Annotated in this window: 36 protein-coding genes and 1 pseudogene; 18 read left to right on the forward strand and 19 right to left on the reverse strand. The window is 45.1% G+C overall.

The window, feature by feature from the left end; genetic code table 11:
- Positions 1–178 precede the first annotated feature (178 nt).
- From Q4Q54_RS04820 to Q4Q54_RS04850, 7 genes are all read right to left on the reverse strand, one after another.
- A complete protein-coding gene (locus Q4Q54_RS04820; protein WP_311987848.1) occupies positions 179–1,933 on the reverse strand; it encodes an AAA family ATPase in 1,755 nt (584 codons plus the stop codon).
- Between the two features lie 576 nt (positions 1,934–2,509).
- Positions 2,510–2,959, reverse strand: a complete 450-nt coding sequence (locus Q4Q54_RS04825) for a hypothetical protein (protein ID WP_263203819.1) — start codon at positions 2,957–2,959, stop codon at positions 2,510–2,512.
- Between the two features lie 156 nt (positions 2,960–3,115).
- The gene (locus tag Q4Q54_RS04830; protein ID WP_263209159.1) at positions 3,116–3,877 is read right to left on the reverse strand and encodes a DUF1883 domain-containing protein; all 762 of its coding nucleotides are present in this window, start codon (positions 3,875–3,877) and stop codon (positions 3,116–3,118) included.
- Positions 3,878–4,113: 236 nt separating this feature from the next.
- Positions 4,114–4,938: a hypothetical protein gene (locus tag Q4Q54_RS04835; RefSeq protein ID WP_311987849.1), complete on the reverse strand. Its 825-nt coding sequence runs from the start codon at positions 4,936–4,938 to the stop codon at positions 4,114–4,116.
- Between the two features lie 163 nt (positions 4,939–5,101).
- Positions 5,102–5,491 (reverse strand): H-NS family nucleoid-associated regulatory protein, encoded by a 390-nt coding sequence (locus Q4Q54_RS04840; RefSeq protein WP_263209163.1) that lies wholly within the window; start codon positions 5,489–5,491, stop codon positions 5,102–5,104.
- Positions 5,492–6,071: 580 nt separating this feature from the next.
- Positions 6,072–10,019 carry a hypothetical protein gene (locus tag Q4Q54_RS04845; RefSeq protein ID WP_311987850.1) on the reverse strand — a complete coding sequence of 1,316 codons (3,948 nt, stop codon included), beginning with the start codon at positions 10,017–10,019 and terminating at the stop codon, positions 6,072–6,074.
- A 671-nt stretch (positions 10,020–10,690) separates the two neighbouring features.
- Positions 10,691–10,948, reverse strand: coding sequence for a hypothetical protein (locus Q4Q54_RS04850; protein WP_168825142.1), 258 nt, complete (start codon positions 10,946–10,948; stop codon positions 10,691–10,693).
- Positions 10,949–11,411: 463 nt separating this feature from the next.
- Between Q4Q54_RS04850 and gloA the strand changes: the two genes are divergently transcribed.
- Positions 11,412–11,822, forward strand: a complete 411-nt coding sequence (gene gloA / locus Q4Q54_RS04855) for a lactoylglutathione lyase (RefSeq protein WP_006087315.1) — start codon at positions 11,412–11,414, stop codon at positions 11,820–11,822.
- A 183-nt stretch (positions 11,823–12,005) separates the two neighbouring features.
- Here the strand turns inward: gloA and msrQ are convergent, their stop codons facing one another.
- Positions 12,006–12,671, reverse strand: a complete 666-nt coding sequence (gene msrQ, locus Q4Q54_RS04860) for a protein-methionine-sulfoxide reductase heme-binding subunit MsrQ (protein WP_311987851.1) — start codon at positions 12,669–12,671, stop codon at positions 12,006–12,008.
- Between the two features lie 43 nt (positions 12,672–12,714).
- Positions 12,715–13,749: a protein-methionine-sulfoxide reductase catalytic subunit MsrP gene (gene msrP / locus Q4Q54_RS04865; protein ID WP_311987852.1), complete on the reverse strand. Its 1,035-nt coding sequence runs from the start codon at positions 13,747–13,749 to the stop codon at positions 12,715–12,717.
- A gap of 264 nt (positions 13,750–14,013) precedes the next feature.
- Between msrP and rmuC the strand changes: the two genes are divergently transcribed.
- The 9 genes from rmuC to recD all read left to right on the forward strand — a co-directional run bounded on the left by rmuC (position 14,014) and on the right by recD (position 33,125).
- The gene (gene rmuC / locus Q4Q54_RS04870) at positions 14,014–15,573 is read left to right on the forward strand and encodes a DNA recombination protein RmuC (RefSeq protein WP_311987853.1); all 1,560 of its coding nucleotides are present in this window, start codon (positions 14,014–14,016) and stop codon (positions 15,571–15,573) included.
- Between the two features lie 161 nt (positions 15,574–15,734).
- Positions 15,735–17,660, forward strand: coding sequence for a transglycosylase SLT domain-containing protein (locus Q4Q54_RS04875; protein WP_311987948.1), 1,926 nt, complete (start codon positions 15,735–15,737; stop codon positions 17,658–17,660).
- 239 nt (positions 17,661–17,899) lie between these two features.
- Positions 17,900–18,604, forward strand: a complete 705-nt coding sequence (locus tag Q4Q54_RS04880; protein WP_311987854.1) for an EAL domain-containing protein — start codon at positions 17,900–17,902, stop codon at positions 18,602–18,604.
- A gap of 185 nt (positions 18,605–18,789) precedes the next feature.
- Positions 18,790–19,701, forward strand: coding sequence for a MoxR family ATPase (locus tag Q4Q54_RS04885; RefSeq protein WP_311987855.1), 912 nt, complete (start codon positions 18,790–18,792; stop codon positions 19,699–19,701).
- A 99-nt stretch (positions 19,702–19,800) separates the two neighbouring features.
- Positions 19,801–20,901 carry a DUF58 domain-containing protein gene (locus Q4Q54_RS04890; protein ID WP_311987856.1) on the forward strand — a complete coding sequence of 367 codons (1,101 nt, stop codon included), beginning with the start codon at positions 19,801–19,803 and terminating at the stop codon, positions 20,899–20,901.
- Entirely contained in the window at positions 20,898–23,123 is a 2,226-nt protein-coding gene (locus tag Q4Q54_RS04895) for a DUF3488 and transglutaminase-like domain-containing protein (RefSeq protein ID WP_311987857.1), read from the forward strand. The genes Q4Q54_RS04890 and Q4Q54_RS04895 overlap by 4 nt, the downstream gene beginning before the upstream one ends.
- A gap of 155 nt (positions 23,124–23,278) precedes the next feature.
- The gene (recC, locus tag Q4Q54_RS04900; protein WP_311987858.1) at positions 23,279–27,091 is read left to right on the forward strand and encodes an exodeoxyribonuclease V subunit gamma; all 3,813 of its coding nucleotides are present in this window, start codon (positions 23,279–23,281) and stop codon (positions 27,089–27,091) included.
- Positions 27,088–30,909: an exodeoxyribonuclease V subunit beta gene (gene recB, locus Q4Q54_RS04905; RefSeq protein WP_311987859.1), complete on the forward strand. Its 3,822-nt coding sequence runs from the start codon at positions 27,088–27,090 to the stop codon at positions 30,907–30,909. Before recC ends, recB begins: the two co-directional genes overlap by 4 nt.
- Positions 30,906–33,125 carry an exodeoxyribonuclease V subunit alpha gene (recD, locus tag Q4Q54_RS04910; protein WP_311987860.1) on the forward strand — a complete coding sequence of 740 codons (2,220 nt, stop codon included), beginning with the start codon at positions 30,906–30,908 and terminating at the stop codon, positions 33,123–33,125. Before recB ends, recD begins: the two co-directional genes overlap by 4 nt.
- Before the next feature lie 16 nt (positions 33,126–33,141).
- Here the strand turns inward: recD and Q4Q54_RS04915 are convergent, their stop codons facing one another.
- On the reverse strand, positions 33,142–33,600 hold the full coding sequence (locus tag Q4Q54_RS04915) for a GNAT family N-acetyltransferase (RefSeq protein WP_311987861.1): 459 nt from the start codon (positions 33,598–33,600) through the stop codon (positions 33,142–33,144).
- A gap of 377 nt (positions 33,601–33,977) precedes the next feature.
- Between Q4Q54_RS04915 and Q4Q54_RS04920 the strand changes: the two genes are divergently transcribed.
- Positions 33,978–34,991 carry a D-alanine--D-alanine ligase gene (locus Q4Q54_RS04920; protein WP_311987862.1) on the forward strand — a complete coding sequence of 338 codons (1,014 nt, stop codon included), beginning with the start codon at positions 33,978–33,980 and terminating at the stop codon, positions 34,989–34,991.
- Positions 34,992–35,212: 221 nt separating this feature from the next.
- Here Q4Q54_RS04920 and Q4Q54_RS04925 read toward each other — a convergent pair whose 3' ends face one another.
- The 4 genes from Q4Q54_RS04925 to Q4Q54_RS04940 all read right to left on the reverse strand — a co-directional run bounded on the left by Q4Q54_RS04925 (position 35,213) and on the right by Q4Q54_RS04940 (position 41,997).
- Positions 35,213–37,462: an EAL domain-containing protein gene (locus Q4Q54_RS04925; protein WP_311987863.1), complete on the reverse strand. Its 2,250-nt coding sequence runs from the start codon at positions 37,460–37,462 to the stop codon at positions 35,213–35,215.
- A gap of 148 nt (positions 37,463–37,610) precedes the next feature.
- On the reverse strand, positions 37,611–38,825 hold the full coding sequence (locus Q4Q54_RS04930) for an RsmB/NOP family class I SAM-dependent RNA methyltransferase (RefSeq protein ID WP_311987864.1): 1,215 nt from the start codon (positions 38,823–38,825) through the stop codon (positions 37,611–37,613).
- A gap of 144 nt (positions 38,826–38,969) precedes the next feature.
- Positions 38,970–40,241, reverse strand: a complete 1,272-nt coding sequence (locus tag Q4Q54_RS04935; protein ID WP_012089111.1) for a sugar MFS transporter — start codon at positions 40,239–40,241, stop codon at positions 38,970–38,972.
- A gap of 133 nt (positions 40,242–40,374) precedes the next feature.
- Complete coding sequence (locus Q4Q54_RS04940; RefSeq protein WP_311987865.1) at positions 40,375–41,997, reverse strand: alpha glucosidase; 1,623 nt, start codon at positions 41,995–41,997, stop codon at positions 40,375–40,377.
- Positions 41,998–42,493: 496 nt separating this feature from the next.
- Here Q4Q54_RS04940 and Q4Q54_RS04945 point away from each other — a divergent pair, with 496 nt between their 5' ends.
- The 6 genes from Q4Q54_RS04945 to Q4Q54_RS04970 all read left to right on the forward strand — a co-directional run bounded on the left by Q4Q54_RS04945 (position 42,494) and on the right by Q4Q54_RS04970 (position 52,458).
- Positions 42,494–45,289 (forward strand): TonB-dependent receptor, encoded by a 2,796-nt coding sequence (locus Q4Q54_RS04945; RefSeq protein ID WP_311987866.1) that lies wholly within the window; start codon positions 42,494–42,496, stop codon positions 45,287–45,289.
- A gap of 127 nt (positions 45,290–45,416) precedes the next feature.
- Complete coding sequence (locus Q4Q54_RS04950; RefSeq protein ID WP_012197048.1) at positions 45,417–46,916, forward strand: tryptophan halogenase family protein; 1,500 nt, start codon at positions 45,417–45,419, stop codon at positions 46,914–46,916.
- A 100-nt stretch (positions 46,917–47,016) separates the two neighbouring features.
- Positions 47,017–49,341, forward strand: coding sequence for a glycoside hydrolase family 13 protein (locus Q4Q54_RS04955; protein ID WP_311987867.1), 2,325 nt, complete (start codon positions 47,017–47,019; stop codon positions 49,339–49,341).
- On the forward strand, positions 49,338–51,560 hold the full coding sequence (locus Q4Q54_RS04960) for an alpha-amylase family protein (protein ID WP_311987868.1): 2,223 nt from the start codon (positions 49,338–49,340) through the stop codon (positions 51,558–51,560). The genes Q4Q54_RS04955 and Q4Q54_RS04960 overlap by 4 nt, the downstream gene beginning before the upstream one ends.
- Positions 51,561–51,702: 142 nt before the next feature.
- A complete protein-coding gene (locus Q4Q54_RS04965) occupies positions 51,703–52,086 on the forward strand; it encodes a VOC family protein (RefSeq protein WP_259522744.1) in 384 nt (127 codons plus the stop codon).
- 162 nt (positions 52,087–52,248) lie between these two features.
- Positions 52,249–52,458, forward strand: a complete 210-nt coding sequence (locus Q4Q54_RS04970) for a hypothetical protein (protein WP_220592880.1) — start codon at positions 52,249–52,251, stop codon at positions 52,456–52,458.
- A gap of 65 nt (positions 52,459–52,523) precedes the next feature.
- Here Q4Q54_RS04970 and Q4Q54_RS04975 read toward each other — a convergent pair.
- From Q4Q54_RS04975 to def, 5 genes and pseudogenes are all read right to left on the reverse strand, one after another.
- Positions 52,524–52,874: pseudogene (locus tag Q4Q54_RS04975) on the reverse strand (integrase core domain-containing protein); the annotation flags it as partial.
- 225 nt (positions 52,875–53,099) lie between these two features.
- Complete coding sequence (locus Q4Q54_RS04980) at positions 53,100–54,077, reverse strand: transposase (RefSeq protein WP_311987949.1); 978 nt, start codon at positions 54,075–54,077, stop codon at positions 53,100–53,102.
- A gap of 200 nt (positions 54,078–54,277) precedes the next feature.
- On the reverse strand, positions 54,278–54,904 hold the full coding sequence (locus Q4Q54_RS04985) for a LysE family translocator (RefSeq protein ID WP_311987869.1): 627 nt from the start codon (positions 54,902–54,904) through the stop codon (positions 54,278–54,280).
- A gap of 228 nt (positions 54,905–55,132) precedes the next feature.
- Positions 55,133–55,978 (reverse strand): rhombotarget lipoprotein, encoded by an 846-nt coding sequence (rhlP, locus tag Q4Q54_RS04990; RefSeq protein ID WP_311987870.1) that lies wholly within the window; start codon positions 55,976–55,978, stop codon positions 55,133–55,135.
- A gap of 262 nt (positions 55,979–56,240) precedes the next feature.
- A complete protein-coding gene (gene def / locus Q4Q54_RS04995) occupies positions 56,241–56,732 on the reverse strand; it encodes a peptide deformylase (RefSeq protein WP_006081499.1) in 492 nt (163 codons plus the stop codon).
- A 295-nt stretch (positions 56,733–57,027) separates the two neighbouring features.
- Between def and Q4Q54_RS05000 the strand changes: the two genes are divergently transcribed.
- Positions 57,028–57,465 carry an MGMT family protein gene (locus Q4Q54_RS05000; protein ID WP_311987871.1) on the forward strand — a complete coding sequence of 146 codons (438 nt, stop codon included), beginning with the start codon at positions 57,028–57,030 and terminating at the stop codon, positions 57,463–57,465.
- The last annotated feature ends 206 nt before the right edge of the window (positions 57,466–57,671 follow it).

Genomic DNA, 57,671 nt, shown 5'->3' on the forward strand with positions numbered 1-57,671 from the left:
GAACGTGTCAGCTTCATTCCTCTGACACGCATATGGGACAAACCGTTGTCAATATCTCCACTAAATTAGCAAATCATTAACAAATAAAAGTATGGAAAAAGTCGGTTAGCTTAGTGTCCAGTCTGACCGGAGCAGATGAGGGGCTTTAAGCCCCTTTATATGATACAACGCGATATGCTTAAAAAGGCTCGACTACAGTCCTATCCAAATATTCTGGTGTGAACTCATGTTCGTAGTCAATATCACCTACTATTTGTTTCAAAAATAACACTATGCTTTTTGAATGGTCATTTATGTCAAGAGTCTTTGCAAACTCGTAAGCAGATAATGGCTTGCCTTTTTTACTATCATGCTTGTAATCGTGGCTATGCTCAAAATTTCTTATAGAGACGTATCTTTTGACTACAACCCCTTGTTCACATGCTCTAACTAATTCATCCCAAATATTTTGGTTCAAAGTCCAAGCACTATTGACCTTTGGAGATTTATCTTTTTTCAATGATACTTTGCCATCAATATACAAATAACGCTCATCTGAATCATGAATAACATGCTGAGTAATCTTGAAGTGACTCAGAACTTCTATGAAAAATGGAATATTGTTTTTAGTTCCGGTATTAAGAACAAAAATTTCTTTGTCAGGGTAGTGGTCTGATAGCATACCTCTCAAAACAATAGCTTCGGTGTCACCCTCGACCAATACGACTTCATCTGAAAAGAATGTTTCGCAAATGTGTGGGTTGAATCTATTAAGCATCAATATGCGATCTTTGGTTTCTTCATCTCGAGAGAAAATGTCATCACCAGCTTGATATATCTCAGTCTCACCGTTTGGCTTTTTCACAAACCTCGCTAGCGATGTGTGTTCTCGACTCATGTCGATTAGTTGAGGGTCGTGAGAAACGCAAATTATTTGATAGTCATCTTGTTCTGCTATTTGGTAAAGCGTATCCCTAAACTTGCGTTTGTTACTTGGGTGTAAATATAGTTCAGGTTCCTCGAACAGAATAATATGCTTTTCACCATCCTTAGTATCTTTAAACAAAGCCAAAAAATTGATAATAGCTTGTCTAATCAAACCATGACCATGTAAGTCAAATTTTCTATCATAACTTGTTGTATCTATCTCATCTACAAGTTCCTCAGCAATTTCTGCGACCTCCGCTAGCTTGGCTTCATCTGCCTTACGAGCATCACCGATGGTTACACTGAAATCTTTTTCAAAAGCCTTACTCAAATCCGCTTCTTTATGAGGTGTTGATTGAATGTTCAATTGAAGATCAGGGAAGGTTTTACAAAAATATTTATTTGCAGCTCCGCTAATATCTCCCAAGTATCCAGACGACTCTACTTTGTCTTGTAATGATTTGACTGCATTTAAAGCTTTTGAATATTCTTCGTGATGATCTTCCTTAAGTTGTTTCAGCAGCTTATTTTTTATCTCTTTCTCTAGCCAGTCCGTAAGAGTTTTCACATTAGGCATTGCTTCAATGTAAATAATATTCGGTGTGGCATTCGTTAAGATCTGCTCCAAACCACCAAATCCATTGTCTACATAATCACGATCTGCAATGCTAAAAGTCTGCTTTTTAGCGGCTTTATCCACCTCTGACCAAGTCTTCTTAAATTTAACTAAGCCCTCGCCATCTACCCATTTATTCAATCCCTTATCAGCAAAGTTTTCATTATCACTATCTTCCTTAAGAAAGGTAGCTTCAATGACAATTTCATTTTTGGTTGTTTGATCGTAAAAGTCGGTAAGTTCTACTTTTTGATTTGGTGTAGCAAAGTATCGATAGGCATGAAGTACACTAGACTTCCCTATATTATTTTTACCAAATAAGAAAACAATATTGTTGTCTTTAAAGTAGATATTATTGTTATCCCCATTAATGGCACGGAAGTTACTAATTTTAAATGATACTAGCTTCATATTTTCTCGTTCATCCTTTGTTGAGTATAAATGTCGTCGTCATGCTAAGTGCGGTCAATAATTGGCAACCATTTTCCGTGCAGCAACTCCTAGAATTTTACGACTATAATTAAGTTATCTCTGTTATCTGAATCACAATGCCACCGAACGCATATCAATAGAGTACATCTTATATCGATTGTTTATACAAAAAACGAAATTAGGTAAGTTCCAAGGCATAGGACTTTCCACCGTATTACATCTCGGAGATCAAACAGCGAACCGAATGAGAAGAATGGATAACTTTTAGTATGGCAAAAGCGAATGAATGGGATGCGAATGAGTAAAAGCACTAACTGATTATGGGGCAATTGCGCGTTAGCCCAAGCCTGCGCAAAATTGCAGTATGTCATGCATGAACCAGACTAGGTGTAAATCTGATTCACAGATACAGTCTTACCTAGAGTGATTCACGGGCTCATTTTGGCATAAATGAGCGAGCACAACGAGCGATTCAGCATCACACCTTATATCACTAAACTAAATGTATGGTTAAAATGCACGCGTGCTGAAACCCTCTTGAGCAGTTTATTATATTTAATTTTCAAACGCTTCTTTTACTTTATCATTGGATGCGAGTGCATATCCAAGGACAATAATTGAGCTATTTAGTAGTTCTTCACTGCGTTCGGGGGCAAACCAGTTTCCGTTAAACTTGCCTCCATGAAAAAGGTTATTTCTTACTCGACGAACGTAGAGTAACAACAAGTCCGTGCCATTTTCCGGTGTAGGTGCTGCATCAGACCACGCAATGTTCCCTTGCTCAATCACTTGCTTCTTTGGTGGATTAGAAAGAATATATTGCTTAGCCTCATTGAGCTTTTTATCTTGTATAGCTTGAAACTTAGAATCAATATCATGAGCAAAGGTTGTCCAATTAGGATTTGCATTACCCTCACCAGTATGGAAAGAGGCTGCTTTTAAAGAATATTCAATTCTTGAAAAGAATTTAAAAAAATCAAACGATAACGTATCTAATTTGTCCACTGTAATTCCTATTTTTGGTAACACATAGGCGTCAAAGAAAGCGGCAGTTATTCAGTTGCGGTTTTGTGGAATACTTTTGCCCAGCAAAACCACAAAACTACGTCTGAATAACGGTCCAGAGCACGTAGTGCGCGATGATCCAGCGACTTGTTATGTTTATGATTTAATAAGCTCTGCAATTTCTATAGCAATCTCTTCAATGGTGTGAGTTGCCGTACTTCGAGCAACTTTATCTGCAATCGATGGGCTAAAATCTACTACTTGTTGTTTTGTTATGTTGTGCCAAATCGGTAATAAGACTTGCTCACCTGACACTGTTCTAGTAACAATTCCATCAAGCTCATAGTTGGTCCAGCCTTTCTTTATAAATGAAGGCGATAGAACAACAAGCCCTACTTTACTATTTGCTAGACCTTTATCTATTTTTTGCCTCAGACTATCCCCAATTCTAAGTGTCATTTCGTCATACCACACATTCAGCCCTTGAACTATGAGAGCATCTGCTAGAGGGCGAACAAAATCATCTTTATCTTCAGATGCGTGTGAAATAAAAACGTCATGAGTTTCTTCACCAGATTCTGTTGGCGGTGGAATATTGTCACGAACTAAGCTTGGAACTTCCGATAGAGGTCGATCTTGAATCGTAGGTAGTGCACCTGGAAGTATTTGTACAGATGCCTTAGTACTCCCTTTCAATCCTTGCATATCAATTGCAACATGCCAGTGACCAGAATTTGGGATTTGTAGTCTCAATGGCGATTTTTTTGCTAAGCCACCTATATAGCTGTGCCGTCTTCCATTTTTATAATTGCTGAAATCAGAACTATTCATTAAGCGAACGTTAGCGCCACTAGTCAAAGTAACCTCAACAATTTCACCTGCTTTCCTTTGACCTAAATCATTATGAATGAATTGCAATTTTGATTACTCCTAATAGGACATAACGTATGATTGGTACGCATGCGCGTTTACCTCATTAAACCAGTAAAAACGCGCATAATTAATTACTTGTAATAAAAGGAACTTATCAGCTTTTTATCAAATACACCATGCTGAAAAATACGCATACACATTTTCCAAACCTAGCAATCAGAGGAGATGGTCATTAGCTTTAGTGACGGAATTTTCTAGGGTTCCGGTGTAGAGCCCCTGATTTAAGCTGGGAGTTTAATCAGCCGATTTATATCATGGCACCAATAGGCTGATCTGCTCTCAGTGACAATTGCATAGTTCAGCATTGATATACCGTCAGCGGAAGTCATATCTACCGGAAATTTTTCTGGCAGCAAGACGGTACTTGGGTTGATAGGTACAAAATGAAAGGGCGGTTCATCTGGAAGTGCTATTTCCAAATCAGATAAGCGGTGAACCATCCAGCGTATGTTCTTTAGCCCCAAGCTGACACATTCATAATCACACCACACTTTATGGCTATTAACTTCATGATCTTCTAGGGTAGGCCCCGATAGTCGGCCTCCTTTCTTCTCTAAATGTTCTCGAATATATTGAGGTATATCTGCCTCTCGCTGATCAGTTTTTGCAATCCACTCTGAGATAATTTCCGGAGGGAATTGAGGTTCTGGGATACCATAAATCTTGTGAACTTCTCTGCTGCTACGGAGATAATTTGGACGAACTTTCCAAGAGGCTAGAAAATTTGAAATCGCAATACAGTCATCTTTTGATAAATGATCAACTCCAGAAGCTACACTCTCACGAACTGCATAAAACTTTGTCTCTATCGCGGTAAATATTTCTTCCATTCTGGTGTTCCATGCGCGGAGAGAAATTGCGTAATCGTCGTTCCTTTCGTATTTTATCAATTCAACATGTGCAAAGGGTTTAACTACTCTGTATATCTTGTTTTCTTTAGTTGAAAAATGCCTCATCAAGCCATTTGGCAAAAAATGTTGCCTGAAGGTTATCTCAAATGGATTGCCTTTAATTATTCCAAAATCATGAGCTTTTGTCTTTCCCATTATATATCTCTAGAATTGAACTGAACCTGCGATATACTACACTTAGTGTCATTACTAAAATTAGGTCAACTTAGAAAAAACTTAACGGTTCAATCAGTTACGTTAAAAATCGTTTTGGGGCAGAACAGACTTTCATCAGTCTGTTCTGTTATAGACGAGGAATTTAGATTAAAAAGTCTTCGATTGAACGGCCATTTTCAATCTGTTGTTTGAAAACAGTTGGCATTCTACCTTGCCCTGTCCAAGTGACAGTTTCGCCCTCAACTACGATTGAATATTTAGCTGGACGTGGTGCTCTTGTGCTTTTTACTTTAGCAGTAACACCGCCAAGATCATCAAGTGATAAACCAGCTGACTCAATCATCTTCTGAAGTTCTGCAATTTTAGCGATACGCTCAGCATTTGCTTCAGCTTCAGCATTCGCTTCTTCTTCTCTTTCAACAACGATCTTGCCTAACTTTTCGTACACATCTTTTAGTTCAGCAACAGATAACTCTTTAACAGAAGCTTTTAAACGACGAGCATGAGTTAAGATCTCTAAAAATTCAGACATTGTATTTTCCTAATAAGTTTGTATCGCAACAATATAGCTGATTTTCAATTTGTAATGAATACACAAAGAGATTCAAATTAATAGAAGTAAAGTGTAATTTCCGCGAGTTATAGCGCTTAATCGACGTATTTTGCGCATTATCGTGACAAACTTGTCTCAAACTCATCTTATGCAGATAATATGCATAAATAGTCACATATCTATCAGTCTTTATTGTTTCACTCTTAATCAGCAGAGAAAATGCGATAGCATGACTGAATAGTAAGTAACTCGTTTTGGGACAAAATCACTTAGAGTATTGATTCTAGTTAACCTGTCTTGGATTAGAAAAAGTACCTTTATCATGCAAAGTACAAAACCTCCCCCCCGAAGCCCGCTTCATTTCAACACCTTATGATAAGCAAGGTTAAACGGAAAAATGTACTGCATTTTAGCAGCTTTGTTTCCTAATAGTGAAATCCAATGTTTTTCGGGTTTAAATCAAAATAACATTCTGATTACAGATAAACGACTGACTATGAAACAAAGGTTTTAAGCGACATACTGGCGCTCAGGAAGCACTCTGTAGTTATTTGTGCTTTTAGGAAACAAAGCCCTTTATAGCGACTCCAATAGATACAATAATTACTCCTACGATGATTTTCCCTAAAAAACTTTCGTGCCATTTACTAGCTTTAATCGGATCAGGGATATTTTCAGTTTTATTGCTGTCTTGAGTAATTTTTATATCCTTATTGTTGTCGCCTATAACAGAATTAGATACTGGTCCGTTGAAGTTATTACTCACATTATTCTCGATTTTAGTCAAAAGTACGGTTGATTCTACACCAAGGTTTAATTCCTGAGAATACTTATTAAAAGCGGTTTCTGTCATAGCTTCTTTATCTGCATCCTCTATCACTCGCTGTAAAGCTAAATGCTCTATCCATGACCTTCTGTAAGGGACATCATTCCACATCTTAGCAATATCCATCAAAGCTTTATAAGTTTCTTCACCTGGGATTTCTTTCAATGAATTAAATAGGTCATTTCTAGCATCTTGAGCATCGTCTCTTGATGTCGGTGAATAACACTCCCCGTTTGTCCTATCTATATCATCTTCTTCCCGTATGTATAGATGCATCAATTTATATAACTCCATAGTTGAAGTAACTGTATGATGTGACTTCCTGCCACTCAACTCGTCATAACTACGCTTATTAGATAGCTCAGAAAGTACGGATATAGCTAAGTTAGTAGCATCTTCATTAGTTTGTTTTTTTAGCTCCGCACTTAATAGTGGTACACCTTTTACTGCATCCGAACTAACTAATATAGCCCACCACATGCCTTTAAGGTTGTCGAAATTATTATTAATTTTGTACTCAGACAAGCTAGCAAGCTGTTCATTGGATATATATTTTGATGCAGTCAATATGCGTAAAACATTTTTGTTAACTTGATAACTTGGGTTGTTTAAATCAGATATAAGGTCAAACAAAGGCCGAGATAATGTTTCAAACAAGTAATGACCATTTACTAGCATTTGCCCTAAAACGTAACGACCTGAATCAGGCTCTCCACTATTAGTTAGCAACCACTGAGTTTCTTGCATTAATATTGATGAAACTAACAAAGGGTGAGCTATAAATAACTTCTCAAACCAGCTTGGTAACGCGTTCATTTCACAAAGAGCTAACTTCACAGCTTGCTTTACTTCTATTTCAGATAAAGACGCCTCCCAATTATCAATAGTCTCATTTTCAATACCGACACCACTTAACGCGAAGATAAAACCATAAGTAGCAGAGCTTAAATCATTTCCCTCTGACTTTAATAACGGTGCATTATAAGAGCGCCAATAAGAAATTGAAGCGTTTTTATACGCTAAAGCAACCTCGCCTCCAAAATCAGGAGTCAACAACTCCCAATTTAAGCAACACCAGTGATTGTTATCTTTAGATTTGTTCCTTATACAGTTAAATAAATAACTTTGAAAACCATTTATCTGCCCCGTCACAGCATGCCTTATATCTAAGATAATTTCAGGCTTAGCTTTTATTGAGAAAACACTTTCAATAAAGTTATTCTTTCTTAACTCTTCTTTTTCTTCACGCTGCTTTGAAAATTTTTCCTGTTGAGCTTCGTGTTCTTTATGCCACTCTTCTTTTACAGGGTTTAAGAACCCCTTTAAAAGAGCAACACCACCATCAAACTCATAGGATGCACTATTAAGTTTTTCAAGATCTTCTGAAGCTAGACCATTTTCTTTTGCTAACGCCCACGCCAACGAAAAGGCGATACACTTGTCATCTCTAATCGACTTAGACATAACCCATTTTATTGCCTGCTGAAAGTCATCGTAGTTAAACCCCCAAAACTCCTGATAAACACGAACTTGAAACCACATATCAACGGACTTAGGGTTTGGGGATTGTTTATTCTCCTCTTCTACCCTGCTCCTTTTTTTAGCTACATCGTGCCAAAAAAGTTGATAGTTAAGTTCCTTCCAGTTTTTAACAGCTTCGGGAATCTTTTCCTCGTGTTGACTATAGCTGCCGCACTTATGGTAGACCTGAGCTCTTGATATGAGTTCAAGTACATTAGTTGATAAATGTGATATTTCTTTTAATTTAATGACCCTAAGTAAAGCTACCTCTACACAGCCAAATAACCATTCATATCGCTCAGATACTAAACACATATAGTGCTCGGCATATGGCTTAGTATCAATCATGCCAAACAATGAGTCTATTACAGTTAAAATAGAGTCAAAGTTTAATCGTTCGATATAGTTTTCAACTGATGACTGTATAGCTCGATAGCTGTATTGATTGGGCTTGACGATACAAGGTAATATTCCTAACAATTCCTTTGTTTCTAATTGATTCCCGTATTCATCAAGTATCAAACAAGCTAGAGATTCATTATTAGTATCTAAAAAAGCGGCAAGTAATTCACTTGCATTAGCCTTAATCACATCTGGCATCGCCACTTTCTTTAATAGCCTTACAGCTAAAGTTTTAGATAACACATCCATTTCAACTGCTTTTGATATTTCACATGCTACATCCTCACACTCTTTGGCTTCAACACATAAAGCCATTTGCAACAATATTTGCCTTAATTGTTTATTGCTTGAGTATCGTTCCAATAGACTATGAAATATGCTCCCCATATCAGGGTGACTGAACCTAGCAATAGCATTAGCGTCAAATGAAATAAATGAATCATCTGTTGCGCCAATCATCTCACAGAACTTTTCAAGTAAAGTTTGACGCTGTTCTATTGGTAACTTAGAAGGGTCCCCCCCTTCTATAAATACTTCCGGCGATATATTTGCCACTACTTCAGCAAAGCTATCGTTCATAAGAGCATACCACGACAATATGGGCTTTAATGTCTGTATAGGAACTTCTATACCGTAAGTAGTACTATAAAATAAAGAACGAAGCTTATTGTCGCTACCTTTACTCGCATACTTTATTGACACCCATTGAGCAGTTAAATACTCCCTTAAGAGTCTATTTGCAAAGCTGACAGTGCCATATGCAGAAGGCTCAAATACAGCTCGATTAAGCAATGTAGTGATTTCATCATTAGTCCAATCAGGAAGGACTTGATGAATATTGAGAACATCATGATAAACCTTTGCGTCAGGAACAGAAATTTTAGACTTTTTACCAAAAGTTAATGCCGCCGCAATTTCTTGTACACCTTTAAGGACTTTTGATAAAGATAAATCACACTTATCACGACCGACCTCTATTAACTCTAGCTTAATAGTTAGCAGGTTTTGCAATAACTCGGAGCGAGAACCAATTCTTTGATTTTTTTTCCAAAACTCAACTACCGATAGCAAATCTAATGGTTTTCTAGTAAAAAACTCAGCTTCTTTGCCTTTTACCTCCTCCATAAAGATATCAATATTTTCAATACCTTTCTCTAGAGAAAAGATACGAATTTGTTCATAACTTAAGTCGGAAAAAGAATATACCTTAAAAGAGGAGTTAGACTTATCATCATGATTTTTAAGTGATAACAAGTTTTCAACAAATTCAAGATCAGTTTTTGGCCGCCAAGCTGAACCTCTGGATGTTATGAATATTTTTGCTCTACTTATTCCTTTGTTTATCTTTTTGCTAAAGCAGCGAAGTGCTTTTTGGAAGTCTTTTTCATTTGCAATTTTTGCCTCATCAACTGAGTCTAAAAAAAAGTAACCATATTCTTGACCTGACAACCAAGTATCAAAAAGAGATATATCTCCAAACTCAAAAGCACCTTCAAAGTTATCCTTTATGTCTTCAATTTTTATGAAAAATGAACACTTTTTCTCTGCTGAGAGTTTCTTAGCTTGCTCTCTTATTTCAACAGTTTTACCTGAACCAGCCTCAGCCAAAATAATTATTCGGTCTTTATTTAATAAGTCATCCCAAGAATCTCCATTTTTTGTTCCAAGAGAATAAAAATCCGAAAGATCTTTCTCATCACTTAAAGATGTTGGTATTTCATTAAACAGCCGGTTAAGTTCAATATAAGAGTTAGACATACAAGTAAAGTCAAAGTTGTTAGTACAGAAAACTTACCACATTTTAGACAGTTAGCACATATGGCTTCTTAAAAACGCAATATATTATTTATCTTGGCGGTATGCTAATAAGTCATTCACGTCTGCTGACGGACAAGAAAAAAGATAGAACAGACATAACTTTTAGGTTGAACGTGGCCCTTTTGCATTAGCTTTTCTATAGTCAGGCCTTAACTCCCCTTGTTTATCTTTTGAACAGCGAAAATCATTTTGGGGCATCGTCGAAATAACTTCAGCCTATCCATCGCCAAGCGAGAGTTCAGCCATAAATTGAAGTTCAAATCAGTCTACGGAATCGGTGTCGATTCACATCCTTTCAGCAGGGTGATGGTTTTCACGCAGTGAAGCCATCGCCTTGCTAAGCCTTCAGGGAAGAAATCTTATAGAGTGCTCGTTCTAATTTGCTACTCTTTTTGTAAAGAATAACGGGCTTAAGTTTTTAAACATTTTGCTCGTTACAGCGCTTTGTTTACAAAACTTACATTTTTCGTAAAGGATGATTGTGACTGAGATGGAATTTAACCCCTTATATAAGCCACCTCACTCACTCACCCACCAAAGAGAATGCATTTTTAGTAAATATAAAAAGAATTTAAAGAAAAAATTTATCCTGAAGAGTAAACCCAAGCCAGTTAGCCTTGGCTTTTCTTCTCGAGCAAACTGACTAGCTCTTCATATTTTGGCCCTTGCCCAAATTGCGGCAAGGCCACTGCAAACACCACGATTCCAAAGGCCATATAAATGGCGAATTCATTGACCCACAAGCCAGATATCGTCAGCCCAGTACCCAGCACGACTAATGTAATCACAGCTAATCGCACTTTCTGCGCCATCTGTACTTTTCGCTTAGCCGATGCAATTAATGCTATTTCAGTTTCGCTAAACAACATTTTCCAATCCTTGTTAAGTTTTACGTGCATTAAATCACAGACAAACAAAAAGCCGCAATAGCGGCTTTTTTGCTTAACTTGGAGCTGGGTTAACTCAAACTAATATTAGTCGTTAAAACATTGAAACAAAGAACGCGCTGAAAAATAAAGCAATTACAACTGTAGTGCCTAAGGCCATTTTAACTTCGGTGTTCATCATTCACTCTCCTAGTTGGTATGGATGTATTATCGTCAACCTCGCGGTAAAATCCCACGTTTGTCTCTGTGTTTTGTGAGCGACAGCCAATTTATCGGCAATTTTCTTATCACAATCCGCAAATTCGCCCGTCGACAGCCAGCGTTTTCCTATCCTAACCAATCGAATTGATCAAGTGTGATAAAAACACCATGGATGAGATTTGTGGTCATGCGCAGAGACATTTTTGATATACTCCCCACCGTAATCTATTTAGAGAGAGGACCTATGTCGCAACTATTACACACTATGATCCGCGTCGGTAACTTAGAACGCAGTATTGCTTTTTATACTGAAGTGCTCGGCATGAAACTACTTCGTACCTCTGAAAATCCAGAATACAAATATTCTTTAGCTTTCGTGGGTTACGGTGAAGAGTCCACTGGCCAAGCCGTGGTTGAACTGACCTATAACTGGGGCACTGACAAATACGATTTAGGCACTGGCTTTGGCCACTTAGCGATTGGTGATGAAGATATCTACGCCCGTTGCGCTGCTATTGCCGCTGCAGGAGGCAAAGTAACACGTGCCCCTGGTCCAGTCGCAGGTGGCACCACAGAGATTGCCTTTGTTGAAGATCCAGACGGTTATAAAATTGAGTTCATTCAAATGAAGTCAGCGACTCAAGGTTTAGGTTAAGTCTTGTCACCTGAGCAAGAAGATTAACTGAGCTAGATTAACTGAGCAGAACTGTTCTGCTAAATGATAAATGCCGAATCTGGATTCGGCATTTTTGTTTTTATACTTTCATTTTGCGTTAGGCACAAAGAAACATAAAACAAGCCAGCAATTCAGCACTCGCGCCATACGTTTAAGCTGATTTTATCGACTTATCGACGCTTTCTCTTGTCCACTAGTCGCCTTTTTCACGGTTTTACTCATCCCTTTACGGCTGAGGATGCGCTTAAGCCAAGGCGTACGCCACAGCAGCAACACACTAAAACCTACAATATACAGACTCGGTTCGATGATTTCTGATTTTACCGACCAGTAAAAATGGATTGGCGCTAATATCGCGACTAAATACACCCCATTATGCAAGGTCTGCCAACGACGTCCCATCTTACGCATCAAGGCTTTAAACGAAGTGATCGCCAAAGCGGTGACGATAAGATAAGCCACAGCGCCGACTAAAATATACGGCCGTTTTACCACCTCGCTAAACAGTAATTCCCAAGCAAATAACAGATCTAAACTAAAAAACGCCAAGATATGCAAGGTGGCATAGGCAAACACATATAAGCCCACTAAACGGCGAGTCTGCATCAACAGCCCTTGCTTAGTCAGCTTGGCAATGGGTGAAATCAGCAAGGTCGCCGCTAAAGCATTTAACGCACCTATGCCTGTGTAGTGGATAATGTGCTGCACAGGATCGCCGCCCGCACGGTCTAACACGACAGTGAGCACTAGGTAGACGATGGGCACTAAACCCAGCAAATGAAATAACGCTTTTAGCCAAAACAAGTGCTTAGCGGTTAATCTCAACATAGGTCATCCCCGCTAAATGGCATATTTTCAAACAAACCAAACATCAATAGTTTTTCCTCAGATCCATGCCGTCATACAGTGAAGCCACAAACTCGCCGTAACCGTTGAACGGCTGGGTATCGATGCGGGTTGCTGAGAATAATCCACCTTCGCCGATACGACGTTCACTGGCCTGTGACCAGCGTGGATGATCCACCGCCGGATTCACGTTGGCATAGAATCCATATTCATGCGGAGCAAGTTGATTCCAACTTGTTGGCGGCTGTTTATCCATCACGCGAATTCGCACTATTGATTTAATGCTCTTAAAGCCATATTTCCACGGCACCACTAAGCGAATGGGCGCGCCGTTCTGCGGTGGCAGGGTTTTACCGTACAAACCGACCGACATTAAGGTTAAATCGTTCATGGCTTCGGCTATCGTCAGGCCTTCAACATAGGGATAATGAATACCACCGCCCATTAATCGGCTCTTCTGCCCCGGCATTTGCTCGGGATCAAAAGCGGTTTCGAAGGCGACATACTTGCCCTTGCTAGTTACACCCACTTTTTTCAATAATGCCGCCAGCGGGAACCCCACCCAAGGGATCACCATCGACCAAGCTTCAACGCAGCGCAGACGATAATTACGCTCCTCAAGCGGGAACATTTTAGTGAGATCATTAAAATCTAAAGTCATGGGCCGTTCGACTTCACCTTCGATACGCAGTTGCCAAGGATCGACTTTAAAACCTTGGGCATTATTGAAGGGATCTTGCTTGTCCGTACCAAACTCGTAAAAGTTATTGTGCTGCGTCACCTTATCCAGCGGAGTTAACACATCAGCATCACCGTATTGCTTATTGGTTTGAAAGGTCAGTGGCGTGGTGATAAATGAGGACTTAGGCTGATCGCCAAATAGATCGAACAATCCGGCCTGCACGTAACCTGGCACACTGGCGCCGATAGCACCAAGCCCCATAGCTTTCACAATCTGCCGGCGCGAGCGAAACACCGCTTCGGGCGTCACTTGGTTATCTTGCATGTGCCACTGCGCTTTTTTAAGAATACCTGGGGTAAAACGGGAATGTTTAGCCAATTGACACCTCTACCATCTAATGATTAACGCCACCGAGTCGCGATAAAAGCTTATCTGGCGCTCGTCTGTATCGCTCACTTCTATGCTCACTTTAATATAGACAGGTAAAATCCAGAAAAACTTTCCACCCGTGAATAAATTCACCTTAAACGTATAAGACTTGCTCATTCAAGCATTAAGCGCAGATATAGTTGATTAAAGGGCTTGAAGCCTATTGGGCGGCATGCGAACCTAAGCGCCAAAGCTAAAGGAGTGCTATTGATCATGCCATTTTCTCAATCTTTTTCCGTCGCCGAAATCATCGGCCTTCTCGCCATCGCCTTCTTAGGCCTATTGATCGGTGCTCTGCTCAACCAAAGACTCACCCGCCAACGTTGGCAACAACATAAAGATCAACTTGAGCAAGAGATGCGTCAAGTGAATGAAGATGCTGAATTATCCTTAGCACAACAGCAAATTTTGGTTGATGACAAAGAGGCGCAACTGCGCCAATACCAGCAGCGCCTTGAGCTCAAAATTGAACAATTAGGTAAAGCCGAGGCCTTAGCCGAACGTGTCCCCACCTTAGAGCAACAATTGAATGACAGCCAGCGCCGTCAGTTAGAAATTCAATTGGCGCTGTCGAAATCCAATGCCATGCAGCAAACCATTCAAGCCAAGGCCGATGCCCAGCAAGAATCACTGCAGGATAAAATCGCTAGCTTAGAATCGGCCGAAGTGCGCTTACAAACCCAATTTGAAAACCTCGCCAATCGAATCTTTGAAGAACGTAGCGAAAACTTTAAGCATCAAAATGCCAGCCAACTCGAAGGCGTGCTTGGGCCATTGAAACAACAGCTTGAAGGATTCAGACAGCAAATTCGTGAATCCTACACCCACGAACAGTCCGAGCGCAGCGCCCTTAAACATCAACTTGAGCACCTGCGAGATCTCAATCTGAAGATGAGCCAAGATGCAATCAACCTGACCAAAGCGCTCAAGGGTGATAACAAGCAGCAAGGTAACTGGGGTGAAGTGATCCTCGATCGCGTGCTGCAGGAAAGCGGTCTACGTGAAGGCCATGAATACCATACCCAGCAAGATCTCAAGGACGACAACGGTAAGCGCTTTAAGCCGGATGTGATTGTGCATCTGCCAGAAAATAAAGACGTGGTCATCGATGCTAAAATGTCCTTAGTCAGTTATGAGCGTTACTTCAACAGTGAAGATCCTGCCCTGCGCCAACAGGCGATTAATGAGCATGTGATCTCAATTCGCAGCCACATTAAGGGCTTGAGTCAAAAGGATTATCAACATCTGCACGGGCTCAAGAGCCTCGATTATGTGTTGATGTTTATTCCTATTGAACCCGCATTTTTACTGGCGTTAGAGCATGATCCTAGCCTAGTGAATTTCGCTCTTGAGCAGAATATCATGTTGGTGAGCCCGACGAATTTACTGGTGGCCCTGCGCACCATTAACAATATTTGGCGCTACGAATATCAAAACCAACATGCGCAAACCATTGCAAAACAAGCGGGTCGAATTTACGACAAGTTATGTGGTTATATTGAAGACATGGAAAAACTGGGTCGTGCCTTAGATAACGCCGAAAAAACCTATCACAGCGCCATGAACAAGCTGTCATCGGGCAAAGGTAACTTAGTGCGTCAAGCCCACTTAATGCAGCAACTCGGGGTCGATACCAGTAAACAGCTGGATAAAATGCTGCTAGAAAAAGCACTCAATGAAGCCCAAGACGACAACGACACACAGGATGATGACGCTGAGCTGACGCTGCCGCCAACGCGCGATCCTAAGGACTCAGAACTCGAACCCGCATAATGCCAAAATTGATGAACTGAGTTGATAAATTGAGTTAATACACTGATTTGATAAATAAAGTTAATAGACCTAATTGATTGATAGAGTTGAACACTCGCCAATAACCTTGAATCGATACGGACATGTCGATTGATACCTTGATGCCCGGAGGCAAACGCTCCATGTGCAAAGCCGTGATGAATGTGGTTATATCCAGCGCAATATTGCTCGCAGGCGCCTTGAATGCCCCTTCCGCATTCGCGTTAACGCCAACGCAGAAAACCTTCCTTGAGGCCGAAAAAGCCTTAAAGAAACAAGACTATGAAGTCTATAAACCCCTACGGGCAAAATTGGGCGATTATCCGCTGGCGATTTACTTAGACCATGATATCGACATCGGCGATCTCAATGGTTTGCATGGCGCTGCGGCAAAAAAACTGATTGATAAGTATGAAACTACGCCTATGTACAACAGGTTAAGGTCTAAATACTTAAACAATGCGGGCACACAAAAACGCTGGAGTGATTATCTTGCGATAAGCCCCGATGTCCCTACCGACATCCGCCTGCAATGTTATTACTACGAAGCAAAACTTGCCAAGGGCGAGATAAAAACCGCCTATGCGGCGGCGCAATCACTCTGGGTCTTTGGTAGTTCACGGCCAAAAGAGTGTGATCCCCTATTCAACGCTTGGACCAAAGCGGGTAAACGCACTCAAGATGTAATCTGGGCGCGGATGATGCTGAGTTTTGAGACTGGCGAAACCAGTCTGCTGAGCTATTTATCCCAGAAAATCACCACCCATAATAACGAAGCGAAGCGCTTAGTCGCCGTGTATAAAGATCCAAACAGCCTGCGCCATACCGAAAAGTTTAAGGATAAAAATCCGATTGTGGGTGACATAGTCGCGGCGGGATTAAAACGCCTTGCCCGCAAGGATCTCGACCAAGCGATTAATTTGTATGAACGGTATCAAAAGGCTAATCGTTTCACGCCAGCACAAGCCCAACAACTGGATAAATACTTAGTTCGCCGCATCTTAATCGAACAAGATGATAGCCATAAAAGCTATGTCGACAATGTGCTGGCCGAGCTGAAAAGTGACGACTTATTTGAACGCCGGTTAAGATGGGCCATTCGCGATCACGACATGCGCAGCATTGCCCGTTATTTAAATTTACTGCAACCTGAAACCTTGGCTAAGGAGCGCTGGCAATATTGGCTCTATCGCACTAATGCTAAAGATGCGCCAGAAAGTGCCACTAAGGCTCTTGCGACAATCAGCAATGAACGTAATTTTTACGGTTTTGCCGCCGCGCAGTTTTTAAATAAACCCGTCTCGCTGAATCAAAGCCCTGAGCCTATCGTCGACGCCAGCAGCCAAAAATTAACCGATGATGTGGGTTTTGTGCGCGTGCAAGAGCTAATGGCGCTGGATCGTTATTTCGATGCACGTTACGAATGGATGTCGCTGCTCAGACGCAGTGACAACACTATGCGAGCCCGTTACGGCCGTTATGCCCATGAGCAAGGCTGGTATGACTTTGGCGTCGAAGCCAGTATCCAAGGTAAGTTGTGGGATGACATTCCCCTACGCTTCCCGATGGCGCACCAAGAAGGTTTTGAGCACGCCAGCAAAAAGCACAAAGTGAACATAGATGAGATTCGAGCGATCAGTCGCCGCGAGAGCGCGTTTTATCTTTATGCGACCTCAGGCGTCGGTGCCCGCGGCTTAATGCAAATTATGCCTGCGACCGCTAAAGCAACCGCCAAGAAACATGGGGCTAAATATAGCGATCCTAAGGATCTTTATAGCGCAGAGCTTAACCTCAATCTTGGCAGTGCTTACTATGCCCAGTTGTTAAAAGAGTTTAACCAGAACCGTATCCTCGCCACAGCCGCCTATAACGCGGGCCCATCACGGGTGCGTCGCTGGTTGGCAAACTCGGATGGAAAACTCGATGCCATGGGCTTTATCGAAGCCATTCCCTTCACTGAGACCCGTGAATATGTGCAAGCCGTCTTCAGCTATCGATTGATTTATGAGGCGCAGGAGCAAAAAGCGCAGCCATTATTCAGCGAAGCCGAACTGAAGTTTGCTTACTAACTCGCGACATAAAAAGGAACTCGATACTCTGCAGTATCGAGTTCCTACTTTTCAGCATACCCTAAGGTAATGCTCATGCTTTAACCGCCAAAAATTCTGAATGATATTCTCTAAATTCAAATAATTAGCAAAGCGAATAATTATTCAGCAATCACGCCATTTTATCGTAAACTTGTTTGCACTGCGAGGCATTAAATGCGAATAATTAGTATTAATGCATTAAGACTCCCATTAGGCCCATGATTAACCTTAGTTCGTTAACGCTCAGCTGCGAATACCAACCCTTTGTCGATCCCCATACGTTAGCCATCGACGGCTATGAAGCCTTAGCGCGTTTTTATCTACCTGATGGCGATGCGGTTGCACCTAATATCGTGTTCGAGCAATTGCATGAATCCACAGAATTACTCGCCGCCGTTGAATATCAAGCCAAAGCATTTCAACTCGCTCACGCGCCCAGCCAGCAGCGTATTTTTATCAATGTCGATCCCCACGCTGTCGATGGGCCACATACTGCCAAGCTTATAAAGCTGTTATCGAAGTACCAGCAAGTCACGGTCGAGATCATTGAAAATACCTGCATTAACGATGCCCAGCTTGCCAATCAGCTATTCAGCCAATTTAAACAAGCAAATATCCAAGTGGCGCTCGATGATATTGGTGCGCCCCACTCCATGCTTTGTGTCGATTTGATGATGAATGTAGATTATCTCAAGTTCGATCGCCATTGGTTAACCCACATCACGCATCCCGAGGGAGTCCAGTTACTCATAGCGCTGATTAACTTTGCCAAGCAAACCAACAAACAGTGCATTCTAGAAGGCATAGAAACCGAAGCCCACTTGGCGTTTGCGCGAGACATAGGCGTCGACTTAGTCCAAGGCTTTCTGTTTAAATCTTGGTTTATTCGCCCCACCCGCAGTCAAGCGCTGTGTCTTGCATAGATCCACGCGCCGCCCTTTGACTTTGCGCCACCAGCACACGCAAGCCTAAACGTCATTCAGTCGAGTAATTGATTTCGCACTAGAAATGCCACTGGATAAGCAGGCGATGATCCGCCATAGTGGTAAAGCTTGTCTGCTTTCGCATGCACTTTCAGTTACGCTTTTAAATGTATTAGGAGTCGCCCGTGGCACAATCTGGGATCAGCGAATTACTACATCAACTCGAACAAGTGTTGCTGGGCAAACCAAGGCAAATTCGGCTTGCTTTGGCCTGCATTCTCGCCCGCGGCCACCTGTTGATTGAAGATTTACCCGGCATGGGTAAAACCAGTATTTCCCATGGCATAGCCCAAAGCTTAGGCTTGAGTTACCAAAGAATTCAATTTACCAGCGACATGCTGCCCGCTGATATTCTCGGCGTGTCTATTTTTGATAAACATCAGGCGCAATTTATCTTCCATCCAGGGCCGATTTTTAAGCAGATGATCTTGGCCGATGAAATTAACCGCGCCAGCCCTAAGACCCAAAGCGCCTTGCTTGAAGCGATGGCAGAACAACAAATCTCCGTCGATGGCATCACTCACAGATTGCCTAATCCTTTCTTTGTGATCGCAACTCAAAACCCCACCGATCAATCCGGCACATTTCCACTGCCAGAATCGCAGCTCGACCGGTTTATGATGCGTCTATCAATTGGTTATCCAAGCCACGACGCCGAACTTGCGATGCTGAAGAGCAATCATAACCACTTAACCTTAGAGCAACTGCCCCAATGCCTGACGCCACTGGCCTTGATGCAACTGCAAGAACAATGCGACAAGGTCAGCGCTTCCGATGCTTTACTCAATTACATTCTGGCCTTAGTGAATTTTTCTCGCAGCCAAAGTGATAGCGTGGGTTTATCGCCCCGCGCTACCAAATCCCTATTGCAAGCAGCTAAAGCATGGGCTTTTTTAGCGGGCCGACATTATTTAGTTCCCGAAGATGTGCAAGCGGTATTTTGCTGCGTGGCGGAGCATAGACTCAGAACCAGTAGCCAATTACAGGGCGAAGCCCTATCCGAGCGAATTCTGGCGAGCGTTAATCCCATCATGTAGCGAACCGCTGCCATGAACAATATTGTGAAGGCATTCATTAACTGAGCAATAAAATCGAGCTGTTAAAGCAAGCCATTCAACCATGGAAGTGATGCAGAAGTGAAACGACTGATACGCCCTACTTTCGTTCCGACTCTAGTACCGATTTGGCAGCGTTGGTTAGCAAGGCGTTTGCCACCGAGTCCTGAAATCACCTTAAGCCATCGCAGCATTTTTATTTTGCCGAGCGGTTTTGGCTTAGTTTGGCTCGGGTTGGTTTTACTCTTATATCTATTTGGCACTAACTATCAAAATAACTTAGTCATTGGCCTTAGCATCTTACTATTAAGCCTGTTTAATACCTGTATTCTCTACAGTTACAAAAATCTGGCCGGTCTACATTTACGCGCCATGACGCCGCCCGAAGTCTATGCAGGCGAAACCTTAACCTTTCCAGTCCTCATCAGCACCCATCATAGTGGTCATAATATTCAGCTTAACTATCCGCATAATCGCACTTATACGGTGCAGAACGTCGGCACAGATGAACAGCAAGCGCTCGTGCCTTTTGAATACCATCGGCGGGGCCAAGTGTCACCGGGGCGGCTCAAAATTGAATCCTTTTATCCCTTAGGGCTGTGCCGCGCATGGTCCCATGTGGATTTGGCCATTAGTCACTTAGTCTTTGCCCAGCCGATTGAAGCGCCGCTGCAGCTTGAGGCTGATCATACTCAGTCGGAGCAAGATCCCCTGTTACTGGCGGGTAAACATGTGTCAGGCATCGATGAGTTTAAAGGTCTTAAACCCCATGTGCTCGGCGAGTCCCTCAAGCAAGTGGCGTGGAAACAGTGGGCGCAGGGTCGCGGCATGTTGAGTAAAGAGTTTCAGCAGCCCCAAGGCGATCCCGTTTGGTTAAGACTCAGACCCGATGCTAAACGGCTCGAAACCCAGTTGAGTCAATTAAGCTGGCAAATCAATAAACTCACGCAACTCGAGCAATATTTTGGCCTACATCTGCAAACACCAATGGGCGAGGATATATTGATCGCGCCCGCTGTCGGTCACAACCATAGAATCGCCTGCCATAAGGCCCTTGCCTTGTATCCACAGCTAGCGCCGTCAGCCGTTAATTCGTCATCAGCAGCGGCAAAGCACTCAAATAAAACGGCGAAAACCACCAGCAAGAAACGTCATATCCCGACCTCGAGGGAACAGGCATGACATTAACGGCCAGCAGCACGACACCGCAAATTGGCGATAACATCAGCCGTCAGACACTCTTTTGGTTATTGATCACCAATATCGCCGTACTGAGCCCGCTATTTGATAAAACCACGCCTTGGACCTTAGGCATTTGCGCTATCTGTTTACTGTGGCGCGTGGGGATTTATGTCGGCAAAGTGGCAAAGCCGCCGCGTTTTTTGGTGACCAGTCTTGCGATCGGCGCCGCAACCACACTGGCACTCGTTTCAAAGGAAATAGGCTTACTCAATGCGCTAGTGAATCTGCTGCTGTTAGGTTATGCCTTAAAATACATTGAAATGCGTAATCAAAGGGATGTGCGTGTTGTCGTCCTCGCGGGCTATTTTATTATCGCGCTGACCTTTATCGACCATCAATCCCTGCTTAATACTGCGCATTTACTCGTGGTAACGCTGATCAACACCTGCGTGCTCGTGACTCTGTATCAAGATAAACACTCCCTAAAACACACGGCATGGCTCGGTAGTAAATTTTTACTCCAGAGTGTGCCCCTCGCGCTGCTGTTGTTTTTAGTGTTACCGCGTTTTGCGCCGCTCTGGTTAGTGCCCAACATGAAAGAAGCGCAAACGGGCTTGTCTGATAGTCTGGCCATTGGTGATATCGGCAAGCTCACCCGTTCGACCGAACTGGCCTTTAGGGCGAGTTTTACCAATGCGGCGCCCATTAATGCTGAGTTATATTGGCGCGCGCTGGTGATGGAAAACTATGACGGTATGACTTGGCGTCAGGAGGAAGGCATTAAAAAGCTGCAAAAAGATGCGCTGCTGTTTCCGCCCTCACGGCCCAGCCCTGCATTGATGCTTAATAGCCCAGCTTTGACGGTCACCAGTCCTGACGCTATGAACAATATCCCTGATTTAATGACCAATGATCCTGATTTAACAAAGAACCCCGCTTCGATAAGTAGCGAAGGTCAAGATACTGCAAAACAAGGCAAGCAAAACAATAAGCCTAGTCTTCGTTATCAAGTGATTGCTGAGCCGAGCCACCAGCCGTGGTTATTTGGCCTCGATGTCGCCTACAGCCAAGATGATAGTGTGGTCAATATGCCCGACTATCGGCTGTTAGCGCTGCGCAATGTCGATCAGCGAATGAGTTATCAAGTAGAGTCTTGGCCCAAGGCGAAGATGGATCTTAGGCTCTCTGCGCGGCAAAGGCAGATTAACCTCGAACTACCAAGTAACCGTAATCCACGAACTTGGGCGCTGGCCGAGCAATTCAAGACTCAGTATCCCGAGCCTAAGCCACGATTGTGGGCCATGATGCGCCACTTTAATACCGAGCCTTTTTTCTACACTCTCACGCCGCCTCCCCTTGGGCCGCAGCAAGTGGATGATTTTCTATTTGAAAACAAAGCCGGATTTTGTGTGCACTATGCCGCAGCCTTCATTGTTATGGCGCGGGCCACAGGCTTACCCGCACGTATGGTCACAGGCTATCAGGGCGGAGAGTTTAATCCGCAAGCGGGTTACTACAGCGTGTATCAATATATGGCCCACGCATGGGCTGAGGTTTGGCTCGAAGATGGAGGTTGGGTACGTTTCGACCCGACCGCTATGGTAGCCCCAGATCGTATCGAACAAGGATTCGACGCCCAGTTTGATCCTGCGCTGAGTTACCTGCAGGAAAGCCCTTTTAGTAGCTTACGCTTTAAATCCATGCCTTGGCTCAATGAGTTAAGGCAACGTTTTGCCAGCATAGATTATTACTGGAGCGTGTGGGTTCTGGGTTTCAATCAAGATAGACAAAATCAAGTGCTCAGTGGCATTTTAGGTGATGTGACAAACACTAAAATCGCGGTATTTATGGGGCTGTGTATCAGCCTTATCGTGCTCTATATCGCCTACAGTGCGGGGCTATTACATTTTAGAACTCAGGGCGATCCTATCAGCGCTCACTATCAACAGGTCTGCAATCGCCTCGCCCGCCATGGTATTAAACGCAATGACAGTGATGGACCAAACCAATTTGCGCAGCAGATTATCGAGCAATACCAACACAATGCACCACAGCTTTGTGCGCTGATGCACACCTTGACCCAAAGTTATGTGGCGCTGAAGTATCAAGATTTGCCGAATGATGACTACCAAGCGCATTTAACAAAATTTAAAGCGGCGGCGAAGCAACTGAATTGGTTATTACTCAGGGCAAAGGTGAAAAAGAAGTTCACGCTAGCCTAGCATTTGTAAACTGCGTATTAGCCAGCCAAGTTTCATCGGTTCAAGGCTCAGTAAACACCTAAAATCGCGGGTTAATTCCACAGAAGTAGCAATAGTGTTGAATCTTATAAATCAAACACATAGAATTGTTTTACTGTCACCATGCCGAGTTGCACATGCTAAAGTTAATCCAGTCCAATCAGATGGAAGTGCTCTGCGCCCATTTAGCCGCTTACCTGACCCAACCCCTTGCTTTTGCACGTCTACTGAGTAACGAGCATATTCTGGTGCAGAGTCCTGGCATGTCGACTTGGCTGCGCCTCGAAATCGCCAAACAAAATGGGATTGCTGCCGCATTGGAATTTCCGCTGCCATCGAGCTTTACTTGGCAGTTGTGCCATGACTTATTACCCGATGTGCCTAAGGACAACGCCTTCACTAAGGCGGCGATGACGTGGAAGCTGATGCAACTCTTACCGCGCATGTTACAAGATGACGCCTTTGGGCCATTGAGACACTATCTAGGTAATACCCTAGAAAATACGCCTACCACAAATACCGCCGACACAAGTGAACATTTCAACACCAGTGATATGACGGCTGACGACATTAAGCTGTACCAACTCTGTGGCCGTATCGCCGATATCTTCGACCAATACTTAGTGTATCGCCCCGATTGGATTTTAGCGTGGGAGCAAAACGAGCATCCCGAATCACTTACCAAATCGCTGAATGAAGACCAACGCTGGCAACCTATTTTATGGCGCGCACTGATTGCCTTTAACCGTGATGAGCTTAATCAAAGCCATTACCACAGAGCCAATCTGCACAGCGACTTGATTGCCGCGCTGAATAATCCCGACACGTCACTCGCCCAATTGCCACAACGCTTATTTGTGTTTGGCATTTCCTCAATGGCGCCGCAAACCCTCGAAGTGCTTTACCATCTGGCAGGACGTATCGATGTGATCGTGCTGGGTTTAAGCCCGTGTCAACACTATTGGGGCGACATTGTTGATCCCCGTAATCGTGCCCGCATGGCGGTACAATATGCGGGTAAACGTCAATTAGCAGAACTATGGGAAGATAAACTCGAAGTAGGCAATCCGCTGCTTGCCAATAACGGCAAGATGGGCCGAGAATTACTCGATATGCTGCTTGAGCTCCCCGCCGAACACTGCGACTTTGGCGACGATGTGTATTGTGAGCCCTGCGACGATCCCAACTCGCCACACAGTCATGCCAGCATGCTCCACGGGGTGCAATACGATATTTTAGAGATGCAAACCTTAGACAGAGTGCTAGGGCCTGATGCCGAGCTGTACCAAAATGTCAAGAACAGACGCCTGCTTAAGCGCGACGATGAATCCATTCGAGTCAAGAGTTGTCACAGCCCACTGCGGGAAGTCGAAACCCTGCACGATCACTTGCTTGAGTTACTCAGCAATGATGTCGACCTGACACCCAAAGACATAGTGGTGATGATGCCCGATGTCGCCGCTTACGCGCCCTACATCGATGCTGTCTTCTCGGCGAAGCAAGGTCTGCATTACATTCCCTACGCCATTGCCGACCGCGGCGCAGCGCAGGAATCACCGCTCATCAATAGCTTTTTGAATTTACTTGGGATTAATCAAAGTCGTTTTGGTCTGACCGACATTTTGAGCATACTCGAAGTACCCGCCATTTTGCGCCGTTTCCAGCTCGATGACGATGAATTGCAACTGATCCGACGCTGGTTAGATGAAGCGGGCGTGCGTTGGGGCCGCGATGAACAAAGCCGCCTTAAACAAGGCGTGCCAGCGTTTAAGCAAAACTCCTGGGCCTTTGGTATTAAAAGGCTGATTTTAGGCTACGCCTTGAGTGACGATGCGCCGCTGTACCAAGACCATCTGATCGTGACTGGCATCGAAGGCCAATCGGCGCAGGCGTTAGGTAAGTTACTCAATTTTATTGAAGTACTCGATGAAACGGCGCAAATACTCGCCTTACCGCAAGTGGGCGCCCTGCGTTTGGCTGAATTAACTGAGCTACTGGATGCCTTCTACGACACTGATGAAGACGAGCGCGAACAATTGCAGGAAATCCGCGATGCCATTGCCGCCCTAGAGCAAGAGTTACTATCGGCGGGCAAGCCATTGGATACAAACTCGTTAGATACAAGTATGTTCGAGACGCTAGCCAAACAGAGCATAAGCGGACTGAGCCTCAGTATCGAAGTGCTGCAGCAATGGTTTAATCAACGCTTAACCGAATCTCGGGTCGGCCAGCGTTATCTTGCGGGAAGCGTGAACTTTTGTACCTTGATGCCGATGCGCTCGATCCCCTTTAAGGTCGTGTGTTTACTCGGCATGAATGATGGGGTGTATCCTAGGGTTCAGCATCCCGTCGGCTTTGATTTAATGGCACACTTTGGTGCCCGTAAAGGCGATCGTTCCCGCCGTCTCGATGACAGATATTTGTTTTTAGAAGCCTTATTGTCGGCGCGCGAGCAACTGTACATCAGCTACATCGGTCGCAGCGAACGGGATAACTCTGAGCGTATCGCCTCTATGCTCGTCTCTGAACTGATTGAATATTGTCAGCTGTGCTATCTGCCTGAAACGCTAGTGGTTCAATCGCAAAACGCTTCAAACCCCATAGCCCCAGAGGATGCTGAAAAAGCACTCTATAACGCGATCGTCAGCCACCAGCCGCTGCAACCCTTCGATCCTAAGTTGTATCAAGCCACAGTAAAAAGTGATGACGAAGATAGCTCAAACATAGATGGCTCAAGCATAAGCCAACATAAGTCGGGCATAGGCCAAAGTTACAGCCAGCAATGGTGTCCGCCCAATGCGGCGGCAGCGGGCACACATGCTGGCCGCTTTATCGGCGCGCAAACTCGCATCATGCTCGAAGCGGATGAGCAAGACTCAATGCCAGATACAGAGGCACAGCCCGCTTCTGTGCGCGAACAACAGCAAAGCAAGCAAGTGGATGTGTCTGCCCTGATCCGTTTCTTTCGAAATCCGGCGCAGTACTTCTTCAACCGAACGCTTAAAGTCGATCTTAGCCTTAATATTCAGGCCGATGATAATGACGAGCCCTTTAGCCTAAATGCCCTAGAGCGCTATATGTTGCAGGCCCAGTTACTCGACGATGCCATAGGCCAAGGTCTGACTGAACCCGATATCGAACTGATTAAACGCCTCAAAGCCAGCGGCAGTTTACCGATGCAGCCCTTCGATGATTTACTGCTACGCCAATATCAGCATGATATTAAGCCTTTGATTGGCAGAACCTTGTTCCTCAAGGGAGAACAAGCCAGCAGTCATGCGGATATTAAACTCGTGTTTGACTTGCCCATCACGGCGGGCAGATCCCAGCAAGTGTTACTGCAAGGCCGTATTGATGACATCAGCCCTAAGGGATTAGTGAATTACCGTCCCGGTAGCGCCCACGGCCGCGATGTGCTGAGGTTATACCTTCGCCACCTGTGTTTAATGGCAATGGGCCACACACATGCAAGCTATCTACTCGACATGGGGCATTTCCACGCCTTAGCGCCAATCACTGCTGAGCGCGCCCATGCGTTACTGGCCGATTTGCTGGTGCTGTTTTATCAAGGTCAGCAATACCCACTGTGTTTTATGCCGCGCACCTCACTGGCCTACGTCAGCTGCGAGGGTGAGCACGATGAGCGTTTGCAGCAAGCGTTACCTGAATGGCTGGATGAGCAGAGTCAATTAGGCGAAGGGAACGAACCCCATTACCAACGCTTATTCAGTTTTCCGCGGGATTTCTCTGAGAATAGCTTTGGCGCATTAGCCGAGCGCATCTATCGCCCTATGGTGAGTTTATATCTCAAAGATACGCTGGCTCAGCTTGAGGAATTTGCGCTGAACGATGGCATGAGCCAAAGCCAAACTCCCGATGTACAAGCAACTGACACAAAAGCGACTGCAGCACATTTCAACCGCGATAGCGCACAGGGAGAGCAAGCATGAGTGAACCGATGCAGTTAAACGCAGCAGCGTTACATTCAGCACCACAGGCGCTTGATCCACTCACATTGCCCTTTGGTGGTAGTCGTCTGATTGAGGCCAGCGCAGGCACTGGTAAAACCTACACCATTTCAGGTCTTTATTTACGCTTATTGCTTGGCGATGGCATAGCAGCGCCGCTGACCTGTGAGCAGATTCTCGTGGTTACCTTCACCAATGCGGCCACCGAAGAGCTAAGGGATCGTATTCGCCGGCGTATTCAAGTCGCCTTTAAGTGCTTCTTAGGGCTAACGATTGCCGATCCCTTTGTGCAGGCATTGTATGACAACACCCCAGAGAGTGAACGCGCTATTGCCCTGAGGCGATTCGATCTCGCCCTTAAATCCCTCGATGAAGCGGCGATTTTTACCATCCACGGTTTCTGTCAGCGAATTTTATCGGATCTCGCCTTTGAGTCTTCCTTGCTGTTCGAATCGGACTTTACCTTGGACGACAGCGAATTTTTGCACCATGCCGTGCGGGATTTTTGGCGTGAGGCCTGTTATCCGCTGCCCGATTACTTAGCGCAAATCATTGCCAAGGAATTTGGCGAGCCCGATGGGTTAGTCAAACAGTTGCGACCGCTCCTTGGCGCCAGTCAAGCAAAGCCTCTGAAACCCGCGCTTAAGTTTGATGCCTTGGCCCTGTCACTGCGCCAAAGTTTAGAGCGCTTTAAATTAGCTTGGCCACGGGGGCGCGATGGCTTATTGGCATTGCTTCACAGTTTGCCGCTGAACGGCACTCGCTTTGGCAAGGCAACGGATAAGTACCCCAAACTCGCCGCCATGTTCGATGCGCTGGATAACTGGCTCGCTTTCGGTCATGGGTTGCCGCCGCTGAAAGAGTTAGAAGCCTTGTCCTTGTCTGAGTTAAAACTCAACAAGGGCAGCGTGATCCCAAGTGTGATCGAAGCACCGCTGATGGATCATATGGAGCAGCTCGCCACATTGATTGCCGCTATTAAACCGGCGTTTTTGTATAGTGCGAAACTTGGTATAAGCGAGCGATTTACCCAGCAAAAGCAGCAAAAAAACGTGCTGACCCCAGATGATTTACTCACGACATTAGCAAGCGCGCTACATGCCAATAATGAAACCTTGCCCAAAGCTGTAGCAACACGTTTCCCCGTCGCGCTTATCGATGAATTCCAAGATACCGATCCGCTGCAATTTGCGATCTTCTCTGGCATCTACCAAGGCCGCTACTCGTTTGAGCAGCAAGGTGTAGATACTACAGAGAACAAGCTCAGCCTGTTGATGATTGGCGATCCTAAACAGGCCATTTATGCCTTTCGCGGCGCCGATATTCATACCTATATTGAGGCCCGTCATCATACGCAGGCCCACTATCATCTAGATACCAACTACCGATCAAGTGCAAACATGGTCGCTGGGGTTAACCATCTCTTTAGCCAGCATCACGATCCTTTTATCAGTCAGTCGATCCCCTTTGATAGCGTGAAAACGCCCAGTAGTGCCAAGGGGAAAACCCTCACTGAAAAAACCGTCAATCCAGCCGCCTTAAGATTAAGACTCTTAAGCGAAAGCGCAGAAAACGGCCTCAACAAAACCACCGCCAGACACTTGCTCGCCGAAGATGCAGCGGCGGAGATCACCCGTTTACTGACAGATGCGGCCAATGGCGAATGCCACAGCCCGAAAGGGCCTTTAATCGCGAAAGACATCGCTATCTTAGTGCGGGATCGCAACGAAGCGGCTGTGATGAAAACCGCACTGAGTAAACGTCACATAGGCGCAGTGTTTTTAAGTCGCGACAGTGTGTTCGATACCCTTGAAGCGCGAGAAATGGCGTTAATTTTGCGATCTCTGGCGAATCCTAAGGATGAGCGGGCACTGCGCAGCGCCCTAGCCACGGCATTATTAGGCTACAGCGCCGAGCAAATTCATGCCTTCAACCAAGATGAAGAACACAGACAGCTGTTATTAGAGCAGTTTTTTAACTTGCACCAAGTGTGGCAGAAACGCGGCATCATGCCCGCGCTACTCAGCCTTGCCAATAGCACTAAACTGATTGACCGTTTACTGCACACCGCCAGTGCTGAGGTAGATACTCAAGAGCAAGATGCCACCAACGGCGAGCGTCGCCTGACGGATTTTCGCCACCTTGCCGAGCTATTACAGCAAAAGGCGACCGAGCTTGATGGTATTAGCGCCCTGCTCAATTGGTATGAACAGCAACTGATTGATAACACAGGCACCGATGAACAGCAGCTGCGCCTCGAAAGCGAGCAGAATCTGGTGCAGATCGTTACTATCCATAAGAGTAAGGGCCTTGAGTATCCCGTTTGTTTTGTGCCCTTTGTTAGCCTAGCCCGCGATAATCGCCGTCGCCCGACGCCTATGCTGTACCACAGAACCAACGATGCAGGTGAGCAAGAACTCGTGTGGGATATCGAAGGCACGGATGACGGTTGGGATCGCGCCAAACAAGAAACCTTGGCCGAAGACTTGCGCCTTTTGTATGTGGCGCTCACTCGCCCTGTGTATTTGTGTTACTTGTATATCGCCAATCACAGTCGTCAGCTTAAAAATGGCCTTAAAAGTCAGCTGCATGAAACCGCCATCGGCTATCTGCTCGGCATAGGCGACTCTGAATGTGACTTTGTCCGTATCTGCAATGCTGCGCAGCAGCTCGCCCAAGATGTGGAAGCCATAAGTATTGATAAGGTGCCCGATGACATAGACGAGCGTCCATTGCCCTCAAGCCAAGACATAGCACAAATACTGAGCGCGAAAACCTTAACCCGCCAATACATCACGCCGTGGCGAGTCGGCAGTTATTCAGGCCTAGTTAAAAATACCAGCCATGGCAAAGCCGCTCCGGGCGCCGATGATGAAGCATTAGGTACGCTTGAATATACCGCTTCGCAAACACTCTCTATTCCTGATGAGCCAAGTCATGAGCTGCAGGATGGCATGCTCAATCGCTTTAACTTTGAGCGCGGCGCTAACGCCGGTAGTTTTATGCATTTAGTGCTAGAAGAGATTGATTTTACGCAGGCAGACAGAGACTTACCGCTGCAACTGCCTAAAGCTATGCTGAAATACGGTATCGCGCCCGAGTGGCAAACGGTATTGCACACTTGGTATCTGGATGTGCTGCATGCGCCGCTTGGGCTCATGCCGACAACAGTGTCATCAACAACAGTGCCAACGACAATGCCTTCAACATCGGCCTTAGAGAATCATTCCAAGACGGCTAAACCTGAACATCCAGATCTGTGTTTAGCCAAGTTATCGCCGCAGGATACCTTAGTCGAAATGGAGTTTTATTTACCCCTAATCGAGCTTAAAGATACTGAGCTCAATGCGCTACTGCAGCAGTTTGGCTATGAGTCGACACTTAAGTTTGATGATCTCAAAGGCATGCTCAAAGGCTTTATCGACTTAACCTTTGAATACCAAGGAAAATATTACATCGCCGACTATAAGTCGAATCATTTAGGCGACAACATCAATGCCTATCATCACAGCGCGCTGCAAAGTGCCATAACCGATCATAGGTACGATTTGCAGTACATCCTCTACTCATTGGCGCTGCACAGATATTTGAGTTTACGCCTGCCAAGTTATGACTACGACAGCCATATCGGCGGTTGTTATTACTTGTTCTTACGGGGAATGTCGGCTCAGTATCCCGGCTACGGTGTTTATTACGACAAGCCGCCGAAGGCACTTATCCTCGCGCTGGATTCACTATTTAATGACAATTTATTTCAAAGCAGATTAGCTGGTGCAATCGATACAGGAGTCACGGCATGATGCGCTCAACCCAAGGGCTAAAGGCACATTCACTCACAGCCGCGAAATGGATAGATCATGGCGCAATTCAGCTTAGCGCGCCGCTGCCAGAGCTGTTAAAACAGTGGGAGCAAGAACGACTGCTTACACCGCTCGACCGACATTTCGCGCTCGAGATGAGCCACTTGCATCCAAGTGACAGCCAACAACCCTTGTTTATTTTGTTGTGTGCGCTGTTGAGCCAGCAATTATCTTCACAGCACAGCTGTCTAGTGCTCGCTCATATCGTGCCGCTTAATCCCATGGCCGAGCAAAATAGCCATTGTAAAATCAGCTTAAGCCTAGAAGCGCTCACAGAGACTTTACAAAGCTTTGATGCCGTTGGCCAAGCGGGCAGTAACAAACCGCTTATTTTTGATAATGGCAGACTCTATTTACAACGTTATCATCAATTTGAAACCTCAGTGGCCGCTTCGTTAATCCGCCTATCAGGCAGCGTATCTAAACACTCTGAAGAGGTAAGCCACCAAGAGCAAACTCAAACCGCAAAATTGAGGTCACTGTTAGATCAACTGTTCCCCGCCAATGTGAGCGATCCCCATTTACTCACTACCAATGTACTCACTAAAAGTGAAGGCACACAAAGCACAGCACCCATTGATTGGCAAAAGGTTGCCACGGCCACTGCGCTGGGTAAAAAACTGGCGGTGATCACTGGTGGCCCAGGTACGGGCAAAACCACCACTGTGACTAAGCTTTTGTTATTGCTACAAATGGAATCACAGCAGGAAATTCGTTTAGTCGCGCCAACGGGAAAAGCGGCGGCTCGGTTAAGCGAATCGATCAAAGCCTCAAAAGCGCGTCTAGCGAAGGAACTCAGCGCCCATACTGATGTTGTTGATGAAGCTCGCAATAGAAATAATCAAGACTTTTTAACGGCACTGGGGCGCATTCCAGAGGAAGCATCAACCTTACACAGACTGCTTGGGGTGATCCCCAATTCGCCGCACTTTCGCCACCATCAAGGTAATCCGCTTAGGCTCGACTTATTGATTGTCGACGAAGCCTCTATGGTCGATTTGCCCATGATGTATAAATTGCTGAGCGCTTTGCCCGAGCACGCCAGTTTGATTTTACTCGGCGATCAAGACCAACTCGCTTCGGTTGAGGCTGGCGCTGTGCTCGCCGATATTTGTGCGGGCCTTAAAATACCAGTAGAACCCAATAACCTTGCGCAAAATAACACAGCATCTAACAACTCTGCTCTGTGGCAAATGCGCTATTCCAAGGAGCACGCCGAGCGCCTAAGTGCTTTAACGGGTTTTGAGTTGACGCCCTATATCAGCGATGCCCCTAAACTTGGCGATAGCTTGTGTATGCTGATGCACAGCCACAGATTTAAAGGCGATGCAGGGATTGGACTGCTTGCGAGCGCCGTCAATCGTGCGGATCTTCAAGGCATATTGCAAGTATGGCAACAAGGCCCTGCTGAATTGAACTGGCTAGAACACAGCATGGTCGTAAGCCAAACCCAAGCCAAAGTTAGCGAGCCTGCTAATAATGTGGGACTCAATTTACTGTTAGAGCAAGCCTGCCAGCAGTACGGCGTTTATCTCAGCGCCTTGAATAGCGATGCAAGTAACAATGATGTAAGTAATAGTGATGTAGGCACACGTCCAAGCACGGCTGACATCATAGAAAGCTTTAACCAGTACCGCATTTTATGCGCCATGCGCTCGGGCGATTATGGGGTCGAAGGCATTAATCAATTTGTGACTCAAGCACTGGCCAATGCCAAGCTGATTAAACCGCAGCAGGAGTTTTATCTGGGTCGGCCCATTATAATCCAAAGCAATGACTATAACTTAGGTCTTTTTAACGGTGATATTGGCCTGATTTTGCAGGATGAAGATAAACCCGAACGCTTAATGGCGCACTTTATCAAGGCCGATGGCAGCCTGTTAAAAGTCTTGCCAGCCCGTTTGCCCAGCCATGAAACCTGTTATGCCATGACAGTACACAAAAGCCAAGGCAGCGAATTTAGCCGTGTGGCCTTAGTGCTGCCACCGAGCCCCAGCTTAGCCCAATGGCAACTGCTGACCAAAGAGTTGGTCTACACCGCCATCACCCGCGCTAAAGTCCACTTTACCTGCTTAGGCACCCAGCACGTATTCGAGCGGGCCAGCAGCCAAGCGACTCAGCGTGCATCGGGTCTTGCAGACAGGCTTTGGGGTTAAGTTAAGTTAGGTTCGTTTAGCTCAAGACTAAGCTATAACGGAAGGAGGTTTTGGTAAACCCTATACTTTCATAGTATTGCTGCGTGGCAATGCGCTGGGTCGATGTAGTGAGTTCGAGTAACTGACAGGCTTCTTGTCTTCCCCGCGCTTTAGCAAAATCAATCAGTTGAGTGCCAATGCCCTGACCTCGCATATCGGCATCCACTACTATCGCCGTAATGCGACAAATACGACTTAAAGCGGGGAAATAATCAAAGAACATCAAGGCCATCACAGCAACAACTTGCGGCTCACCCAGCGCATTGAGTTGCTCGTATACCAGTAACTCATCAGTGCGAGAATGGGGATTATCTTGGCACTCGGTTAACGTCTTGGCTAACGCGGCCACAGGTAAAACATAACCTAGCTGCTCAAGTAGCATTTGAATACTCTGTGCATCGTGTAACTGAGCTAACCGAATGTTTTTATTCATCATACAGATTTTACCCTCGTCATTTACCAAAACTCTTTACGATGACTTTCAACCAAGTATTCCCTACAACAATGCCATGTTGAAACGCATCCCGAATGCTAATTTTTTTCGCGGCTATTCATCGCAGCGAATAGTGACTCCACAATTGCAAGACATTGGCAGCTAACCCCACAAAAATCAAAATAAACTCGCCAAATGCACAAGCCCTTATTTGCAATGCGATCAAATGCGTTAAAATTCACCACTTAATAGCCGCCAGTCAGCAAAACCTTGCACTCATAGGGACAAGAAAACTAAGATGACAGCGGTTGTACTATAGGATGATGTTCGTATTGCCACAGGCCGATATCATCCGATTTTGCTCACTTTGAGGAATCACAATGTCTAAGATCAATCTGCTTTTGCTGTGCGGCGGCGGAAGTGCCGAACACGATATTTCATTAATGTCGGCCAACTATTTTGAAACCTCACTGGCAAAATCTGAGCAGTTTTCCGTGTTGCGAGTCGAGCTGGATAAATTCGGCCAATACCGCACAGCAGCTGGTGACGACTGTGAACTGACCAATAGCCGCGAGATTCGCTTCCGTGATGAAAGCAAAACGCCATGGCCAGTCGATTACGTCATTCCTTGCATTCATGGCTATCCCGGCGAGACTGGCGACATTCAATCCTATTTTAATCTGATCCAACTGCCCTATTTTGGCTGTGAATCCGAAGCGAGCAGTAACTGCTTCAATAAGATCACCGCTAAAATGTGGTTCTCGGCCTTAGGTATTCCTAATACGCCGTATATTTTCCTGAATCAGTTCGATGATGCGGCGATTGAGCAAACCCAAGCAGCATTGGCACTATGGGGATCGATCTTCGTTAAAGCGGCCTCGCAGGGTTCCTCTGTCGGTTGTTACAAAGTGGATGACAGCGATAAAGTTGCAGGCGTGCTTAAGGATGCATTCGGCTATGCACCCTATGTGATCGTTGAAAAAACCATAAAAGCCCGCGAGTTAGAAGTGGCCGTCTACGAGTACAATGGTGAAGTGGTCGCGACAGTGCCAGGTGAAATCATATGTGATACCAACACCTTCTACACCTTCGATGAGAAATACGCCAAAAACAGTAAAGCGCGCACCGATGTTGTCGCGCAACATGTTTCAGCAGAGATCAGCGAACAAATCCGCGCCTATGCAATCAAGGCATTTAAAGGTATGAAATTGCGCCACCTGTCGCGCATCGACTTTTTCTTAACCGCGGACAATGAAATTCTATTGAATGAAATCAATACCTTCCCTGGTTCTACGCCGATTTCTATGTTCCCTAAAATGCTGCAAAATCACGGCCATGACTTTACTGAATACTTGAGCCTAGTGATTAACGGTCAGCTAACCGCTAAATCTTAACGCTCGCCAACCTGACTCAATGTGAACGCAGATACTTTGTGAAGCACCCGTTTTCAGTAATAAAAAGAGCGCCTCGGCGCTCTTTTTATTTATTACATTTCAATTGGTTATACTTAACTCTTGATTCTTACCTTACATCTAAACCCGAAATATAAATCAGACTGTCGCTGATTAAGCCGCCCTCACATCTAGGTCAAATATCAAGGTCCAACGTTAAAACCCTAATGCAGCTCAGCTTGCTTTGCCAACAGCGCAAAGAAGGCAGCTTTAGGCATAGGTTTATAGAAAAGGTAACCTTGAATTTCTTGAATATGATTCGACATCACAAACTTAAGCTGTGACTCAGTTTCCACCCCTTCAGCCGTCACGGTTAAATCTAACGCATGGCTTAACCGCACTATGGCCTCCACCAACGCTTCGTGACGCTTGCCTTCGTCTAATCGGTCGATAAAGCTCTTGTCGATTTTAATTTGATCGATAGGGAAATTCGCCAAATAGGACAAGGACGAATAGCCAGTACCAAAGTCGTCCAATGAAATGTTAATCCCCTTAAGCCGCAAACCATTCAGCACATCAATAAGATGCGTATGTTGCTTCATCAGCAAAGACTCAGTGATCTCAAGGGTTAACCTGTCGTAAGGGAAATCTGTCACCTCAAGTTGCTCAGTAATCGCGGCAAAGGACTCCACAAAGGCATCTTGCAGTTCATGGGACCAAAACTCAAAGGTCGACACATTCACCGATAAGTTAATCGGCCAATTGTGAGCCTGCATCTCTAAGATGGTTTGCATCGCGCCAAGGCGCACATCTCGACCAATATCAACAATTAAGCCGCTGTTCTCCGCGATGGGAATAAACTCATCGGGGGGAATGAATTGCCCTTCAAGCTGCCAACGAAGTAAAACCTCGGCGCGAACAATCAAACCTGTGGTCGCATTCACTATGGGCTGGTAATAAAGCTCGAAGGTCTGTTGATCGAGTGCCTGCTTAAGTTGATTATGAAGGCTGGCAATGCGCTCGGCATTGAGCTGCATTTGCTCAGTAAAAAAATGATATCGATTACGACCGTTAGCCTTTGAAATATACATGGCCTGATCGGCGCAATTTAACAGCTGCTCGAGATCGACGGCATCTTCTGGAAAACGCGCAATCCCTATACTTACCGAGCTATATACGCCTTTGCCATCGGCAAGTACATAACGTTTTGCCACATGCTTATTAATTGTTTCAGCAAGTTGCGCCAACTCTTTCTGATTGACTATCCCAGGTAATAGCAAGGCAAACTCATCACCGCCGAGGCGTGCAAACATCATAGTGTCATTGAGACATTCACAAATCTGCCGCACCACTTGCACTAATAATGCATCACCTTTGTCGTGGCCATGGGTGTCGTTAACTTGCTTAAAGTTATCTAAATCCATCAGCATAAAACTAAAGCCGGGCGTCAGACTGTCGGAGGTAATTAAGGATTGGATCTGTTTAAACAAGGCATTACGGTTAGCAAGCCCAGTTAGCGAGTCATTATTGGCCTGATACTTAATCAGCTGTGCCGCTTTTTTACGTTCGCTAATATCGGAAAATAACCACGCAAAACACGGCTGTAATCCATTAGGCTCTCGAAATGTGCTGACGATAAGGTCTAGATAAAACTCCTCACCATTGCCCCTTAAGCCAACCAATTCCCCCTGCCACATTTTATCCTGCGCTAAATGCTCAAATAGGCCGACTAACTCATTGGGTTGAGACGCAGACAAAAACATCTTAGGATTAAAGCTTGCTATATCAATATCTTGCGGAAGAACGATGTGTTTAAAAGCGGGGTTGGCATAGAGGACGGAATCATCAGAACTGGAGATAACCAACGCCAAAGGTAAGCGATCAAAAATTTTCACCGCTAAATGCTGAAACTCCATTGCCCGACTGCGCTCTATGGCCAAACTGGCTAATCGTGCCGCCTCTGAAATCAGCTCTAAATCAAGCTCGGTTGGGGACTTTATCGTATCGTAGTACATGGCAAATGTACCGAGCACTTTGCCTTGATTATCTTTGATAGGTTCAGACCAACAAGATTTAAGACCGGCGCGTAATGGCAGTTCTTTATAATCTTCCCAATAAGGATGCGTAGCTATGTCTTCAACAATGATGCGCTTTGCGAAATAAGCCGCCGTGCCGCAGGAGCCGACATTTGGGCCAATCTCGACCCCATTAATCGCTTGGTTGTAACTGTCGGGTAAATGGGGCGCAGCGCCTAACAACAAACGTTTGCCGTCACCGCTGAGCAGTAATACAGACCCTCGAGTGCCTATCTTTTGCGCTTCGATTTTTAGCACTAAGGCGTGCAAGATTTCATGTAGCGGTGCGCCATTAAGCAGCATAGAGAGAATACTGCTATAGCAAGCTATGCTGACATTGTGGGCGAGTTTAACGTCAGCATGGTCGAGCAGATCTGGAAGATTAACGCCGGACGCCATAATTCCCTTAGATAAAAGTTGCAATATAAATACACATTCACAATGTTAAAATATTTATAACTTATAGGAAATTCTAGGCACTAATGTTAACTAAGTAAACCCTGTATCAATTCAATAAAGGGCTTACTCTAGTCTTAACTGCAGGGCTTTATTCTTGAATACGTTCAAGTTTTGCAAGGTAAAAACCATCAAATCCGCTATCGGCTGGGCTGATACTTTCATCCTCAATCAGGCGGAAATTAGGATTCTCGGCTAAAAACGCATCGACTTGACCGCGGTTCTCGCAGGGGAAGATTGAACAGGTCGCATAAACCACTATGCCACCAACCTTCACCATGCGGCTGTAGCTGGTTAAAATGTGCTTTTGAAGCTCCATTAACACAGGTAAACGCTCAACAGTATCGCGCCATTTTGCATCTGGATTACGCTTTAATACGCCCAAACCTGAGCATGGCACATCGAGTAATACCCGATCGGCACTGAGCTTTAAGCGTTTAATGGTTTTACTGCTGGCGATCACACGGGTTTCGACATTGTGCGCGCCATTGCGACGGGCACGCTCTTTGAGTTTGTCGAGTTTCCATTGCTCCACATCCATGGCCAACAAGCGCCCTTTGCCCTGCATTTGCGCGGCTATGTGTAAGGTTTTGCCACCCGCGCCTGCGCAAGCATCAATAACTTTCATGCCTGGCTTGGCATCAAGCGCCGCCGCCACGCGCTGAGAGCCCGCATCTTGCTGCTCGAATAAGCCATCTTTAAAGCTTTGGGTACGGAACAAGGCAGAATCGGAGGTCACTTCAAGGGCAGAATCGACCCCATCAACGCTCAGCGTGCTCACAAACTCAGCGGCAAGCTTATCGGCCAATTCATCACGTGTTACTTTAAGGCCGTTAGCGCGTAAAAAACGTTTCGGCGCAGTGCTTAACGCGGCACGCTCCTTGTCCCAAGACTCACCTAATTGCTCACGGCCCATCGCATCGAGCCACTCAGGACAACCGTCCCACAATACTGGCTTAGTTTTCGCCTGCTCGGTACGCTCAGCTAAACGCGCCTCATCGACTTGCAGCGAATATTGCATTTTAGGCAGTTCAAGGCCGTGGAATAAATGCCACGCATTTAGCAATTTAGAGCCGAAACGCTCCATCTCATCTGGACTGATTTCCGCCAGATAACAATATAAATTTAAACGACGTAGGATATCCCCCGTCGTTAATGCGATACGCGCCTGTTCGGCGGGTACCAATTGCAACCCAGAAAAATGCTGAGAATAGGCCCGATCTAAGGGTTTTCCTTGGCTCAGCACCATAGTTAAGATACTGATCACTAATTCGTTCGAGCTGGCAGAAAGCGGAGAATTCAACATTTAAAAGGTCACCATGAATGATAAAACCGGAGGATCATAGGAGGTCAGGCCCTAATACGCAAGCACGCTGGCGCTGAGTTAAGGTTAAAGCCATAAAAAAAGCGATCCAAAGGGATCGCTTTTTAGTTTTAGCCAGTTAACCCATTACATTTTTGAGCCCTTAGAGCCATAGAACAGGATAAAGCCATAACAAATCACGGGCAGAATAAAGGCGAGTTGCACGCCGAGATTATCCGCTAGCATGCCTTGGAATAAAGGTAGAATCGCCCCTCCCACAATTGCCAGACACAGAATGCCACTACCCTGTGAAGTGTGTGGACCTAAATCACGCAGCGCTAGGCTGAAGATCGTTGGGAACATAATCGAGTTAAATAACCCCACTCCAAGGATTGCCCACATAGCAAGGCTGCCACTGGTGGTCATCGCCACAACCACAAGTAGCGCCGCCATAAAGGCATTAAACGCAAGCACTGAGCCAGCAGGCACTTTTTGCATGACCACAGAGCCAATAAAACGTCCCACCATAGCGCCGCCCCAATAATAGGCGATGTAATGGGCGGCTTCAGCTTCTGGCATACCGGCAATATGGCTTTCACCTAAGAAGCTGACCAAGAAGCTACCGATAGACACTTCTGCACCGACATACACGAAAATACCCACAGCGCCGAGCACTAAGTGCTTGCTTTGCAAGGCACTGGTTTTACCTAGATGGGTTTGGACTTCACCTTGAACACTTTCATCATGCTCGCGGATCACAGGTAAATCTAACTTCGCAAAAATCAGCGCTAAGATAGCCAAGGCGCCAGAAAGTAACAGGTATGGCAGTTTTACCACTTCGGCTTCAGCGCTCGCGTGGGCTAAATCGCTTGATACAGAACTGGCGACAGAAAGAATTAACATGGCACCAAAGAATGGTGCGACTGTTGTACCTAATGCATTGAAAGCTTGCGTTAAATTTAAACGACTCGAGGCAGTTTCGCTACTGCCTAAGGCGTTAACATAGGGGTTGGCTGCCACTTGTAGGATAGTGATGCCCGATGCTAAAACGAATAACGCGCCAAGAAACAGATTATAGGTCGCTAGCGTGGCCGCTGGATAAAACAGCGCACAGCCAATACTCGCAATCACAAGACCGGTAACAATCCCCTTTTGATAACCCAGCTTTTTCACTAAGTTACCGGCGGGGATCGACACTAAGAAGTAAGCACCGAAGAAACAAAATTGGATCAACATGGCTTGAGTGTAATTCAGCGAAAACACCGCTTTAAGATGCGGGATCAGAATATCGTTCAAGCAAGTGATAAAACCCCACATAAAAAACAGTGAAGTCAATGAGATCAAGGCAAAACGATAACTGCCCGACCCATTTTCGCCAGTGCTGCTCGTGTAGCTACCGGTATTAATTGATGACGCCATAGTTATTCTCTCTGTATGTTTTTATTATCAGGAACTCAGTAAGGTTACATTCCCCAGTATGCCCGTGGGCGGCTTTACGTCGAATAGTGGGCTTGGGTATATAACACCTCAGCCGAATAAAAATGAATCATTTTCAGTTTAAAACTGCATAAAAGCTGGCAAATGCCGAAAACTTCAGCTGATTGTTTTCTATTTGTGCGGTTTTCAGGCCGTGTCCCGTTAATATTTCACCCAATTCCAACTGTGATAAATCCAACTCAACATTGGTATCGCCTAAGTTGAATCCGACGAATATTTTGAGCTCTCCTAAGGTGCGTATAAAGGCCAAGATGGGCTCGTTGGTATCCACAAATTGGATATCGCCTTCAACCAGCACTGGGTGTAATTTACGCCAAGCAAGAAAACGTCGATAACCGTTAAGCATGGAATCTGCATCTGATTCTTGTACATCCACCGCTAACGCTTGATGCTCAGGGGCGATCGGCAACCAAGGCGAAACCTCACTAAAACCGCTAAAATCGGCGCCTTGCTGCCACGGCATTGGCGTACGGCAACCATCGCGGCCTTTAAACATAGGCCAGAAGGTTTTGCCAAAGGGATCTTGCAACTCATGGTATTCAATCGGCGCTTCGGTTAAACCAAGTTCTTCACCTTGATAACTACACACACTACCGCGCAGTGAACTTAGCATGGCATTGAGCATTTTGACCATGTCTGAATTCTGTTTGCCCTGCCCCCAACGGCTCGCCACGCGCTGCACATCATGATTACCGATAGCCCAACAAGGCCACCCATCACCTATGCTCGCTTCTAATGCTTCTACGGTTTGGCGAATATAAGCAGCACTGTAATCGTCGGTTAATAGCTCAAAACTGTAGGCCATGTGCAGGCGATCTTCACCCTTAGTGTAAGCCGCCATCACAGCTAATGAGTCTTCGGCCGACACTTCACCTAAGGTCACCGCACCTGGATAACGATTGATAAGCTTTCGTAAATCTTCGATAAACGCGATAGTTTGCGGACGGTCATTATTGTAGTAATGATATTGATAGGCGTAGGGGTTATCTTCGCTGAAACCTCGGCCCTGACGTTTATCCTTAGGTTTTGCCGGATTGTCCCTGAGCTGTTCATCGTGATAACAGAAGGTAATCGCATCTAAGCGAAAGCCATCAACGCCTTTTTTAAGCCAGAATTCAACATTATCCAGCACAGCTTGGCGCACGTCAGGATTATGAAAATTAATATCGGGCTGGCTACGCAGGAAGTTATGTAAATAGTATTGTTGTCTGCGCGGTTCCCATTCCCAAGCACAACCGCCAAAAATCGCGAGCCAGTTGTTAGGCGCTGTGCCGTCTTCCTTAGGATCGGCCCACACGTACCAATCCGCTTTGGGATTCGTTCGGCTCTCGCGGCTTTCAACAAACCACGCATGCTGATCAGAGGTATGACTTAATACTTGATCGATAATGACCTTAATGCCTAAGCCGTGGGCTTTTTCAATCAATTCATCGAAATCATGCATAGTGCCAAAAAGAGGGTCAACTTCGCGGTAGTCACTGATGTCGTAGCCAAAATCTGCCATGGGCGATTTAAAGAAAGGTGAAATCCAGATGGCATCGACATTGAGGCTCGCAATGTAGTCAAGCTTAGTGATAATGCCACGTAAATCACCAACGCCATCACCATTCGTATCTAAAAGGCTACGCGGATAAATTTGGTAAATCACCGCACCACGCCACCAAGTTAACTCACTCATTGTTGCCCCTTTATCGTTATTCTACAGCGATCATTCCCTAACACACTCACGCAAACAGTTATCGTTTTGTTACTGCAGAGTAAAGGTATCGCGGCTTATTTTGTGTCACCGAGCATACGTGAAGAGGGAAATAAGGTTCAATACACCTGCATACGTATGCAGAAGACCGCGCCATAAATCACATTGAGCCACAACTCACTTTACCATTTATTAACAAACACTTAATTGCAAAATAAAATCATTTTACTCCATGAGATTTCCCTCAATTAACGGCTATTCTTAACTCAACGAGGCATTGAATACGTATGCACTCTGTTGTTCCGCCAAGAAGCTCGGGAGTAGTATCTTCACCGTTGCATAACAATTTGGTCATAAACGCAGCACTTATGCAGTCAATTAAGCGCCCAGATACCAAAAAAAAGGCCGCAAACATAACGCGGTGATAACGATAAAACGCTCTACAAAGCGATAAAGCGACTCCAAGGGGAAGAGAGATATGATGCGATTTAAACCCAGTTTGCTAACCTTAGCACTCATTGCCGCAGGTGCGAGTATGCACTCCTATGCGGCAGATGAAGCGGCGACAGATAAGACAGCTAAAGATGAAAATATTGAAGTGATTCAAGTCACTGGTATTCGTCGTAGCTTGCAAGAATCCCAATCACTTAAGATGTCATCTTCTTCTATCGTTGAAGCCATTTCAGCGGAAGACATAGGTAAATTACCTGATGTCAGTATTGCAGAATCTCTAGCACGATTACCTGGCGTATCGGCACAACGACTCGATGGTCGTGCCAACGTAATTTCTATCCGCGGTATGGGCCCTGACTTCACTACCGCCACATTAAATGGTCGCGAACAAGCCTCTGTAAACGATAACCGCAGTGTGGAATTCGACCAATATCCATCTGAGTTATTAAATCGTGTCGTGGTTTACAAGACACCCGATGCCTCTGTGATGGCGCAAGCCATCGGCGGTACGGTTGATATGCAAACAATCAGTCCTTTAGCCCACGGTGAACAAACGATTGCCGTTTCGCTACGCGGCGAAATGAACGATTTAGGTTCATTAAACAGCGGCTCAAGTGACACAGGCTACCGCGGCAGTATCTCTTATATTGACCAATTCGCCGATGACACTATTGGTGTCGCCATTGGTTATGCTCGCATGATGTCACCTAACCAAGAAGAACGTTGGCAAGCTTGGGGTTACCCAGATTTATATAAGCACATTGATAATGGCCAAGAGTTTTATAACGCCAATGCCGATTATAATGGTGTACCTGGCGAAGCTGCTGGATTTAAAGGTTTAGGTGGAGCCAAGCCCTTCGTTCGCTCAAGTGAATTAGAACGTGATGGCGTACTCGCCGTATTTGAATATGCGCCAAATACCACTTACCACTCGACCTTAGATATTTACTACTCAAAATTTACCGATGATCAACGCCTACGAGGCATTGAAATACCTGGTGCTTGGGGCACAAACGGTGGCGTAATTCCGACGACAACTGATAATGGTTTAGTCACAGAAGGTGTCATCAAAGGCGCTGAAGTCGTTATCCGTAACGACGTGAACAAACGTGATGCGGATTCTCTGTCTATTGGCTGGAATAACAAATTCAACATCAATGATAACTGGAATGTTGAAGCCGATATCTCCATGTCTAGAGCTAACCGTACTGACATAGGTATGGAAAGTTACTCAGGAACTGGCCGCGGTACAGGTGTGGGTGCGGTTGACGATTTAGGCTTTGCTTACAACGGTAAAGGCGGTTATGTATTTGACCATAACCTCGATTATTCTGATAAAAACCTGATCAAACTTGGCGATCCACTCGGTTGGGGTAGCCCGCTAGGCGCTAACACTCAAGACGGCTTTATCAACAAACCTGAAATTGAGGATGAGCTAAAATCCTTCCGTTTAAGCGCTGAATATGTGCTCGATGGCGGTGCCGTTCGTAGCGTTGAGTTTGGTGTCAATCGCACTAATCGCGATAAAACCAAATTAGATAAAGGTTATTACCTGACACTCAAAGGTTATGACGGTTCTGCCAATTACACTATGGCAGTACCAGATCAATACTTACTTGCACCAACTTCACTCGACTTCTTTGGTATGGGTAATGTATTAAGCTACGACTCGTTGGCTTTCTACAATGACGGTAACTATACAGAAACTGATGTTGCTGATGTGGATCTTTCCCGCGCAACTAACTCTTGGGCTGTTCAAGAAAAAGTGACCACCGGCTATGTGATGGCCAACCTTGAATCCGAAGTATTTGGTATTCCTTTCACGGGTAACGCAGGCTTACAAGCGGTTCATACCGATCAATCTTCTGACGGTACAGTGGCAACGGTTGAAAATGAAGTAGTGGTGTTAACGCCGCGCACTGCGGGTGATTCCTATGTTGAATGGCTGCCAAGTGTTAACTTAAGTTTCGAAGTTGCCGATAGCCAAGTGGTCCGTTTAGCCGCAGCGCGCACGTTAACCCGTTCACGCATGGACAAAATGAATGCCAACCTAAACTACACTTATTCAGCTAACCCAAGTGGTGGCAACGTTAACTGGAGTGGTAACGCAGGTAATCCAGAGTTACGCCCATGGTTAGCCCGTCAATATGACTTAAGCTATGAAAACTATTTCAGCGACCAAGGTTATTTCTCGGTAGCGATATTCTACAAAGATCTTGAGAACTACGTTTACGATCAACATACAGACTTTGATTTCAGCACCCTATTCCCACAAGGGCCGACTGATAACCCGATTGGCGACGTCACCCAACCACAAAACGGTGAAGGTGGTTATGTTCAAGGTGTTGAAGCCTCTGTATCTGTCGACTTTGGTATGTTTGCCGATGTGTTAAGTGGCTTTGGTACTGTTATCAGCGGCTCATACAACGACAGTGAAGTGAAAGAAACTCCAACCAGCAATCCAACAACCTTGCCAGGTCTGTCAGAAAAAACCTTAAACGCGACGATTTACTATGAAAACTCAGGCTTCGAAGCGCGCATTAGCTCACGCTACCGCAGTGACTTCCTTGGTGAAGTAACCAAGATCAGTCTGCAACGCGAAAACGTGAACATCAAAGCTGAAACTGTGGTCGATGCACAAATTGGTTATGACTTTAGCGAAAGCGGTATCGAGTCCCTGTATGGTTTATCAGTTCAGTTCCAAGTGAACAACTTAACCAACGAGCCTTTCACCTCTTACACTAGCGATGATCAACGTTTAGTCCGTGATTACCAAAACTATGGCCGTAACTTTATGTTAGGCGCAAACTATAAGTTCTAATCCTGCACGGCTTAAAGCCTCTGTAACCTGTTACAGAGGCTTTTTACTTTATCATTTCAAGCCACTGGGCTATTCATTTATCTGCGTTAATCGATCACCACGAATCATAAAGTGAAAGGCTTACATCATGAATAAAATCAAAGATATCGTCATTGTCGGTGGCGGTTCATCAGGTTGGATGACGGCGGCCATGTTGGCAAGATTGTTTAAATCAACACTGAATATCACCCTGATTGAATCTGAAGATATAGGCACAGTGGGCGTAGGTGAAGCCACCATTCCACCACTGCAAATATTTAATAACGTGCTAGGGATTTCCGAAGCCGATTTTATCAATGCCACCCAAGCAACGTTTAAATTGGGTATTCAATTCGAAAATTGGGGCAAACCGGATGAAGCCTATATGCATGCTTTTGGCAATATAGGTAAAGATATAGGTTTTACTCAATTTCATCATTACTGGCTCAGCACCTCCCCAAAAGAGGTCAATTCGTTTTGGGATTACTCGGTTAATTACCAAGCGGCAAAACACAATAAGTTTCAAGTACTCCAGCAGATCCCAAACTCTCCCCTTGCCGGCTTAACTCATGCTTATCATTTCGATGCAGCGCTTTATGCCCAATTTTTACGACGTTTCAGTGAGCAACTGGGAGTAAAGCGTATCGAAGGCCAGATTACGGCGGTTGAACTCACGCCAAACGGCGATATTGAAAGTGTAACCTTAGGATCAGGACAAACCGTAAAAGCTGATTTCTTTATCGATTGCTCGGGCTTTGCCGCGCTACTGATAGAAAAAGCGCTCAAGGTTGGCTTCGATAGCTACCAACATTGGCTACCCTGTGACAGCGCCTATGCCGTACCCTGCGAAAAAACGCCAGCAATAGTGCCTTATACACGTTCTATCGCCCATGATACTGGTTGGCAATGGCGGATCCCGCTGCAGCACCGCACAGGCAATGGGTTAGTCTATTGCAGTCGCTATATCAGTGATAACGCCGCCAAACAGCTTTTACTCAGTAATTTAGATGGTAAGCCGTTGGCTGAACCTAAGAAAATAAATTTTACGACCGGACGACGAATCAAACAGTGGCATAAAAACTGTGTTGCCATCGGCCTTTCGAGTGGGTTCTTAGAGCCTTTAGAATCCACCAGCTTGCATTTAGTCCAATCAGCGATTATTCGCTTAAGTAAACTCTTTCCACATCAAGGAATTGCACAAGCGAATGTCGATGAGTTTAATCGCCAGTCCCAACTTGAATTTGAACAAATCCGCGATTTTATTATCTTGCACTATCATTTAAACCAAAGGGAAGATGCTCAGGTAAATGGGTTTTGGCATCAATGCCGAACCATGGTTCTGCCAGAGAGTTTGCAGCAAAAAATCGCCCTATTTCGTGCCACAGGCACAGTGTTTAGACATCAAGATGAACTCTTTACCGAAGCCGCATGGATTCAAGTCATGTTGGGGCAAGGCATTAGGCCTCTGGATTTCAATCCATTAGCGGCAACCATTCAACCACAAGCACTGAGTGAATTTCTGCTCAACATGCGCACCATTATTGATAATACCGTCACTAAGCTACCAACCCATGATCAGTATTTAGCGCACTTATCGACACATAAATAATAAATACGGCTTAAGAGTTACGACCGACGTTAATAGTGTACTAACTCATCGATTTATAAATTGAATTTGCAGTTTAAATTTGAATCAACAAGGAAAGAATATGATATTAAACCTGCGGACTCTTACCACTTCCTTAGTGATTATGCTTAGCCTAGGCACCTCTGCCAACACAGCGCAGGCAAGTTCAAGCAGTCTCTCTTTACCACTTCAAGACACATCAAGCCAGCCTCAAGACCTGACACTTGAACCCGCTTTTTGGTGGGCGGGGATGCACAATCCTGAGTTACAGTTGATGCTGTATAGCCGCGATTTTCCTAGCTTACCGCAGCAGCTTAAGGTTGATATCCAAGGGCAAGGCATTACGCTAAAAAGCCTTGAATACACTGATAACCCTCACTATCTGTTTATCAATTTAGATCTGAGCCAAGCTGCGCCGCAAACCTTTGAGCTAATAATTTCCAGCACTGACTTGGCTTCAAAAACCAGCGCTTCAAAAACCAACACGCCTCTTTATCGCCTGCCCTATACGTTGCAAGGGCGCGCTAAAGGTAGCAGTGAGCGCCAAGGGTTTAGCAATAAGGATGTGATTTACCTTATCACCCCGGACAGATTCGCCAATGGCGACACGAGCAATGACAATCAAGCCGATATGTTAGAGCAAGTCGCAACGAACTCTCCTAGCAATTCCAACCAACCCTATTATCCCGATGCTCGCCATGGCGGTGATATCGCCGGGATCAGCCAGCACTTAGCGTATCTGGCGAAACTCGGGGTGACTCAGTTATGGATCAATCCGCTGCTTGAGAATAATCAAGCCCAATATTCATACCACGGTTACTCAATTACCAATTTATACCGCGTCGATCCCCGCTTTGGCAGCAATGAGGATTATAAAGCCTTAGTCGCTAAGGCAAACAAGCTTGGCCTTGGGGTGATTAAAGATGTTGTCGTGAATCATATCGGCTCTAATCATTGGTGGCTCAACGATTTACCTAGCCAAGACTGGCTCAATGACGCCACAAAAACGCCGCTTAAAAATCACAAATCCAAGCCTGACTTAACTCAGTCTGCCGATACCAAATCCAGCGTTACCAGCCCCCGTTTTACCAGTCATAGGCGCACTACAGTGCAAGATCCCTACGCGGCAGCGCAAGATCATATCGATTTTGTCGACGGCTGGTTTACCGACACTATGCCGGATCTGAATCAAAGCAATCCAAAACTGGCAACCTATCTTATCCAAAACAGCATTTGGTGGGTCGAGTACGCCGGGCTTTCAGGAATACGCGAAGACACTTATTCCTACGCCGACAAAGCATTTCTCGCTAAATGGTCTAAGGCCGTAATGAGCGAGTACCCGAATTTTAATATTGTGGGCGAAGAATGGACCGCAAACCCCATCACAGTGTCCTATTGGCAAAAGGGCAAAATCAATGCCGATGGTTATACCTCAGATTTACCCAGTTTGATGGACTTCCCGCTATATGAAAAATTAATTGCCAGCCTCAATGAGCCAGAAAGCTGGGACACAGGTTTTATCAAGCTTTACGAGATGTTAGCCAATGATGTTGTGTATGCTGATCCTAGTAAGCTCGTGCTATTTGAAGGCAATCACGACACTAACCGTATCTTCAGTTTAGTGAAAGAAAATATAGACTTATACCAAATGGCACTCACCTACGTGCTAACCGCCAAACGCATTCCACAGCTGTTCTACGGCACAGAAGTGTTAATGACCAGCCCGACAGAAGGCCGTCACGATGGCCTTGTGCGCAGTGATTTCCCCGGCGGGTTTGCCAACAGTGCCACTAACGCCTTTACCGGCCAAGGACTGAGTGAACCCCAGCGACAAGCACAGCACTTTGTCCGTACCCTACTGAATTACCGTAAACAATCTCCTGCGCTACAATCGGGCGATTTACTTCACTTTGTGCCGCAGGATGGCGTCTATGTGCAATTTCGCTGTGTATTAAATGCGCCATTATCAGCTGAACAAAAAGCCGAAGCGCTCAAATCACTAATACAAAACAATTCTCTAACTCAACACAATGCCTGCATTCAGCCCTCGGCCGACAAAGTCATGGTGATTTACAATAAAAATGACAAGATAATCACGCTAGATATAAACCGCTTTGCCAGTGTACTTGGCGATAGCGGCGCCGCTACAGATATCATCAGTGGCAAAACCGTTTCACTCAATCAAGCGATAACCTTGCCCCATGCAGGTGTCACTATTCTCGAGCTTAAGCTTAAGCCTAATTCTAAGTCTAAGACTAAGACTAAGTCGCCGCAGAATGCTGGCTTGCCGAGCCGCCAAGATTCAATGCTCACTAGGAATCAGGCTAACGCTTTAACGCGCGCTCATACTAACAACAGTGCTATCAACCTAGCCAAAAACTCAACTCAAAAAGGAACTCAGCCTTGAGCTTTTTATCGCCTATCGATTCTAGAGTGACTCAGAGCCAACAAGCGGCTAAATTTCACATCGTGGCTTTACTTACCAAAGCGGCGAAAGCCCCGCAGCGCCGACACTCTCGGCAATCATCACTCAGTTTATGTCTACAGTCTTTGTTTAATGGCTCTTTATCTAGTGCAGCTTTATTAACTGCCTCGCTTTTTTGCTTATCGGCCAATGCAAATGCATCGGCGCAGGCGCTTGATAATGAGTTACCGCCAAAGTCAGAGAGTGAGGTTATGACGCTAAAACCTGTCGTATATCAGATTTTTACTCGCCTTTATGGCAATAAAAACCCAACGAATAAACCTTGGGGCACGATTGCCGACAACGGTGTCGGCAAATTTAATGATATCGACGATGTTGCGCTCAATAGCATCAAGGACCTAGGCGTCACCCATGTGTGGTACACAGGCGTTCCGCACCATGCATTGATTGGTGATTACAGTGAGATTGGCGTAAACGCAGATGATCCCGATGTGGTAAAAGGCCGCGCAGGATCACCCTACGCAGTCAAAGATTACTACAACGTCAACCCAGATCTGGCGGTCAATCCAGCTAACCGTTTAGCCGAGTTCGAGGCGCTCATTGCCCGTACCCATCAACACGGCTTAAAGGTGATTATCGATATCGTGCCAAATCATGTGGCGCGCCATTATCAATCCGTCAGTAAACCCCAAGGCGTGCGCGATTTTGGCGAAGATGATGATACCCGTCTAGAGTACGCCAAAAACAACAACTTCTATTACGTCGTTGATAACAGTGTGAAGGGAACGAAAGGGCAAGCGCATGCCTTTGAGGTGCCAAGCTTACCCGCAGAGCTTAAACCGCTGGGCGGAGAAACTCACCCCTTAAGTGACGGTAAATTCGACGAATTTCCCGCAAAGTGGACTGGAAATGGCTCACGCTTAGCCAAGCCCGATGCTAATGATTGGTACGAGACAGTTAAGATTAATTACGGCGTACGCCCCGATGGCACCTATGACTTTCCTCGCCTGCCAGCCAAATTCGCCACTTTTACTGAAGCGCAGCATTACGCTTTCTGGCAACAACACTTAGCCAAGATCCCAAGCTCTTGGATTAAATTCAATCAGATTGCCCAATATTGGCTTGCAAAAGGAGTCGATGGGTTTCGATACGATATGGCCGAAATGGTGCCAGTGGAGTTTTGGAGTTACCTCAACAGCCAGATAAAACACACTAATCCCGATGCCTTTATCTTGGCCGAGGTCTATAACCCTAAGTTGTACCGAGATTATATCCAGCTTGGAAAAATGGATTATCTGTACGATAAGGTCGATCTTTACGACACCCTAAAAGCCGTGATGGCGGGTAAAACCAGCACAGCTAATATCGCGGCGGATCAGGCAAAAGTGCAGGATATTGAATCCCACATGCTGCACTTTTTAGAGAACCACGACGAACAACGTATTGGTAATGCAGCATTTTTAGCATCGCTACAAACGAATAAACCAACGAATAGCTCCCTAGAGACCCAAGCCGTAAATCCAAACTACGCCCTGCCAGCCATGGTCGTGTCGGCAACGATAGGCACTTCACCAACGTTAGTGTATTTTGGCCAAGAAGTGGGAGAAGCCGCCATCGACAATCCAGGCTTTGGTCATGCATCACGCACCAGTATTTTTGACTATGTTGGCGTCCCTGCCCATCAGCGCTGGATGAACAATGGTAAGTTTGATGGTGGACAATCGACACAGCAAGAAACATCACTGCGAGCTTACTATCAAAAGCTATTAACGTTAAGCACAGGCAGAACCACGCCCGCACTCTTAGGACAATACTATTCACTCGATGCCTCAAATCGCAGCAAGGGTGATGCGACTGATAGTAACAGCACTCAAAATATGAATACTCAAAAGAGTGCCGTGCACGAAACTGGCTATGACGACAGCACCTTCGCTTTTACCCGCTTCGAGGTGATATCTGGGACCTCAAAGCAGACTCAAAAGCTGATTATTGTCAGTAACTTCAGTCAGACCAAATCAAAAGCCTTACAGCTCAAGCTACCCAAAGAGCTTATCCGTCAGTGGCAATTAAAGGACGGCGTATTTCCGCTTATGGATTTACTCGAAGATCATGCGGCGAAGTTAGTCATTAAGGAAGCTGAAGGTCTAGTTCAGATGCAACTTGCACCGTTGTCTTCAGCCATATTCGAGCTGGAAAATTAAACGAGCAACAAGCCAAGGTGAGCTAAAAATTGAAATCGACCGATAGCGTCACGCTAAACTGTGACGCTATATTTTTTAACCGTTATACTCTCAAACCTTTCTATCTTATTTGATTACCCTTTAAAAATCACAAAGGAAAGCGATGTTACTCGGCATTCACCATGCAGCGATTATTTGCAGCGACTATCAAAAGTCCAAACATTTTTATGTGACTATTCTTGGTCTTAGCGTACTCGCAGAGCATTACCGTGAGGCACGTCGCTCCTATAAACTCGATTTACAGCTCGGGGATAAGAGTCAAATCGAGTTGTTTTCATTCGACACTCCCCCCAAACGCCCCAGCTATCCCGAAGCCTGTGGACTGAGGCATCTTGCCTTTCGCGTCGCATCGATTGAAACCGCCATCGAACATCTTCATTCCCATCACATCATCGTCGAACCCGTCCGCATTGACGAATACACAGGCAGAAAATTCACCTTCTTTAGCGATCCCGACGGCCTCCCCTTAGAATTATATGAGCTATAGCGCGAATCAAGCTGAGCCTCAGAGCAGAGAATGAGATGAACAAAGCTTAATTACCACGGGAATGATTTAGGATTAGACTGAACCAAGCGACACTGCCGTTTAACCAATTTGACGCTAGGATAAGGTCAAAGTCTAGCTAGGTTAGCCACTGAGGAACTCAAGGTGTTTGATAATCCCGTATTATTACTATGGAGTTTGGTCTTTAGCCTCATTGGTCTTGGCTTTTTCACCTACGGCAAACGCCAAGCGGCCCCCATCCCTTTAGTCGTGGGCCTCACCCTAATGATTTACCCTTATTTTGTCACCAATCTCGCATTACTTATCGCCATAGGCATCGCCCTCATCGCACTCCCCTATTTTATGAGGATATGATTTTTAGTCCTTGTTTGTCCCGTCCTAAGATAGGTTTGTCTCGTCCTAAGATAGGTTGACAGTTTTTAGGCCAGCTCCAGTAGCTGGCCTTTTCTATTGTGCACCTGATTAGGGGTTGCCATATTCAAACTCAGATGCGGTCTCATATCGTTGTATATTGCTATCGATTCTCTAACAAGTATCTTCAGCTCCGCAAATGTCCTACATCGGTGCAGTAAAAACTCCTGCTTCAGTATGCCATTCACTCTTTCTGCTAATGCATTTTGGTAGCAATCATAACCATCCGTCATTGACGGCTGGATTTGGCTCGCCTGAAGCGCATTCTGATAAACTGCTGAGCAGTATTGTAAGCCTCTGTCTGAGTGATGCACTGCGTTGCCGATATAGCGTTTATCTTTTATAGCTTTTTTACAAGCCACCCATGATATAAAAATAACCAACAATATCGAAGCTACATTTACCAAACGGTTTGTGGCTTAGATTGAAAAGTCAGGTTTTCGGGGGGTATCGCTGGTTATTTGTTGATTTTCCAATAGTCAGCAGGAATTGGGGCGATTTAGTTCGAGTCAGGCTCTCCACTGCTATGGATGAGTGAAGTTTGGCGCTGAACTATCTCTGAATGTGGACTATCTCTAAATGGCTCAGCTTGCCATTAAATGCTGGCAGCTATGTCGATAGTGCCTTCGTCGCTTTTCAAGGTGTTCGCAGTAACAAGTAAGTTCTTGCACAGTACCCACGGGACCTTTAAATAGCTGCCCGAAATGGTGAGTGAGCTTAAGCCAATGCTCAGGCGGAATATTAAGGCGACTCAGTAAGCTAGCACTGCTCGAACTGATACTTCCGCATTTATCATCGCGAATAATTCTGCCGGTATCATCGACCAGTTGCAGATAATCTTGTACATCAAAGGACAGCCCTTTAGGCATATTGTCTCGCTCATTAGCGATAAAAGGCAGTAAGGTTTCGGGTTGTTTGCCTGCCAATACCGCACGGATACGCAGTTGAATACTGGTGAAGTTCGAAGTTTCTGGTGATGTGGCTAGTTGAGCACGAATAGGGTTGAGGTCGACATAGGTCATACATGCAAGTACTGCCGCCTCATCGAGTAGGGCTTGGGATTTAAAACGCCCCTCCCAGAAACGTCCTGTGCAGTTATCCTCTTGATTTGCCTTGCGAGCGATGGGTTCATTTAAGGCGCGCATAAACCAAGATATATCACTTAAGCGACTGCGATAGAGGGCGATATGGTGCTTAATGTTAGCCACGTCATGGGCTTCAACAACTTGTCCTTGGACAAACTGTTGTGTTAATTCAGTCCCTTTAAATACCTGATGCCAATGCTCAAGCACTTCCCTATCACTCCATTGATTAGCTTGGTAAATGTCCACGCAGAGTACCAAGTGCAGATGATTGCTCATTACCGCATAAGCAGCGACATCAATAGCAAAAACCTGAGCCAGTTTAAGTAATTGTTGCTCTACCCACTCACGTCTATGGTCGTAGTTTTTACCAGAGAAATGGTCTTCACCACACAAATAGGCACGCCTAACGACTCGACTACAACAGTGATAAAAAGGCGTATCTTCCAAACTGATTTGAGTTCTCCTTGGCTGTGGCATCATCACACTCCTTGTGCTGGATTAAAGATACTAAGCCTAGTTGCGAAATTGGTGACTCACAAAGGAGTCATCGCTAAATTACGATGGGTGGCTTATGAAAAACTGCTATCATCACTGGAACTTGCTTTCGGGGTCTTTCATCAACTCAGATCCGCTTATTTGAGCCCTGTCCCAGCTCTTAGCGGCCTAACCTGATTCCACTATCTATCACTGGTCATGACTTTACTGGCCAAGCCAATAAGCAACACCCCTGATATTCCCTCTAAGGCTCTGGAATAACGCTGGGAATTGGGCCGACTAAATACCCAGCTTCCTGCCGACGCATAAAGGACGTTACACAGGGTCGCTAACAAACTGAAAATAAGACCAAGGGTTAACAGCTGAATTGACGTTGAACCCGCTAACGGGTCAATAAACTGCGGCAAAAAAGAGAGGAAAAATAAAGCGACTTTAGGATTAAGTACACTAACGACAATGCCTTGGAAAAATACGTTGCCGTTTGGTTTGCTATTATCATCAACCACAATTTTATTGTTGCCACGCCACATTGATATTAACGCTTGAATGCCTAAATACACTAGATACGCGGCGCCCAACCACTTCACAATACTAAAAGCCAACGCTGAGCTGAGAATGATGGCAGATAATCCCAAGCTAGCAGCAAGCGTGTGAACAAAATAACCCACACCTAAACCCATCGCAGCTTTAAGCCCACTGATCATTTTCCCTTTCATTGTGTTAGATACAATGTAGATAACATCGGGTCCAGGGATAAGATTGATAGCAAGGCAAGCAACTGAAAACAGTAATAGTGAATTTAAATCCATTTAATTTTTCTCCTTGTTAAACGCGTAACCTATCGCGCCCGCGTAAGTGGTGTTCAACGCAACACCGCAGCCTCTGCAAACCACTTTAAAATAAAATCAAAACGTTAACTACAAGTAAGTTGATAACCAGAGCCTGTGCTCAACTTTATATACTTTTTGCTCACGTCTTGATTCAAAGCAAACCTCAATTTGCTCATCCTTAACGATCTTAATTGGCGCTTAATTTTTTTATTCACGGCAAATCGTTAAACGGCGCAGCGCAAAAATCCCCAGGAGTGAAAGTATCAATAGCGATAAGCTGCCACCGCCGCTGTAACCTTGTTTATGTTCTATGGTGGCAACCTGCTCTTCTTTAACCCGTGTTTTAAAGCCGGCGAGCTCATCGTCTAAATTGACTATCATATCGTTCACCGCGAGATCAAAGCCCTCATAGGATTTCTCTCTTAGGGTTGTCGTCACGCCAACAGCGGTTGAACTTTCAGTTAACTGATTTATGCCCGGCGCCCTAAATAACATCTTTTGGCTGCGCATATCGAACACTGCGGTATCAACAAAGGTTTGGATTGCATTCTCATTGCCAGGGATTAAATACATGCCCACGATAGTCCAATAAAGGATGGCGGATTTGTTCTCGTGGCTTTGCATCAGTTGATCGTAAGATACCAGTGCCATCACATCGACGTCATGCAGGCGGGCAACTTGCTGCAAGGTATTAAAACCTTTGCCATTTTTAAGATAGGTGCTCGGAATGATTTCAATACGATCGATATAATCGTATTTAATAAAGGATTGTTTCACCTTGTTGAGCAAAGCGACTTGGGCGCGACTGTCTATGGCATCAGCTTGCCAATGGGATGAAGGTAAAAAAGCAATGCCGACGGTAATTGGCAAACGCAGTACAGGTAAGGATGGCTGCTGGGCTTGGCGGCTCTTCTCATCTGGGTATAAGTATTCGACTAAGCTACTCGATACCACCTTTTTATCTGTGGTATTACCGTTAAAAAAAGCGCTGCAGCCACTGAGTGAAAGCATTGCAAGTGAGATTATGCCGCTGGTTATGATCTTAAGTTTCATCTGTTTCCCTACCGTATCCATACACTGCCGCTAATGATGCTACTGAATTTATTGCTAGCGGATGTTGCTGGCTACCTTATCCACTCATTACTGTTAAAACAAGTCGCTATGTTCACATATCAAGTCAAAGACATTCAAACTCAGGTTTTACATACCAATTTTAGATACAAAAAAGCCGCATCATAAAATGCGGCTAGTCATGAGGTGCAACACGCGCTCAAAAGCGCTCATACACTTTTTTGCACGCTTTCATGCAATAGGCTTAAGCGTATTTACGCACTTTTTTAAGCGCAATCTGTTGTTTTAACATGGATAAATGTTCGATAAATACTTTGCCATGCAAATGGTCGATTTCGTGCTGCAACACTATGGCTAAAAACTCATCGGTTTCGATTTCGATAGCTTTGCCAGTTCTGTCTAAGGCGGTCACTTTAACTTTTTCAAAACGTGACACTTTAGCGCGATAACCTGGGATCGACAGACAGCCTTCTTCACCCACAAACTCGCCAGACTTTTCGACGATTTCAGGGTTGATCAGCACTTGAGGTTGGTCGCGACCGTCAGATAAATCGATCACGATAATCGCATCCGTACTGCCGACTTGCGTTGCCGCTAAACCGATACCATCGTCCGTGTGATACATGGTTTCGATTAAATCATCGATAAATCCCTGAACAGCTTCAATATCTTTTACAGGTTGCGCTTTACGTTTAAGGCGCTCGTCGGGAATGGTTAAAATATCGAGTACAGCCATGCCAGTTATCTTCTCTCATCGAGTCAAAAAAATTGGCGCTATTATGGACTATTTGACCATTTACACAATATTAAAGCTAAAAACAGTTTAAATATTTTGTTAGCAATCGAGATAGTCGATAAAAAATACCGAGTAATGCATCATCCATTGAGTGCTTAATGCCCTCACTTCTTCCGCTAAACCAGACTTTGCCGTTACACTAACCCAACCTCGTCGCGGGCGACTTTTACTGTGTGACCTTTTAAGACTGATTCTCTGAGCATGAACACGCATCTAGCTGAGGGCCAACTATTCGATGGCATCGTTTCCGAAAGACAAATCGCCGCTGTATCGCTATCTTGAAAAAGATAGCCAAGATGAACAGGATTTAGCGAGTCACCAGCCCCAAGCGGTGGACTTGTCTCCCATGGCAAAAATCTGGCATATCGTCGCTATGATCCCGCAGGGGAAAATCAGCAGTTATGGCAAAATTGCCGATTATGCGGGATTACCGGGGCGAGCACGTTATGTGTCCAAGGCACTCAAATCGGCACCCGAGCATTTGTCTCTGCCTTGGCACAGAGTACTCAATAGTCAGGGTAAAATCTCCTTCGAGAAAAATTCAGTCTCCTTTCAGGAACAGATGGAATTATTAAGAATCGAAGGGATAACAGTGAACTGCGGCAAAGTTAGTTTGTCTGAGTACCAGTGGCGTCCCGATCTGGTCACTTTAGTCATGGCAATGCCATTTTAGTTTAATATACTGATCCATAAACTGTTTACATCGCTATTTACAGAAGTGTCGGCCTCGGCTATAACCTGCTAACAGTCGATTCCGATTTTTGATTTACGCTGAACTGATTTAACCTGAACTGTGTAAGTAAGCATGCTACTCGACACTTTTTTATCAACCACTACTGAGCGTTTTGTAGTGATACAAGGTGAAAACCTGCGACCCAA

This window comes from Shewanella sp. SP2S2-4, assembly GCF_031932025.1.
GTDB classification, from domain to species: domain Bacteria; phylum Pseudomonadota; class Gammaproteobacteria; order Enterobacterales; family Shewanellaceae; genus Shewanella; species Shewanella baltica.

Coding starts and splice junctions, on each gene's coding strand:
- Q4Q54_RS04820 (WP_311987848.1), bottom strand. CDS start 1,933: ATGAAGCTAGTATCATTTAAAATTAGTAACTTCCGTGCCATTAATGGG.
- Q4Q54_RS04835 (WP_311987849.1), bottom strand. CDS start 4,938: ATGGGAAAGACAAAAGCTCATGATTTTGGAATAATTAAAGGCAATCCA.
- Q4Q54_RS04840 (WP_263209163.1), bottom strand. CDS start 5,491: ATGTCTGAATTTTTAGAGATCTTAACTCATGCTCGTCGTTTAAAAGCT.
- Q4Q54_RS04845 (WP_311987850.1), bottom strand. CDS start 10,019: ATGTCTAACTCTTATATTGAACTTAACCGGCTGTTTAATGAAATACCA.
- Q4Q54_RS04850 (WP_168825142.1), bottom strand. CDS start 10,948: ATGTTGTTTAGCGAAACTGAAATAGCATTAATTGCATCGGCTAAGCGA.
- gloA (WP_006087315.1), top strand. CDS start 11,412: ATGTCGCAACTATTACACACTATGATCCGCGTCGGTAACTTAGAACGC.
- msrQ (WP_311987851.1), bottom strand. CDS start 12,671: ATGTTGAGATTAACCGCTAAGCACTTGTTTTGGCTAAAAGCGTTATTT.
- rmuC (WP_311987853.1), top strand. CDS start 14,014: ATGCCATTTTCTCAATCTTTTTCCGTCGCCGAAATCATCGGCCTTCTC.
- Q4Q54_RS04875 (WP_311987948.1), top strand. CDS start 15,735: ATGTGCAAAGCCGTGATGAATGTGGTTATATCCAGCGCAATATTGCTC.
- Q4Q54_RS04880 (WP_311987854.1), top strand. CDS start 17,900: ATGATTAACCTTAGTTCGTTAACGCTCAGCTGCGAATACCAACCCTTT.
- Q4Q54_RS04895 (WP_311987857.1), top strand. CDS start 20,898: ATGACATTAACGGCCAGCAGCACGACACCGCAAATTGGCGATAACATC.
- recC (WP_311987858.1), top strand. CDS start 23,279: ATGCTAAAGTTAATCCAGTCCAATCAGATGGAAGTGCTCTGCGCCCAT.
- recB (WP_311987859.1), top strand. CDS start 27,088: ATGAGTGAACCGATGCAGTTAAACGCAGCAGCGTTACATTCAGCACCA.
- recD (WP_311987860.1), top strand. CDS start 30,906: ATGATGCGCTCAACCCAAGGGCTAAAGGCACATTCACTCACAGCCGCG.
- Q4Q54_RS04915 (WP_311987861.1), bottom strand. CDS start 33,600: ATGATGAATAAAAACATTCGGTTAGCTCAGTTACACGATGCACAGAGT.
- Q4Q54_RS04920 (WP_311987862.1), top strand. CDS start 33,978: ATGTCTAAGATCAATCTGCTTTTGCTGTGCGGCGGCGGAAGTGCCGAA.
- Q4Q54_RS04925 (WP_311987863.1), bottom strand. CDS start 37,462: ATGGCGTCCGGCGTTAATCTTCCAGATCTGCTCGACCATGCTGACGTT.
- Q4Q54_RS04930 (WP_311987864.1), bottom strand. CDS start 38,825: ATGTTGAATTCTCCGCTTTCTGCCAGCTCGAACGAATTAGTGATCAGT.
- Q4Q54_RS04935 (WP_012089111.1), bottom strand. CDS start 40,241: ATGGCGTCATCAATTAATACCGGTAGCTACACGAGCAGCACTGGCGAA.
- Q4Q54_RS04940 (WP_311987865.1), bottom strand. CDS start 41,997: ATGAGTGAGTTAACTTGGTGGCGTGGTGCGGTGATTTACCAAATTTAT.
- Q4Q54_RS04945 (WP_311987866.1), top strand. CDS start 42,494: ATGATGCGATTTAAACCCAGTTTGCTAACCTTAGCACTCATTGCCGCA.
- Q4Q54_RS04950 (WP_012197048.1), top strand. CDS start 45,417: ATGAATAAAATCAAAGATATCGTCATTGTCGGTGGCGGTTCATCAGGT.
- Q4Q54_RS04955 (WP_311987867.1), top strand. CDS start 47,017: ATGATATTAAACCTGCGGACTCTTACCACTTCCTTAGTGATTATGCTT.
- Q4Q54_RS04965 (WP_259522744.1), top strand. CDS start 51,703: ATGTTACTCGGCATTCACCATGCAGCGATTATTTGCAGCGACTATCAA.
- Q4Q54_RS04980 (WP_311987949.1), bottom strand. CDS start 54,077: ATGCCACAGCCAAGGAGAACTCAAATCAGTTTGGAAGATACGCCTTTT.
- Q4Q54_RS04985 (WP_311987869.1), bottom strand. CDS start 54,904: ATGGATTTAAATTCACTATTACTGTTTTCAGTTGCTTGCCTTGCTATC.
- rhlP (WP_311987870.1), bottom strand. CDS start 55,978: ATGAAACTTAAGATCATAACCAGCGGCATAATCTCACTTGCAATGCTT.
- def (WP_006081499.1), bottom strand. CDS start 56,732: ATGGCTGTACTCGATATTTTAACCATTCCCGACGAGCGCCTTAAACGT.
- Q4Q54_RS05000 (WP_311987871.1), top strand. CDS start 57,028: ATGGCATCGTTTCCGAAAGACAAATCGCCGCTGTATCGCTATCTTGAA.